This window comes from uncultured Roseovarius sp. (assembly GCF_913057115.1).
Lineage (GTDB): Bacteria > Pseudomonadota > Alphaproteobacteria > Rhodobacterales > Rhodobacteraceae > Roseovarius.
In genome coordinates this window covers 55,703-111,534 of record NZ_CAJXNN010000003.1, presented here as the reverse complement: position 1 = coordinate 111,534, position 55,832 = coordinate 55,703, and the positions used below count along the sequence as shown (strand labels likewise).

Sequence of the window (55,832 nt, the reverse complement as noted above, 5' to 3'; positions counted from 1 at the left end):
GGCATTGTCATCCTCGATACGCTCACGTTGCGCCTCCTGGCCCTCGCCCTGCCCCTTCTCGCGGTGGGCGCAGCCCTTGATGCGCAGGCCAATGGCTGGGGCGCAATGCAATCCATCGACGCGCCGATGTGGGCAAAGGTCATCGCCACCGTCCTGATCTTCGATTTCGCGATCTGGGCGCAGCACCTGATCACCCACAAGGTGCCGATCCTCTGGCGCATTCACCGCGTCCACCACGCCGACCGCGATATGGACGTCACCACCGCCATTCGCTTTCATCCGGTGGAAATTGCCCTGTCGATGCTGCTCAAGATCGGGCTTGTTTACCTTCTGGGCCCGCCCGCCATCGGCATCGTGCTGTTTGAGATCATCCTCAACGGCACGGCCATGTTCAACCACGCCAACATCCGCTTGCCCCTCTGGCTGGATGCCATCGTGCGGCAGGTCCTTGTCACCCCCGACATGCATCGGGTTCACCACTCGATCCACAGGCACGAACATGACAGCAACTATGGCTTTTCCCTGTCGATCTGGGACAGGATGTTTCGAACCTACATCCCACAGCCCGAGGCAGGCCATGACGACATGACCGTGGGGCTTGAATGGCAGGATGATAACCCCTCCAAACTCGGCTGGTCCCTCGGCCTGCCCTTTCGCCGTAAATGACGCTGGATGAAATAGAACGGGCGCTCAAGCCGCATCACCTCACGGTCTTTGGCGGGGTCAAAACAGGCCTTCCAGAAGGGCTAAAGACCCTGCTCTTGCTGGGGCCCAAAACCCCCGGTTTCTGGCCGCACTTCACCACCTCGCCCGAATCCAGGGACCGCAGCGCCGACCCGCTGGATCGCTGGTCATCGCGCGTTATCACCCAAGTGGCTCAAACCTTGGGTGCGCGGGCCTTTTTCCCCTTTGGCGGCCCGCCGTGGCAACCTTTCCTGCAATGGGCTGTCGATAGCGGCCGCGCGCATATCTCACAGGTTGGCCTTCTTGTGCATGACGACGCCGGTTTGATGGTGTCTTACCGCGGCGCACTCGGTTTCACCCAAGATATCAAGCTGCCCAAGCCGCCGCCCAACCCGTGCCAAACCTGTGCAGACCGGCCCTGCCTGTCCGCCTGCCCGGTCGACGCACTGACACCGAAAGGCTATGATGTCGCCGCCTGCAAGACCGATCTCGACCGCGCAGGCAATGATTGCCTGACGCGTGGCTGCGCCGTGCGCCGCGCCTGCCCCGTCAGCCAAGCGCACGGGCGCAGCGAAGACCAATCCGCCTTTCACATGAGGGCCTTCAAATGACCCGACGCCTGATTCTGATGCGCCACGCGAAATCAAGCTGGGGCGACCCCGCTCTACCCGATCACGCCCGCCCCCTGAACGGGCGGGGCCGCCGCTCAGCCAAGGCACTGGGGGATTGGCTTCGCGACCACGGCTATCTGCCCGACGAAGTGCTCTGCTCCTCCTCGGCACGCACCCGCGAAACACTCGACCGCCTGAAGCTCGACGCGCCAACGCGCTTTCTTGACAGCCTCTATCACGCCAGCCCGGCAACCATGTTCAAGGAACTCAACCGTGCCAAAGGCGCTTGCGTTCTCATGCTGGGGCATAATCCCGGCATCGCGGGCTTTGCCGAAAATCTCGTAAGCCATGCCCCCGACCATCCGCGCTTTGCCGATTACCCGACCTGCGCGACACTGGTGGTCGACTTCGACGTGGACAACTGGTCCGACATGACACAGGCCAGCGGCGCGCCGCTGGCCTTCGTGATCCCTCGGGAACTCACCGAATAGCGGTTATTCCCAATAAACCTTGGTCAAATCGGTCGCTTGCGTTGGCGCATCCTCCCAAAGCCCGCGCAACCGCGCATTGGCGACCGTCGGCGTCGCCAGTTGGAACAGGTAGCCATTCACATAATCCTCAGCGATCATCGTCTGCATCTGTTCCAAGAGCTCCGAGCGTTTCACCCGATCGGCCTCCGCCCCTAGTGTTGCGTTCAACTCCTGAAAGGCAGGGCTGTCATACTGGAAATAATAATCGGGCCGCGCATAGATGCCGATGTCGAACGGCTCGGTGTGGCTGACGATGGTCAGGCCGTAATCCTTGCCCTTGAACACCTGTTCCAACCACTGCGCCCATTCCAGATTGGTGATCTCGGTTTCGATCCCGACGGCCCGCAATTGCGCGGCGATAATCTCGCCACCCCGGCGCGCATAAGACGGCGGCGGCAGTTTCAACGTGGTGGTAAAGCCATCGGCAAAGCCCGCCTCGGCCAGCAATTGGCGCGCAAGCTCGGGGTCATAAGCCGACAAATGCTTCAGATCCACGTAATCCGGATTATGCGGCGCAAAATGCGTACCAATCGGCGTGCCAAGCCCAAACATCGCCCCGTCGATGATCGCCTTGCGATCAATCGCATGGGCGATGGCGCGGCGTACCTTGGGATTGTCCAGCGGTGGTAGTTTGTTGTTCGTGCTCAGGATGGTTTCACCCTCGGTCGAGCCGACAAGCACCTGAAACCGTGGATCAGCCTCGAATTGCGGCAGGTTTTCAGGTGCAGGAAACCCGGGAAACGCATCCACATCCTCGGCCATCACCGACGCAAAGGCCGCGGTTGGATCACTGATGAACTTGAAGGTCGCCTGATCCAGCTTCGCCTTGGCCCCCCAGTAGGCGTCATTTTTGGTCAGGGTAATGCGATCCCCCTGCACCCAGTTTTCAAAGACAAAGGCCCCCGTGCCAATCGGAGTCTGCTTGATACCGTCAATGCTTTCGGGGGCCACGATCACCGCATCACCCCAGGCCATGTTGAACAGGAAATTCCCATCCGGGGCTTTCAAAGTGACACGCACGGTCAAGTCATCCACGACCTCAACGCTGTCGATGCCTTCGAACAAGGCCTTTTGCGCATTCTGGCTATCCTCGGCACGTGCCCGGTCAAGGCTGAATTTCACGTCTTCTGCGGTGAAACTCGTGCCATCATGGAAAGTCACACCGGGTTGCAAATAGAAGGTATATTGCAACCCGTCCTCGGAAATCTCCCACCGTTTGGCAAGGCCCGCATTCACCGATCCATCCGGGCCAAACCGGGTGAGTCCCTCGAAAACATTCGCGTAAAGCACTTGGTCAATCGCACCGGCGGCCGCGCTGGTCGGGTCAAGGTGCGGCGGCTCCAAATTAAGCCCGACAACAATATCGCCTTGAGCATGGGCGGAAGCCGCCCCAAGTGTCGCTACACATGTCAGTGCGGCAAGTGCCAAGCGTTTCATCCCTCATCTCCTTCTCTGCCCGCCGTTCAGGCGCTTTGCGAACAAGTCTCGGATGATTTCGCAGCGTAATCAAGTCACGCGCGACAATAGATTTATTGGCTTTTGGCCTTGGGAATTGCTATTCAGCGCCGCAACGCAGCAATCCCCGGTGACTAAAATGAGTGCAACCGCCCGCAAAACCGCCCCCCTTCCCGATGATATCCGGGCCATGAAAGGCAGCACGCCCATCGTCAGCCTGACGGCCTATACCACCCCCATGGCGCGCATGATGGACGGCGTGTGCGACTTTGCCTTGGTCGGCGATTCCGTCGGCATGGTCCTGCATGGCATGCCCTCGACCTTAGGCGTCACCATGGAAATGATGATCATGCACGGCCAAGCCGTGGCGCGGGGCCTTACCAAAACCATGCTGGTGATCGACATGCCCTTCGGCTCCTACGAAGAAAGCCCCGAACAGGCCTTCCGCAACGCCGCCCGCCTGATGCGCGAAACCGGGGCTGTCGCGGTGAAACTCGAAGGTGGGGCGCATATGGCCGACACCATCGGCTTTCTGGTCAAGCGCGGCGTGCCGGTCATGGCCCATATCGGCCTGACCCCGCAATCCATCAACACGCTTGGCGGCTACAAGGTGCAGGGCCGCGATGATCAGGCCGAAGCCCTCAAGGCCGATGCCCGTGCCGTGGCCGAGGCTGGAGCGTTCAGCGTCGTGCTTGAAAAAGTCCCCGCCAAGCTCGCCGATGACATCACCGCCGAGATTGCCATTCCCACCATCGGCATCGGGGCCTCTGCCGGATGCGACGGGCAAATCCTTGTGGTCGATGACATGCTGGGCCTCTTCACCGCCTTCAAACCCAAATTCGTCAAACGCTACGGCAGCTTGGGCGAGGATGGCGAGGCCGCGATCCGCGCCTATGCCGATGAGGTCCGCGCACGCAGCTTCCCCGCCCCCGAACATACCTTCGCTGACAAGGCACCCGGCAAATGACCCCGCCCATCATTCGCACCCTGTCCGAGCTCCGCGCACAGACCACCGGGTGGATGCGCGCGGGCGAAAGAATTGGTGTCGTCCCCACCATGGGCGCGCTGCACGATGGGCATCTGTCCCTTGTGCAGGCTGCCAAGGACACCTGCGACCGGGTGATCGTCACGATCTTCGTGAACCCCAAACAGTTCAACAACCCCGCCGACCTTGAGAACTACCCCCGCACCGAAGAGGAAGACGCGCGCAAACTGGCGCGCTTCAATGTCGATGCGGTCTATGTGCCCGGCGGCGATGAAATGTACCCCGACCGCTTCGCCACCACCGTTTCGGTTGAGGGCCTGACCGATGTGATGGAAGGCGCACACCGCCCCGGCCATTTCGATGGCGTAGCGACCGTCGTGACCAAGCTGTTCCTGCAAACCATGGCCAGCGATGCCTTCTTTGGCGAAAAAGACTTTCAGCAATTGCTTGTGGTCCGCCGCATGGCCCGCGATCTGGATATTCCCATCACCGTCCACGGCTGCCCCACCATCCGCGAAATTGACGGTCTGGCGATGTCCTCACGCAACCTTCTGCTCTCCGACCGCGCCCGCGTCACCGCCCCGCGGCTCTTCGAGGAAATGGAGGCCCTCGCCGAAGGCGTGGCCTGTGGTCAGGAGTTTGCCCCGCTTCAGGAAACCGCCATCAAACGGTTGGAAACCGCGGGCTTCACCAAGGTCGAATACCTTGAAATGCGCGCACAGGATGACCTTTCGCACCTTGACGCGCCCAACCGCCCCGCGCGCCTCTTTGCCGCCGCGCATCTGGCAGGCGTCCGCCTGATCGACAACATCGCGATTGGTGACTAACCCTTACCGCCCGTGGCTCCGGTCATAGCCGTTCACGGGCGGGCTTTGCCAATCGCCCAGCGCACCTTCCTGTGGCGCGAACACCTCCACCAACAACGGATAACAGGCCGCCGTATCGCTGGAATGTTCCGCCGAACAATCGCCACCGGGGCAGGCGCTCAGCGCGCCCAAAACGTCAATCTCGGCAAAAAACTCAAGGTAATCCCCGGGCCGCACCGGGCTGGCCTTCATGAAATATTGTCCGGTATCGCGGGTAAACCCGGTGCACATAAAGACATTCAGCACATCATGCACATGCGGCTCCGCCTCGGCCAAGCTCACACCCAGTTCATCCGCCAAGGCCCGCGTCAGGTTGGAATGGCAACAATGATGGTACTGCGACCCTGACAAAAGGTTGCCCGTATAAGGATCACAGCGCGTCCCGATCACGTCATGCACCGACCCGCCATATTGGTCCATCCCGTACCAACCAAGCGTATCCTCGGTGATTGTCGCCATGGGCCGCAAATAAGGGAAGGATGACCACATCCGCTCCCCCGTGGTCAGATGCGTGCCATGCAAGGCCCGGGACTTACCCGAATAAAACCTCTCGTTCAGGTCATTGGCATTCCACAGGTTCAAATCGCCCACTTGCGGACCATCCACGCTGGAAATCCGGAAAAACTGCCCCGCCTTGGCGCGAAAACACCCGGCATCACGGGCTGGCACCAAAACCTCATCCACCTTCTCAGCCCCCTCCCGCGCTTTTGCATAAAGCGCAAGCTCCGGCACCGGCAAAGTTTCATTCGGATAGCAAATCACCGGCTGAACCGCGCGGCGCGCCTCGGCATCTTCGGGCTGGGACATGGGTCACCTCATGAACGGGGTTGATTGGCCAGACAATCCAAAGGCGGTTTTCCATTGGATGTAAAGGCCTCAGCCCCACAGGCCATGCAGCGATACTTGCGCTGCCCATCCCGATCGCCGCGCCGATCCTCGCGCCAGCGGCAGGCCCGCGTGCGACGGTTGGAAAAAATCAGGATCAGGATAAAGGCCAAAATCAGGCCCACGACAATTATCAAAACTCGCCTCCGCCGTATGCCCCATCCCTAGCATAGCCATCCCGCAAAACCACCCATGTCGCGAACAGGACAGATTGTCGTGCCATCCGCATGGTTGTCTCAAACCATGAGTATCGCAACACCCCTTCCCCGCCCCACGCTTGGCCCGATCGACATTGTCATGGGCCTCACCGTCGCTTTGCTTTGGGGGATGGGTCTGGTTTTTGCCAAGGCCGCAATTGCGCATTTCCCGCCAATCCTGCTGATGGCCTTGCGCTTTACCGTCACCGCCTTGGCGCTGGTGTGGTTCGTCAAACCACCCATGGCCCACCTGCGCAGCCTGTTCTTGATCGCGTTCATCTCCGCCGCGCTGCAATACAGCCTCACCTACACGGGCCTCAAAGGGTTGGATGCAGGCGTCGCCGCCCTCATTGTCCAGCTCGAAGTCCCGTTTCTCACCCTTCTGGGGGCGCTCGCCCTCAAGGAAAGCCCCGGTTGGCGCAAATGGGCGGGCATCGCACTTGCCTTCTTCGGCGTCTACCAGATTTCCGGCGAACCCAGCATCGCGGCGGCCTCCACTTCGGTCCTTCTGGTCATCGCAGGCGCGGCCACGTGGGCCGTGGGGCAAGCGATGATCCGAAACCTCAAGGATATCGACGGCCTCACCGTCACCGCTTGGGTCGCCATCATGGCGGCACCGCAACTCTTCGTCATGTCGGCAATCGTGGAAACCGACCACCTCGCCGCCATCCAAAGCGCCGATTGGGTGGTCTGGGGGGCGGTACTTTACCTAGGGTTGGTCATGACAGCCTTTGGCTATGGCCTCTGGTATACCCTCGTCCGGCGCAACCCGGTCAGCCAAGTGGCCCCGTTCCTGCTGCTCCTGCCGGTCTTCACCGTGATCGGCGGCGCGATCTTCCTTGGCGAAAGCCTCAGCCTGCAAGTCATGATCGGAGGGGCCATCGTACTGGCCGGTGTGGGCCTGATCCTTTTCGAACGCAGGGAAAAGGCCCACAGGGGCGCGGATCAAGCGTCGTAATAGGCAAACATCTGATCAAGCGCGCCAAGTTCCGGCGCAGTCGGCAAATTGGCCGGCTCCGGCGTGTAATAGACTTCATACCAATCGGCCATTTGGTCGGCGAATTTGGCTTGGGGTTGCGGTTTATCTGCGGGAAGGGCCATTTTTCTGCTCCATCATTGCTTTCGGCCCTCACATAAGATGCCGCAGCACAGCATAGAACGGACAGTTCTGCACAGTCGCCATGCATGACGTGCAAGTTCCCTAAGGTAAATGAAAAGCCCCGACGAACAGGCCGGGGCTTTCAACACTCAGGGTCTCAATACCAATTAGACGGCGCGCTCCAGCATCATCTTCTTGATCTCGGCAATCGCCTTGGCGGGGTTCAATCCCTTGGGGCATGTCTTGGTGCAGTTCATGATCGTGTGGCAACGATACAGTTTGAACGGATCTTCCAGATCGTCCAAACGCTCGCCCGTCGCCTCATCCCGACTGTCGATAATCCAGCGATAGGCATGCAGCAATGCCGCCGGCCCGAGGTACTTGTCGCCATTCCACCAATAGCTGGGGCAAGCCGTCGAACAGCTGGCGCACATCACGCATTCATAGAGACCATCCAGTTTCTCGCGGTCCTCAATGGACTGCTTCCATTCCTTCGCCGGACGGTTGGTCTTGGTCTCAAGCCACGGCATGATGCTGGCATGCTGGGCATAGAAATGCGTGAGGTCCGGGATCAGGTCTTTGACCACCGGCATATGCGGCAGCGGGTAAATCTTCACGTCGCCCTTGATCTCGTCCATGCCATAGATACAGGCCAGCGTGTTGATCCCGTCGATATTCATCGCGCAAGAGCCACAAATCCCCTCACGGCACGAGCGGCGGAAGGTCAGCGTCGGGTCGACCTTGTTCTTGATGTAAATCAGCGCATCCAGAACCATCGGCCCACAATCGTCCATATCGACGAAATAGGTATCCACACTGGGGTTCTGCCCGTCATCGGGGTTCCAACGGTAAATCTGGAACTTCCGCACGTTGCTCGCACCTTCCGGCTTGGGCCATGTCTTGCCCGTCGTCATACGCGAGTTCTTGGGGAGTGTGAGTTGAACCATCTTTCTACTCCTTTCAGCCGCCCAATAGGGTCAGGCTATTGTCGGCTATGCAGTTCACGGCCTCGGGGCGGGCGGCAATCTCAACCACCTGTTCAACCGTGGATTGGGTCACGCCGGTGACACTCGCACCGGCAATCTCGATGATTTCCCCGGCCGAAGCGGCATCAATGATGCAGTCGGTCACAGGGCGGGCATCCAGCCCGGGAAAACGCTCTTCGACCACGCCATTGACCACCGTCTTGGCCCGGTCACGCGCCACGGCATCGGCGGCGTCATTGGCCGCGGCACAACCGCTCAGGATCATGGCGGCGCATAACAGGCTGGTCACTTTGATCGTCCTGGTCATGTCCTTTACCCTTTGCTCAAACTCGTTACCAAACCACCGGCCAAGCGCGCCGCATCCTCGGGGAAATGCGCCTCGACCTGCGTCATCAAACCCTCCTCACGTGCGGCGATACTCAGGAAGGCGCGGAAATCGGCATCCTCCGCCATCTGTCGCCAGCGGTCACTGGTCTGCAAGTCCTCCGGCGCGGCGGCATCCTTTTGAAAGGACGAGCCACCGCCGTAACTTTGAACACCACCTATCGCGTTGTCGGTCACGGGCAAGCCAAGCTGCCCCAGCACACCCTCACGATAGGCCCCGTCCACGAACCACCGATCATAACAAATCGGCACCATGCCATTGCCGGGGGCCTTGCCCACCAAATCCAGCATCCGGGCATAGCGATCTGCCGTGTTCAGCATGATCGCCACCCGCCGCATCGGGCCATAGCCCGAATTGCTTTGCAGTTTCTTGATAAGCGACGCCGCCCAATTCAGGAAACTGCGGTAGATCAGAACGTCACAGGCAAACAGACCCGTGTCAAAGCCGCCTGAAATCGGCCGTTGCGGCCCAAAATCCGCCGGAGACAGGTCTTCATAGGAGACCAACAAAAGCGCCCCATCGCCAAGCCGCGCGGTCTCGCCGGGCAGGTTGCCCCGCGCCCGGCGCACCGCCTGTTTCTCGCCGTCCACCTCGATCGAGGCGAAGCTCTCCAAAGGCGATTTACCCGGCTTGCAGTTGTTCAGGAATACCGAATGAACACCCGGCGCATTACGCATGATCCAATCGGCAATCGCATGATTGCCCGACCGGCGCATCCCAAAGGCCCGCAACGCAACACCCGGCACAATGCCAAGCTGCGCCCATTCGGGCGCCTCCGGCATGCCGTGCAACGGGGCCGTCATCCCTGGCCCCGTCCCGGATGCGTCACGCTCAATGCCCGCATGGTCCAACACCTGATCAGAACGTCCGTTCCTTGGGCGCGATCTTCTTGAGGCTGATGCCGCCCGCTTTCTCCTCGGTCAGCGGGTCCTCGATGATCGGGCGATAGCTGAGGTCGGTCTTGTTGCCCTCGACCCGCGCAATCGTGTGCACCCGCCAGTTTTCATCGTCACGCTTGGTGAAATCCTCATGCGCATGTGCACCGCGCGATTCCTTGCGCGCCTCGGCCCCGGCAATCGTCGCCAAGGCGTTCGGCATCAGGTTGGTCAGTTCCAGCGTCTCCATCAGGTCGCTGTTCCACACAAGGCTACGGTCGGTCACCTTGAGGTCATCCAGCTTGGCGGCAATCGCGCCCATCTTCTCAAGACCTTCGGCCATTGTCTTGGAGGTCCGGAACACCGCCGCGTCCTCCTGCATGGTCTTTTGCATTTCGTCGCGCAGATCGGCGGTCGCGATACCGCCATCCGCATGGCGCAACCCGTCAAACCGATCCAACGCCTTGTCCACCTGACCCGTGTTCGTTGCGGGAACCGCACTGTCACGGTCCACGACCTTCCCGGCGCGAATGGCCGCAGCCCGGCCAAAGACCACCAAGTCGATGAGAGAGTTCGAGCCCAAGCGGTTCGCCCCATGCACCGAGGCACAGCCCGCTTCGCCCACGGCCATCAGACCCGGCACCACGGCGGTCGGATCATCCTTGCTGGGGTTCAACACTTCTCCCCAATAATTGGTCGGAATACCGCCCATGTTATAGTGCACGGTCGGCAGAACCGGGATCGGCTCTTTCGTGACGTCCACACCGGCGAAAATCTTGGCCGACTCGGAAATCCCCGGCAGGCGCAGGTTCAATGCCTCGGCGGGCAGGTGCGACAGGTTCAGGTGAATGTGGTCGCCATTGGCGCCCACGCCCCGGCCTTCGCGGATTTCCATGGTCATCGACCGGCTGACATAGTCACGCGGCGCAAGGTCTTTGTAGTTGGGCGCATAGCGCTCCATGAACCGTTCCCCTTCGGAGTTGGTGAGGTACCCACCTTCCCCACGCGCCCCTTCGGTGATCAAACAGCCCGAGCCGTAAATCCCCGTCGGGTGGAACTGCACAAATTCCATATCCTGAAGCGGCAGGCCCGCACGGGCCACCATACCGCCACCATCGCCGGTGCAGGTATGCGCCGAAGTGGCGCTGAAATAGGCCCGGCCATAACCGCCGGTCGCCAGCACGACCATCTTGGCGTTGAACACATGGATCGTGCCATCGTCCAGCTTCCAGCAGACAACACCGGTACAGGCGCCATCGTCGCTCATGATCAGGTCAATGGCGAAATATTCGATGTAGAATTCGGCCTTCTGCTTCAGGCTTTGACCATAAAGCGTATGCAAAATCGCGTGGCCGGTCCGGTCGGCGGCGGCACAGGTCCGCTGCACGGGCGGGCCTTCGCCAAACTCGGTGGTGTGGCCCCCGAAAGGCCGCTGGTAAATCTTGCCTTCCTCGGTCCGGCTGAAGGGCACGCCGTAATGCTCCAGCTCGTAAACCGCCTTGGGCGCCTCGCGGGCCAGATACTCCATCGCATCCGTATCCCCCAACCAGTCCGAGCCTTTGACGGTGTCATACATATGCCACTGCCAGCTATCCGGCCCCATGTTGCCAAGGCTGGCCGCGATGCCGCCCTGTGCCGCCACGGTGTGGCTTCGTGTCGGGAAAACCTTGGTCACACAGGCGGTGCGCAGGCCTTGCTCGGCCATGCCCAATGTCGCCCGCAGGCCCGCGCCGCCGGCGCCAACCACGACCACGTCGTATTCATGTGTTTCGTATTCGTAAGCAGCCATTGCTTGAAAACTCCGCGTCTTAAAGGGCGATCTTGGCGATTGCGAACAGGCCCGTGGCCATCGCGCCATAGCTCAGACAGGTCATCAGGATAATCCAGATCTTCTGCGACACCCCATGAACATAGTCCTCGATCAGAACTTGCACACCATCGTTGAAATGCTTGAACCCCACGATGATGGTCAGCGCCGCGACAATCGCCGGGAAGGGCCGCGCGTAATAGGCCATGACCTCTTCATAGGACGATCCCAGCACACAGCCGAAGGTAAAGACAAACAGCGGGATCAGGATCAACAAGGCAACCGAAGACACCTTCATCGCCCAGAAATGATGCACACCGGATTTGGCCGATCCGAGGCCAACAGCACGCTTACGATCAGTCAGATAACGCATCTCTTGGCCCTCCTCAGACGATCAGCGCGGTGATGATGGTCAGAACAACCGAACCGATGATCACGCCCCAGCCCAGCTTCTCGGCGGTCTCGATCTCCAGCATCTTGGCGTTGTCCCAGATCAGGTGCCGCACACCGGCCAGCGTGTGATACCAAAGCCCCCAAAGCGACAGGAACATGATCAGATCGCCGAACCAGCTTGTGATAAAGCCATTGGCGATGGCGAAATATTCCGCACTTGTCGCAGCGGCCAAGAACCACCAAACGATCAACAGCGCCGCGACCAGCAGGGCATTGCCCGTGATCCGCGTCAGGATCGAGGTGATCGAGGTCAGTTGTGGGCGGTAAACTTGAAGATGTGGCGATAGCGGTCTGTCACCGCGGTTCACGTCAGCCATGGATCGGTCCCTTCGTTCTCTTGCGCCGGGGTCAATCACCCGGCACCGGGTCTGCCCCGTGTTTGGCTCTTTTTAGCGCGCCTGTCACCTCTGCACAGCCTAAAATCCCAATTGATGCGACCATTTCGCACGAAATTGGCAGATACGTGATCACAAAAATAATGGTGTGATCACAAAGAAATCCTCACAGAATCAGTCAGTCATTCCCAGCCTAAATATTCCCGGATGCTAATACGAAAACAGGCCCGCGCGCTCACCGGGCCTGTGATCACAATTCCCACGATCCACAATTCACATCGGCATCAAGGCCCAGTAATCCAGATCCAGAAGCACATGCGGCAAGTACTTTCCATCCTCCCCCTTCAGGGTAAATGGCTCCCCGCCCTTGGTCGCCACCAGACGCAGGCGCAGCGCGCCAATCCCCGGCGCGCCGGTTTCGGCCTTGTCCAACACCTCGCTCCAGGCCTTGATCGTATCGCCGCTATAACAGGGGTTCGCATGCGCCCCGCCATTCAAGCCCACGATCATCTGCGCATTGGCCAACCCGTTGAACGACAGCGTCCGCGCCATGGAAATCACATGCCCGCCATAGATCAACCGGTTGCCATCCTCGCGCAGCGTGGCGTCGAAATGCACCTTGGCGGTGTTCTGCCACAGGCGCGTGGCCATCATATGCTCGGCCTCTTCCACCGTCACACCATCCACATGGTCGATGGTCTCGCCCACCTCATAGTCGCCCCAGCGATGCGGCTCCCCGGCCAGCGTGAAATCGTAATCGGTGAAATCCAGCCCCTCGGGCACCACCAAGTCGCTCACCTCAAGCACCGGCTTCAAATCCGGAATGGTAGTCTCGGGCGCGTCGCTGCCCGCATCGCGCTTGCGCACCATCACCCAGCGCACGTAATCCATCACGGTCTCGCCGCGCTGGTTCTCGCCCTTGGTGCGCACCCAAACAACACCGGACTTGCCATTGGAGTTCTGCTTGAGGCCAATCACCTCCGAACTCGAGCGCAGCGTATCGCCGGGATACACCGGCTTCAGCCACCGGCCCTCGGCATAACCCAAGTTCGCCAAAGCATTGAGCGAAATATCAGGCACCGTCTTGCCAAACACCACGTGAAACGCCGCCAAATCGTCAATCGGGCTGGCTGGCAACCCACAGGATTGCGCGAAAGCGTCCGAGGAATACAAGGCATGCCGCGCCGGATAAAGCGCGTGATACAGCGCCCGCTCCCCGCCCGACACGGTGCGCGGCACCGCATGTGCAATGGTTTCACCAACGGTATAATCTTCGAAAAACCGGCCCGGGTTTGTCTTGGCCATGGTCACTGATCTCCAAGTTTCATATCGGGGGAGTAGGTGCCATCCACCTCTTTCACCACCGCCTGCCCACAGCGCATGACGCCATTGGCATGATCAAAGGCATAGGTCGGGTCACCATGAAGCGCCCACCCCTTGTTCAGGGCCTCGGTCACCTTGTGACAAAAGCCCGATGTGTCATCGGCCGATAGGAAACGATAGAGCTTCATCTTGTCACCCCGGGAACGGCCAGACGCCCAGCCAATTGTGAATGAAGGTAATCGCGAAGAACATCACCAAGGTAATGACCACCAACAGGATGTCCTTCTTGGCCGGGCCGGGCTCCGGGCGCACCCACTCTTCCGAGCGGTTGATCACGATCACCTCGATCACCGCCCAAGCCAGCAACCCACCAAACAACACCAGCGAGGCCAGATCGCCATTCACCAGCAAATGCGCCACGGCCCAGATTTTCACCGCCACCAGCTGCGGATGCCGCATCTTGCCGCGCAGCCGACCCTTCGTGGCGCTCATCCCGTAAACGAAAACGGCCACCAGCATCAGCAGGTTATTCAAATGCACCGTCCACGCCGGCGGATACCAGAGATTCACAAAATCCGCCTGCCGATAGCCCACGACCATCAAAACCAGACCGCCCAGAATGATCAGCGCGGCAACACCCTTCCCGGCATTGCCCATATTGGCGCGCATATCCGGCAGCGCGCGCTTGAAAAAATGCCCCGCGAACCAAAGCGCAAGACCCAAGATAAGATATGCCATCGCCAATTACTCCGCTGCCAGTTCCTGAATCGCCGCCGATTTGGCCAACGTCCGCTGCGCCGCGACAACATGCAGGTTTTCCACGATCTGTCCGTCCACCACGGCCACACCTTGGCCCGAGGCATGGGATTCTTCAAACGCCGCAATCTGGCGTTCGGCCAATTCGATCTCGGATTGTGTCGGCGCAAAGGCCGTGTTGGTCACGTCGATCTGCGCCGGATGAATCAGGGTCTTGCCATCAAAGCCCAGATCACGGCCCTGCTCGCACTCGGCCTTCAATCCGTCGCCATCGCGGAACCGGTTATACACCCCGTCAATCGCCACAACGCCCCGCGCCGCGCGCGCCGCCATCACGATCATCTGCAAAGAGGTCATCAACGGCAAACGGTCCGCGCGGCTCCGGCAGCCCAAATCCTTGGTCAGGTCATTTGTCCCGGCCACCAGCCCCGTCACCTGCGCATGCGCGGCAATCTCACGGGCGTTGAACACGCTCACTGGGGTCTCCATCATCACCCAGATCGGCATCTGCGGCCCCAGCAAGTCAGCCAGCGCATCCACATCCGTGGGCGTGTTCACCTTGGGCAGCAGGAAAATATCGGCCCCCGCATCTTTCAGAACCCGCACATCCTCATTACCCCATTCAGTCGTCAGGGCATTGATCCGCACGATCTTGGCCCGCTTGCCAAAGCCCCCGGCCTTCAACGCCTTGGCCAAAGTCTCACGCGCCTCGGCCTTGGCATCAGGCGCCACGGCATCTTCCAAGTCGAAAATAATCGCATCGGTCGGAAGGGTCTGCGCCTTCTCCAAAGCCCGCTCTTTCGAGCCGGGAATATAAAGCACCGAACGATAGGGATGCGTGGTCAAATCCATGGGTCAACTCCTCGCCTGCGGCTCTGTCGGCAACAATCTTGCGCAGGAATGGCATTTTTCAACGGAAATGTTCAAGCACTTTCTCGCCGCAGCGCAGCAACCCCGCGTTATCCTGCCGCGCACGCTCCGTTAACCACAATGAAGTATCCTGCTCACAGGCTTTTCGGCATCTGACCACCAGAAAGGGGAAAAACGATGAAAGCTGCCATTTCACTTGCCTGCGCCGCGCTGCTTGGCACTGCCGCCAATGCACAACCGCAAAACTGCGCGCCGCGTGAGGTTGTCGTTGACCGTTTGGCCGACCGCTTCGGCGAAACCCGGCAATCCATGGGCCTTGGGGCCAACAATGCCATGGTTGAGGTTTTTGCCTCCCCCACCTCCGGCACCTGGACCATCATCGTGACGTCGGCCCACGGCATATCTTGCCTCGTGGCCAGTGGTCAGGCCTATGAGACCCTTGCCGAGGCCCTGCCCGCCGATGGCAGCGACGCCTGACTCACATCACCCCGTCCCAGATCAATTTCACTCCGGTCACCGTCAGCAGCACATAGGTGATCGCGAAAAACAGCGCCTCGGGCACCACGCGATGCGCCTTCACCCCCAACCATGCCCCCAAAATCGCGAAGGGGGCCAACAACAGGTCCATCACCACGGTCTGCACCGTGAATATCCCCAGAAAGGCATAGGGGATAAATTTCACCACGTTCACCAACCAAAACAACAACACCGTCGTCGCCTGAAACGCGGTTTTGTCCAATTTCCGGGACAACAGGTAAACCGCCGCCGGTGGCCCGCCCGCGTGGCTGACAAAACTCGTAAATCCGGCCACCAACCCCGCCAAACCACCGCCCCAGACAGGCATCGGCGTGGCGCGCGGCCGGATCATCCCGGCCCGGCTCAAAACCTGCCAACCGACGAAGCCCAATGAAATCGCCCCAATCAAAAGCCGAAACACATCCGGCTCGGCCACCCTGTACAGCAGCGCGCCCAAAATCACCCCCGGCACCGCCCCAAGCAACAAGAGCCGCGCATCGGGCCAACTCCACCGCTTCCAATAAGGCCGTAAGCTCGCCACATCGATCAGCATCAACAGCGGCAACATCAGGCCCAGCGCCACCCCCGGCTCGACAACAAGCGCCAGAATCGACGCGCTGGCAAAGGCCGCGCCCGAGCCGAAACCGCCCTTCGACACCCCGGCAAAGACCACCGCAGGCACCGCCACGGCAAAGAGCGTCCAATCAATCGCGCCGATCCCAATCACCGCCTAACCCCCTGTTTCCACGCCACGTTAGCGCGCAAACTCAGGGCGCAACAGCCCCCTGCGCGCCCCATGCCGCAGCGCAGCACCCTTGCGCGCGCCGCCATTCGGGGCTACCCAAGCGCCAAATTTACCAACGGACCGGAGAGATATCCAATGGCCAGACCCAAGATTGCCCTTATCGGTGCAGGACAAATCGGTGGCACCCTTGCCCACCTCGCAGCGATCAAGGAACTGGGCGACGTCGTCCTTTTCGACATCGCCGAAGGCACCCCCGAAGGCAAAGCCCTCGACATCGCTGAATCCGGCCCCTCCGAAGGCTTCGACGCCAAGCTCAAAGGCACGCAGGACTACGCCGATATCGCAGGCGCCGATGTCTGCATCGTCACCGCCGGTGTGCCCCGCAAACCGGGCATGAGCCGCGATGACCTCTTGGGCATCAACCTCAAGGTCATGAAATCCGTCGGCGAAGGTATCCGCGACAACGCGCCGAACGCATTTGTGATCTGCATCACCAACCCGCTCGATGCGATGGTCTGGGCGCTGCAACAATTCTCGGGCCTGCCCGCCAACAAGGTCTGCGGCATGGCCGGGGTGCTGGACAGCGCCCGCTTCCGTCACTTCCTTGCCGAAGAATTCAACGTGTCGATGAAAGACGTCACCGCCTTTGTTCTGGGCGGCCACGGCGACACCATGGTGCCCTGCGTGCGCTATTCCACCGTCGCCGGTGTTCCCCTGCCCGATCTCGTGGACATGGGCTGGACCAGCAAGGAAAAACTCGACGCCATCGTGCAACGCACCCGTGATGGCGGCGCCGAAATCGTCGGCCTGTTGAAAACCGGCTCGGCCTTTTACGCCCCCGCCACCTCGGCCATTGAAATGGCCGAAGCCTACCTCAAAGACCAAAAGCGCGTCCTGCCCTGCGCCGCCTACTGCGACGGTGATCTCGGCGTCAAGGACATGTACGTGGGCGTGCCCACCGTGATCGGCGCTGGCGGGATTGAGCGGATCGTCAACATCAAGCTCAACAAGGAAGAGCAGGAAATGTTCGACACCTCGGTGAACGCCGTGAAGGGCCTTGTGGACGCCTGCAAAGGTATCGACAGCTCGCTGGCCTGATATTTGCCATCGGGAAAAACTAAGCGGGGCCGGGGGAAATTCCCGGCCCCGATTCTTTTAAATATGCCTATTTCGTTATCTTTTCACATTTGTGATCACAGGTTTTCAGCGTGTGATCACAAATGTACGAATTTTGCCCCAAAACCTCGATTTCCGCAAAAAACGCTTTAAGGCGGCGTCAATCCTATGGGTATAACGGTCCCGAATGTAGCAAAACGGGACAGTTTCATGAACATCCATGAGTATCAGGCGAAGTCGCTTCTTCGCTCCTACGGTGCCCCGGTGTCGGACGGCCGCGTCGTCCTCCGCGCCGAAGAGGCCAAGACAGCCGCAGGTGAACTCGACGGCCCCCTTTGGGTGGTCAAGGCACAAATCCACGCCGGTGGACGCGGCAAAGGCACCTTCAAAGAACCCGGCGCCGGTGAGGCAGGCGGCGTACGCCTTGCCAAATCGGTCGAAGAAGCCGCCGACGAGGCCAAGCGCATGCTGGGCCGCACCCTTGTAACCAAGCAAACTGGCCCGGCGGGCAAACAAGTCAACCGCATCTATATCGAAGATGGCTCCGGCATCGAATCCGAGATGTACCTCGCCCTGCTGGTCGACCGTCAAACCAGCCGCGTATCCTTCGTCTGCTCGACCGAAGGCGGCATGGACATCGAAGAAGTGGCCGAAAAGACGCCCGAGAAAATCCTCAGCTTCTCGGTCGACCCGGCCACCGGCTATCAGGCCTTCCATGGCCGCCGCATCGCCTTCAACCTCGGCCTTACCGGCCCGCAGGTCAAACAATGCGTCAAGCTGATGGGCACGCTCTACAAAATGTTCCTCGAAAAGGACATGGAGATGCTCGAGATCAACCCCCTGATCATCACCGACAAGGGCGATCTCAAATGCCTCGACGCCAAGATGGGCTTCGACAGCAACGCGGTCTACCGCCACGCCGACATTGCCGAGCTGCGCGACACCACCGAAGAAGACCCCAAAGAGCTTGAGGCCTCCAAGTATGACCTCAACTATATCGCTCTGGACGGTGAAATCGGCTGCATGGTGAACGGCGCGGGCCTTGCCATGGCCACCATGGACATCATCAAACTCTACGGGGCCGAGCCTGCCAACTTCCTCGACGTGGGCGGCGGTGCGACCAAGGAAAAAGTCACCGAAGCCTTCAAGATCATCACCTCCGATGAAAACGTCAAAGGCATTCTGGTCAACATCTTCGGCGGCATCATGCGCTGTGATGTGATCGCTGAGGGCGTGGTCGCCGCGGTCAAGGAAGTCGGCCTCAAAGTGCCGCTGGTTGTCCGCCTCGAAGGCACCAACGTCGAACAGGGCAAGGAGATCATCAACACCTCCGGCCTCGACGTGATCGCCGCCGACGACCTCAAGGATGGCGCCCAGAAAATCGTGAAAGCGGTCAAAGGCTGATTGTCAGGTGCGCACCCCCTGCGCACCTCCCCGGAATTTCCAAAGGAGTACGCCAAGATGGCAGTCCTCATCGACGAAAACACCAAAGTGATCTGTCAGGGCCTCACCGGCTCGCAGGGCACATTCCACACCGAACAGGCCGTGGCCTATGGCACCAAGATGGTCGGCGGGGTCACCCCCGGCAAAGGCGGTCAGACACACCTTGACCTGCCCGTGTTCAACTCGGTCCACGAAGCCAAGCATGAAACCGAAGCCAACGCGTCCGTTATCTACGTACCGCCGCCCTTCGCCGCCGACTCGATCCTCGAAGCGATCGACGCCGAAATGGAAGTGATCGTCTGCATCACCGAAGGTATCCCGGTGCTTGACATGATGCGCGTGCAACGCGCCCTCGAAGGCTCCAAATCCACGCTGATCGGCCCGAACTGCCCCGGCGTCATCACCCCGGACGCCTGCAAAATCGGCATCATGCCCGGCCACATCCACAAGCGCGGCACCGTGGGCGTTGTCTCGCGCTCCGGCACGCTGACCTACGAAGCGGTGAAACAAACCACCGACGTGGGCCTTGGCCAATCCACCTGCGTCGGCATCGGCGGCGACCCCATCAAAGGCACCGAGCATATCGACGTGCTGGAATGGTTCCTTGCCGATGACGAGACCGAGTCGATCATCATGATCGGTGAAATCGGTGGCTCGGCCGAAGAAGAAGCCGCGCAATTCCTCGCCGACGAACGCAAGAAAGGCCGCTGGAAGCCCACCGCAGGCTTCATCGCAGGCCGCACCGCCCCTCCGGGCCGCCGCATGGGCCACGCTGGCGCCATCGTCGCCGGTGGCAAAGGCGGTGCCGAGGACAAGATCGAAGCGATGAAAGCCGCCGGCATCGTCGTCGCCGACAGCCCCGCCACCCTGGGCGAGGCCGTGCTTGAGGCGATCGGTAAATAAATCACGATGCGGGTGGGGATCTTTCCCCACCTGCCCCCACGCCGGAGCAATGACCATGAGACCGATACGCCATACCCTGCAATTCGCGGCCCTCTTACTTTGCGGTTTCGTCTCAATGGCACTGGCCCAATCACCCGGGCCACTCAACGGTCAGATCTTTGGCTCTGGCAACAAGGCACTTGTCGTCGTCCTCCACGGAGATGTCAGCAAAGGTGGCCCAGCAAGCTACCACTACGACATCGCCAAGCGCATCGCGCAACAAAACCGGGGCGTCACCACCTTTGCTCTCGTGCGGCCCGGCTATACCGGGCAAGGCGGGCAGAAATCACGCGGCTCCAACAACGGGCGGCGCGATCATTACACCAGCCGAAATAACAAGCTGGTGGCGCAGACAATTCAAAATCTCGCCAAGGCGACCGGCAACACCAAAGTCATTGGTATTGGCCACTCCGGCGGCGCGGCCCAATTGGGCGCAATCGCTGGCATGTATCCCGGCCTGATGGACAGTGTGATCCTTGTCTCCTGCCCCTGCAACCTCACAGAATGGCGCAGCAAACGCGGCAAAAGCCCATGGCGCAGCAGTAAATCACCCCACGCATTCCTTAAACGCGTGGCCCCCGGCACGCGCATTCTTGCAGTCGTCGGAACCCGTGACACCAACACCTTTCCCAAGCTGTCGCAAGATTATGTTGCCGCAGCAAAACGGCGCGGATTGCCCGCGGCCTACGTCCCAGTCAACGGTGCAAGCCACGGCTTCAATCGCCTTCAGCGCACAGTTGAGCAACTGGCAAAAAAAGAAATCGCAAACTGATCATGCCCGCGGCAAAGAACGGATGGCCCCATGACCGACCAATCTCCTAACGACGTTTTCCACGCCTCTTCCTTCATGCAGGGGCACAACGCGGAATACCTCGAACAGCTCTACGCCCGCTACGCCAACGATCCCAACGCTGTGGACGAGGCTTGGCAAAGCTTCTTCTCGCAACTGGGCGATGGCGAGGTTGACGTCAAAAAAGAGGCCGCAGGCCCCTCATGGGCGCGCGGCGACTGGCCGCCCATGCCCGAGGATGACCTGACCAGCGCGCTGACCGGGGAATACCCCGCCGCAGCCGAGGCCAAGGAGGCGGGCCAGAAGATCAAGGACAAGGCCGCCGAAAAAGGCGTCGAGGTTTCCGATGACGCCATCAAGCGCGCCGTTCTGGATTCCGTCCGCGCGCTCATGCTGATCCGCGCCTACCGGATTCGCGGCCACCTTGAGGCCGAGCTTGACCCGCTGGGCCTGCGCGACCACGGCTACCGCCCCGAGCTTGACCCGAAATCCTACGGGTTCACCGAGACCGACATGGATCGTCCGATCTTCATCGACAACGTGCTCGGGCTGGAAATCGCCTCGATCCGCGAGATCATCGCCATCGTGCGCCGAACCTATTGCGGCACCTTCGCACTGCAGTACATGCATATCTCCAACCCCGAAGAAGCCGGCTGGCTCAAGGAACGGATCGAAGGTTTCGACAAGGAAATCAAGTTCACCCGCGAAGGCCGCAAGGCCATCCTCAACAAGCTGGTCGAGGCCGAAGGCTTCGAGAAATACCTGCACGTCAAATACATGGGTACCAAGCGCTTTGGCCTTGATGGCGGCGAAAGCCTCATTCCCGCGATGGAGCAGATCATCAAGCGCGGCGGCAATCTGGGCGTCGAGGAAATCGTCATCGGCATGCCCCACCGGGGCCGCCTCTCGGTTCTGGCCAACGTGATGGGCAAACCCTACCGCGCCATTTTCAACGAATTCCAGGGCGGCAGCTTCAAGCCAGAAGATGTCGACGGCTCGGGCGATGTGAAATACCACCTCGGCGCCAGCCACGACCGCGAATTTGACGGCAACAAGGTCCACCTCAGCCTCACGGCGAACCCCTCGCACCTTGAGGCGGTGAATCCCGTGGTTCTGGGCAAGGTCCGCGCCAAGCAGGATCAATTGAACGACGAAGAACGCATCAAGGTTCTACCCATCCTGCTGCACGGCGACGCAGCCTTCGCAGGCCAAGGCGTTGTTGCGGAATGTTTCGGTCTCTCGGGCCTCAAAGGCCACAAGACCGGCGGCACCATGCATATCGTCGTCAACAACCAGATCGGCTTTACCACCGCGCCGCACTTCTCACGCTCCTCGCCTTATCCCACGGATATTGCGCTGATGGTCGAAGCCCCGATTTTCCACGTCAACGGCGACGACCCCGAGGCCGTGGTTCACGCCGCCAAGGTCGCCACCGAGTTCCGCCAGAAATTCCACAAGGACGTGGTGATCGACATCTTCTGCTACCGCCGGTTTGGCCACAACGAGGGCGATGAGCCCATGTTCACCAACCCGCTGATGTACAAGAAGATCAAACAGCACAAGACCACGCTCTCGCTCTACACCGAACGGCTGGTCAAGGATGGCCTGATCCCCGAAGGCGAAATCGAGGATATGAAAACCGCCTTCCAGTCGCATCTTGCCGATGAGTTCGAGGCCGGCAAGGAATACCGCCCCAACAAGGCCGACTGGCTGGATGGCAAGTGGTCCCACCTCGACCGCAAGGACGAAGACTACCAGCGCGGCGAAACCGCCATCAAACCCGAAACCTTCGAGGAAATCGGCAAGGCGCTCTCCTCCGCACCCGATGGCTTCCCGCTGCACCGCACGGTGGGCCGGGTGCTTGAGGCACGCGGCAAGATGTTCGAAACCGGCGAAGGCTTCGACTGGGCCACCGGTGAGGCACTGGCCTTCGGCTCGCTGCTCACCGAAGGCTACCCGGTGCGACTTGCAGGGCAAGACAGTACCCGCGGCACCTTCTCACAACGCCACTCGGGCCTGATCAACCAGGAAACCGAGGAACGCTATTTCCCGCTCAACAACATCCGCGCGGGTCAGGCCCAGTACGAAGTGATCGACTCCATGCTCAGCGAATACGCCGTGCTTGGGTTCGAATACGGCTTCTCGCTGGCCGAACCCAACGCCCTCACGCTTTGGGAGGCCCAGTTCGGCGATTTCGCCAACGGCGCGCAGATCATGTTCGATCAGTTCATCTCCTCGGGCGAAAGCAAATGGCTGCGCATGTCGGGCCTCGTCTGCCTGCTGCCCCACGGGTACGAAGGTCAAGGCCCCGAACACTCTTCGGCCCGCCTCGAACGCTTCCTCACCATGTGCGGCCAGGACAACTGGATCGTCGCCAACTGCACAACCCCGGCCAACTACTTCCACATCCTGCGCCGGCAGTTGCACCGCACCTTCCGCAAACCGCTCATCATGATGACGCCGAAGTCCCTCCTGCGTCACAAGATGGCGGTCAGCAAGGCCGAGGAATTCACCACCGGCTCCTCCTTCCACCGCGTCCTCTGGGACGATGCCCAATACGGCAATTCCGAACTGGAGCTGAAATCCGACAACGAGATCAAGCGCGTCGTCATGTGCTCGGGCAAGGTCTACTACGACCTGCTGGAGGAACGCGACAAGCGCGGCCTCGACGATGTCTACCTCATGCGGATCGAGCAATATTACCCGTTCCCCGCCATGTCGATGGTCAAGGAACTGGAGCGTTTCAAGAACGCCACGATGGTCTGGTGTCAGGAAGAACCCAAGAACCAGGGTGCCTGGTCCTTCATCGAGCCCAACATCGAATGGGTGCTGCAACGCATCAAGGCCAAGAACACCCGCCCGATCTACACCGGCCGTGCGGCCGCCGCCTCGCCCGCCACGGGCCTCGCTTCACAACACAAAGCACAACAAGACGCGCTGGTTGATGCCGCGCTGACCACCGAAGGGAAATAACCCATGACGACAGAAGTTCGCGTCCCCACCCTTGGCGAATCCGTGACCGAAGCCACGGTTGCCACTTGGTTCAAACAACCCGGCGATGCCGTCGCCGCCGATGAAATGCTCTGCGAGCTGGAAACCGACAAGGTGACCGTCGAGGTGCCCGCCCCCGCCGCCGGCACCATGGGCGAGATCGTCGCCTCGGAAGGCGACACCGTCGGCGTCGATGCCCTCTTGGCCACGATCGAGGCTGGCGAAGGTGCGGCCTCCGGCGACACCAAGGAAAAAAGCGCCTCCAAGCAGGAAAAGACCCAACCCGCCGCCTCCGACAGCAACGGTGACAAGGGCAATATCGACGTCATGGTGCCCACCCTCGGCGAAAGCGTCTCCGAGGCGACCGTATCCACCTGGTTCAAAAAGGTCGGTGACAGCGTAAGCCAGGATGAAATGCTCTGCGAACTGGAAACCGACAAGGTCTCGGTCGAGGTGCCCTCGCCCGCTGCGGGCACGATCTGCGATATCCTTGCACAGGAAGGCGATACCGTGCAGGCCGGCGGCAAGATCGCGGTTCTCTCCGGCTCAGCCGATGGCACCATCACCCCCGCCGAACGCCCCGAACCCGCCGGCGACGGCGACAAGGCCACGGGCGGCGACCAATACACCGCCAGCACCCCGGGCGGCGATATCGAACATGCGCCCTCCGCCAAGAAGGCGATGGCCGAAAAAGGCGTCTCCGCTGATCAGGTCGAGGGCACGGGCCGCGATGGCCGCATCATGAAAGAAGACGTGGCCAAGGCCGCGGCGGCCGCCTCTTCGGCCCCGGCCGCCTCCTCGACCCCGGCCCAAGCGCCGCGCGCGCCGGTCTCTGCCGACGATGCCAGCCGCGAAGAACGGGTCAAGATGACCCGCCTGCGCCAAACCATCGCCAAGCGCCTCAAGGACAGCCAGAACACCGCCGCCATGCTCACCACCTATAACGAGGTGGACATGACCGAGGTGATGGCCCTGCGCAACGAGTACAAAGACGAATTTCTCAAGAAACACGGCGTGAAACTGGGCTTCATGTCCTTCTTCACCAAGGCCTGCTGCCATGCCCTGAAAGAGGTGCCCGAGGTCAACGCCGAAATCGACGGCACCGACATCGTCTACAAGAACTTCGTGCACATGGGCATCGCCACCGGCACGCCCACGGGCCTTGTCGTCCCGGTCATCCGCGACGCCGACGCCATGGGCTTCGCCGCCATCGAGAAAGCCATCGGCGAAAAAGGCGCGCGGGCGCGTGACGGCAAGCTCTCCATGGCCGAAATGCAGGGCGGCACCTTCACGATCTCCAACGGCGGCGTCTACGGCTCGCTGATGTCCTCGCCGATCCTCAACCCCCCGCAATCGGGCATCCTCGGCATGCACAAAATCCAGCAACGCCCGATGGTGGTAAACGGCGAAATCAAGGCCCGCCCGATGATGTACCTCGCGCTTTCTTACGACCACCGCATCGTCGACGGCAAAGGCGCGGTGACGTTCTTGGTGCGTGTGAAAGAAGCCCTGGAAGATCCGCGCCGGTTGCTGATGGATTTGTAAGCATAAAACATACTATCCGGGGCGTGATTCAGTTAATCTGAAATCGCGCCCCTTTTGGAGGCGACAATGACACCGCAAGAACTCGAAATGGCTTTAACAAGCGCACTCGAGCAATCTTCTGATCCACCTTGGACATCGATTGTTGCGGTATTCATATGGGCTGGTGCATTAGTCGTAGCGTATTTCCAGCTTCGTAACATTGCCGCGCAAATTAACGATGCGAAAGACGCAATTAACAAGGATCACGATAGAACCAGACGTGAACGAACCGTTGAAATTCTGAAATATTATCAAGAAGGCACGAAGCCGGAGCACAATAAAGTTATAGAGCTATTAGACCTCATGGCTGTGGACCAGCTGAAAAACCTCCGCGAGGGCAAGCCAATCACTCTAAGCGGCGAATTGAAGGAAATTGCGTGCAGTGTACTGTCCGGAAAATTCCCAGAGATCTACTTTCAGTACTGCGGGGATAAAGGCGAGAAAAAGAATGAAAGCCACGTCTTGTCACACGCGGAGACACTGCACCTACGCTTTATTATGCTCGATATTTTGAACCACTATGAAACCTGCTTGGTACCGTGGCATCTTGGAATAGTGGACCAAGAAACCATTGAGGCGCAGTTTTTTCCTTTGGTCGACAAACGCGATGGGAAGTTTAAGCTTCAAGCAGCACGGGAAGCATTTGGAACCGAGAAATTTCCTGCCACCGAGGCCTTTCGCGAAAAGCTGTTCTCGTCAAACAATGTAACGCAGCCCAAGAGCCCGATCACTAGGCCCACAAAATGACCCCCGAACTCACCGCCCTTACCCTCGCCGCCCTGCTACAGGTCGTCCAATACATCCTCTACGCGGTGCCCGCGAACCTCGAACTGGGCACTGGCTACACCATGTCCGCGCGCGATCGCGAGCCGTCCAAACCCCTGTCCGACCGCACCGCCCGGCTTGGCCGCGCCATGGACAACCATTTCGAAGGGCTGATCCTCTTCACCATCGCCTGCGTCGTGGTCACCCTTGCGGGCAAATCCTTCTGGTTCACCACCGCCTGCGCCTTCACCTACCTCGGCGCGCGCATCCTCTACATCCCCGCCTATGCCTTCGGCTGGCGCCCTTGGCGCTCCTACATCTGGGCCATCGGCTTCCTCGCCACCCTGCTCATGCTCCTCGCCGCCCTCCTGTAATCTTCATCTTTCCCAAAATACTCAAAAACGCCGCCGCAGGCGGCAAGACAGCGCCCCAAAATCACACCGCCTCTATACCGACATAAGACCGACGTGTTACAGACGTCCCAAAATCGAAGGAAACAGACCCATGGCAAACTATGACGTCATCGTCATCGGCTCCGGCCCCGGCGGCTATGTCGCCGCCATCCGCTGCGCGCAACTCGGCCTGAAAACCGCCTGTGTGGAAGGCCGCGAGACATTGGGCGGCACCTGCCTCAACGTCGGCTGCATCCCCTCCAAGGCGCTCCTGCACGCCTCGCATCAGTTGCACGAGGCCGAACACAACTTCGCCAAGATGGGCCTCAAGGGCAAATCGCCATCCGTGGACTGGAAACAGATGCTCTCCTACAAGGATGACACCATCGGCCAGAACACCAAGGGCATCGAATTCCTGTTCAAAAAGAACAAGATCGACTGGCTCAAGGGCTGGGGCTCCATCCCTGAAAAGGGCAAAGTGAAAGTGGGCGATGAGGTCCATGAGGCCAAGAACATCATCATCGCCACCGGCTCCGAGGTCAGCACCCTGCCCGGCGTCGAGATCGACGAGAAAACCGTCGTCTCCTCCACCGGCGCGCTCGAACTGCCGAAAATCCCCAAGAAAATGGTGGTGATCGGCGCAGGCGTCATCGGGCTGGAACTGGGCTCGGTCTACTCGCGCCTGGGCTCCGAGGTCACCGTCGTCGAATTCCTCGATCACATCACCCCCGGCATGGACGGCGAAGTGCAAAAGCAGTTCCAGAAACTGCTTAAAAAACAGGGCCTTAACTTCATCATGGGCGCCGCCGTGCAATCGGTCGAAACCCTGAAAACCAAGGCCAAAGTCAACTACAAACTGCGCAAGGACGACAGCGAGGAAACGCTGGATGCCGATGTCGTACTCGTCGCCACGGGCCGCAAACCCTTCACCGATGGCTTGGGCCTCGACGCCCTCGGCGTAAAAGTGTCCGACCGCGGCCAGATCGAAACCGACGACCAATGGCGCACCAATGTCGAAGGCATCTATGCCATCGGCGACGCCATCGACGGCCCCATGCTCGCCCACAAGGCCGAGGATGAAGGGATGGCCGCCGCCGAGGTGATCGCCGGCAAGCATGGCCACGTGAACTACGGCGTCATCCCCGGCGTGATCTACACCCACCCCGAGGTCGCCACCGTCGGCCAGACCGAGGAACAGCTCAAGGACGCCGGCCGCGCCTACAAGGTCGGCAAGTTCTCCTTCATGGGCAATGGCCGCGCCAAGGCAAATTTCGCCGGTGACGGCTTCGTCAAACTGCTGGCCGACAAGGAAACCGACCGTATCCTTGGCGCCCACATCATCGGCCCGATGGCGGGCGACCTGATCCATGAGGTCTGCGTTGCCATGGAATTCGGCGCCGCGGCCGAGGATCTTGCCCTCACCTGCCACGCCCACCCCACCTATTCCGAAGCAGTGCGCGAAGCAGCCCTGGCCTGCGGCGACGGCCCGATCCACAGCTAAGGAACGCTCATTCAGGCCTGACGGCCTTCTTCGCGAAGAGGGCCGTCAGGCCCGATGAGCACCAGATACAAGAAAAGGGCAGCCCACTGGCTGCCCTTTTCTGTTTCCACTGGAGATTGCCCTCACCACAGCGTCCGAACGGCCCGCTCCTGCCATTCCGCATCATAGCTGGCCCCGCCTTCCTCGCCGCGCGTCTGCTCGGCCAGAATCTCGCCCACAGTCGGCAACCCCTTGCTGTCGTCCCGGCTCCAAATCCCCGCCCGCATGCTGGCACGCGCGCATTGGGTGTAGACCTCACCAATCTTGATGACGATCACCGTGGCGGGCTGCTTGCCCTGCCGGTTGAACATGGCGCGCAACTGCGCATCCGCCGTCATCCGCGCCTGCCCGTTGATCCGCACCACCACGTCCGAACCCGGCACCATGAAAAGCAATGAAATCCGCCCGTCGCTGACGATATTGCGCAGGGTATCCAAACGGTTGTTCCCCCGCCAATCCGGCATTGCCAAAGTCTGCGCATCCAGTTCCGTGACAACCGGGCCATCCTCGCCCCTCGGGCTGCCATCGGTGCCGCCGGTGCCCACGGTCGACACAATGCAATAACGCGATTTGGCGATCCACTTGCGATACAAGGGCGTCAGCCGCGTCGCCACCTTGCGCAGGCTGGGCGCGGCGGGCATGGGGTATAGCGCCTCAAGGCTGGCAATATCCTCGATATAGTCAACCTTCGGGGTCAAATCCCGCCTCCCGCATCAGAGCGTCCGAGGCACTCTCGACCTCTTCCTCCAGCCGGGCCATGAACTCAGCCCGCGACAGCCCGCTTTCGATCCGCGGCAAAAACTCCACCACCGCCGTCCCCGGCTTGCGCATGATCCCCTTGCGTGGCCAGTAAAGGCCCACATTCGCCGCCACCGGCACGCAATCCTGCCCCAGCTCTTCGTACAGCACACCGGTGCCCACCTTGTAAGGCGCCTTCACCCCCGGCGCGATCCGCGTGCCCTGAGGGTAGATGATCAATTGCCCGGGCTGCTGCCGCCCCTTGGCGACATCCTCGACCATCTTCTTGATGGCTTGGCTCCGCTTGCCCCGATCCACCGGGACACAGCCGATCTTGAGCGCGTATTGTCCGATCACCGGCGCATACATCAACTCGCGTTTCATGATAAACTTGCCCGCCGGAAGGCTGGCGAAAATCAGGATGATATCAAGGAAGGATTGGTGCTTGGCCGCGACCAAGACCTCATCACTGGGCGGCGTACCGCGCACCTCGGTTCGCAGGCCCACCATCCAAACGGCCGACCAGCGCACAACCTTGCACCACGTTTTGCAAGCTGCCAACGCGCCCCGGCGACTGACGAGCGCCCAAGGCAGGAACAGAATACCCAGAACCGGCATCATCGCATAGATGAACACCACGAAGACAAGCGACCGGACCCATTGCACCGCGTCCCTCATTGCATCTCCCTCAAGGTGCGCAGGGCCGCGCCCCGCGTCGCGGCAAAGGCGACCCCGGCGGCCAAGACGGGTATGAAAAATGGCCATATCCAGTGCCAGCCCTGAAATCCAAGTCCGGTCAGAAAGCCGCCGCCGGCCTCCGCCGAGGGCAATAGCAAGACTCCGATCACCCCGGCGACCGCTCCAATCGCCGCGCCGGTCAAGGCCCGCAGGGTAAAGCGCCGCACAAAAGCATTGGCGATATAATCATCCCGCGCCCCCACAAGGCGCAAAACGCTGATGACCTGCGCATTGGCCGCCAAAGCGGCGTTGGCGGCCAGCGTGATCATCGCCGCCGTCGCAGCACCGATCAACCCCATCGACACCCAGCCCAACAGGCGCAGCCTGTTGGCGGCCCGCTCCAAGGGCCTGCGCCACCGGGTGTGATCATCCAGAACCGCCCCCGGCACTTCTGCCGAAAGCCGCAAGCGCAATCCTTGCGCATCATATCCATCACCCTCTTCCACCACTTCAATGAGTTGCGGAATAGGCAGCGTATCAACCGGCAAATCCGGCCCGAACCATGGCTCCAGCAGGGCGCGCTGTTCCTCGGCATCCAAGGCCCGGGCCGAGGCCACCCCCTTGGTCGTCTGCAAAACCCGCAGCGCGGCCTCGGTTTGGGCCGCCATTTGCCCGTCAGGGGACGAAATGCGAATGGTTGATGTTCGCGCAAGCTCATCGCCCCAACGGTCCGCCAACCGGCCCGCAGCCAGCGACAGGGCCAAGGCGAAAACCGCCAGAAAGGCCATCGCGGCTGCACTGAAGAGGGTCAGCGTTGCGGTAAAGCCGGTGGGTGGCACAACCCGGTCGGCCTGTGCATCGCCCATCACGAAATCACTGATCTTGGCGATATCCAACGTCACAGGTCCGCCCCCGCCAATTGCAGCCGCCGATTGGAAATCCGCAAGACCCGCGCCTGCACATGCGCCTTGGCAGCCCGGATCAGGGCCAGATCGTGGGTGGCGATCATGATCGTCTTGCCCATCCGGTTCAACTCGATGAGCAACCGCAACAACCGCTGCGACATCTCCCAATCCACGTTGCCCGTCGGTTCATCGGCAAGTATCACATCGGGCGACATGATAATCGCCCGGGCCAATGCCGCGCGCTGCCGCTCGCCGCCCGACAACTCGGGCGGCAAGGCGTCGCTCCTCGATTTCAGGCCGACCCAACCAATCAATTCCTTCAGGTTGGCATCCTCGCGCAACAAATCCTGCCCCGACACCATCAGTGGCAGGGCGATATTGTCCGACACCGAAAGATGGTCCAGAAACTGGCAATCCTGATGCACGACGCCCACGCGCCGCCGCACCATGGCGATGTCATCACGCTCCATGCCCCGCACATCCGCATCGAACAGGCGCACGTCCCCCGCCGTGGGCATCAAGGCCCCGTAACACAATTTCAAAAGCGTCGTCTTGCCCGCCCCTGACGGTCCCGTCAGAAAATGAAACGACCCCGGGGCCAACTTCAGAGATATCTCACTCAACAGCTCCCCACCGCCGTAACTGTAGGCGACATTGTCCAGTTCGATCAAACCTGCGCTCCCACCTTGACCGCTCCTTTCATGCCCGACAGGACACATATGTGCAACGATAACGGCCATGAAATCCTTTGCTCTTTTCCGACAAGGATTTACGACATATGGTATGGTTAACAAAACACTCCCGGTCAGCGGGGGCAGGGAACAGGTGGCTAGATGAGGCTTATTTGCCCGAATTGTGGGGCACAATACGAAGTGCCAGACGAGGTCATCCCGGAAACGGGCCGCGATGTGCAGTGCTCGAACTGTGGGGACACGTGGTTTCAAAACCATCCGGATCACCCCGCGCCCGAGCAAGAGCCTGAGCCGACACCCGAGCCCGAGCCCGAACAGTCCGGCCATCAGGACGTCACCTGGGATAGCCCGCAGGACGAGGCCGGCGACACACCATCCGAGCCAGTGACAGCGCCCGAACCGGAACCAGAGCAGGCCGACGCCTCTCAGGGTGACGACGAAGATGCCGATGATCACGACGGCGAAAACGACACCCCCGAACCGCCTCGCCGACAGCTCGACCCAGCCATCGCCGACGTCCTGCGCGAAGAAGCCGAGCACGAACGCGAAGCCCGCGCCGCCGAAACCGGCGGCCTAGAAACGCAACCTGATCTTGGCCTGACCCAGGATCAGGACGACGAAGATCGTCGCACCCGGGAATCTCGCGCGCGCATGGCCCGCCTGCGCGGCGAACCCGAGGATCAATCGCCAGCCTCTGTCCCGGAAGCCGAAGACATCGACCCCTCTTCGCGGCGCAATCTTTTGCCGGATATCGACGAAATCAACTCATCGCTGGATGCAAGCACCGTCGGTTCACATCACGAATCGATGGCCAGCGATGACATTGACGACCTACAACCGGCCCCTCCCCGCAAAAGCGGCTTCAAGCGCGGCTTCTCCTATGCCGTGTTGCTCGCGCTGATCTTGTTGGCGGTCTACAATTTCGCCCCGCAAATCGCCGAAATGGTCCCTTCCCTCGCTGGCCCACTTGAAACATACGTCGAACAGGTCAACGGCCTGCGTGTCATGCTGGATGAACAATTCGGCTGGCTGGGCGACTGGGTCCGGGACATGTCCAGCCCCGCAACCACCGGTGAGTGACGCCACCCACCTGGCCTGAACGCCCCGGGTCAGGCGGGGAATAAACCGTCACGACTGCGCCTAGAGCTTTAAAACCGGTCCAACAACCGCTTGAGATACTCCAGCTCCACCTCGGGCCGCTCGCCCTCGCCCGAGCGGCGGCGGATCTCATCCAGCAACTCGCGCGCCCGGCGGTAAACATCCTCGCCCTGCAACAGGTTATCCTGTGTGCCCACCTGCCGCCCCTGCCCCGGCGCACGGCCCAACGGGTCGTTCTGCTGCTGTCCGGGCTGGCCACGGGCCTGGCCCTGACCGCCTTGCTGTTGCTGGCCTTCTTGGGCCAGTTGTTCGCCAAGGTTGCGCATCCCGTCGCGCAGGGCCTCCATGGCCTCGGCCTGCCGGTCAATCGCTTCGCCAAGGTCATCCCCGCGCAGGGCCTCCTCGGCCCCTTCCATGGCCCGCTCGGCCCGCTCAAGCGACTCGCGCGCCGCCTCTCCGGCCTCGCCGCCGCCACCGGGCAGGGTGCCGCGCTGTTGCTCCAATTGGCGGCGCAGGGCCTCCTGCCGGTCCGCCAGCGAGCCTTGCCCACCTTGGCCCTGTTGCGCCTGATCCTGTCCTTGGCCGCGCTGTCCGGGTTGCTGCCCCTGGCCCTGCCCTTGGCCGGGCTGGTCATGGCTTTCGCCCCGTCCCTGGCCACCATCGCGGCCCTCGTTGCCTTGGCTCTGGCCCGATTGCGAATTGGGGTTGAACTGCTCCTGCAAATCGCGGAACGCCTGATCCGACAGGCCTTGCTGGTCGCGCAGGGTTTCGGCCAGCCCTTCCATGGCCTGCTGACCGGGCGATTGCCCCTGCTGGCCTTGGCCTTCGGTGACGCGCATGTTCTCCATCATCTGCTGGAACTGCTCCAGCGCCTCTTGCGCCTCGGCCATGCGGCCTTGTTCCATCAACTCCTGGATACGGTCCATCATGTCCTGCAGGTCCTGCTGGGTCATCTGCAGGCTGTCTTCCGACGCATCGGGTTGCTCGCCGTTTTGCTGACGCTCGCGGTTTTCGCGCTGCGCCTGCTGCATCTTCTGGCGCATGTAATCATTCGTCGCCTGCCGCAACTCATCCATCAGGCGCTGAATTTCCTCTTCGCTGGCCCCGTTGCGCATCGCCTCGCTCAGCCGCTCTTGCGCCGCGCGCATCCGCTCCAGCGCATCGCCGATATCGCCTTCCTCAAGGATCAGGGCCAAATCCCACATGGCCTCGGCAATCTCGTCACGCGCCTCGGCATTGAAACCGCCATAGGCCACCAAGGTTTCCAACCGGCGCAAAATCACCCGCAGCCGCAAATAGGCAGTCTCAGTGCGAAACACCCCGTCCTCGGGCCGGTGTGAGATCGCCCGCAACACCTGCGCCACGCGCTTGCCATTCTCACGGCTCCACAAAAGGTCACGCCGCTGCTCGATCACCGCCGCCGCCATCGGGTCAAAGAAGCGCCGCGCCGGAAGGGAAAGTGCATGCACCGCGCTCGCGCCCACTTGCCCCGCCGCATCCTCCACCTGCAACTGCAAGGTCACGGGCATATGCGCCCACGGATGCTTCGACAGGTTCTCAATCAATGTCTCGGAAAACTCCGCCCGATCCCCGGTTATCGGCATCGGTAGGTCCAACTCAATCGGCGCGCGCGGCTCAGGATCCGCCGCCAGACCATAGCGTCGCTCGACGCGCTCCATATCCAACGCAAAGCGCGCCGTGCCACCGACAACGCCATAATCGTCCTGCGCGCGGAAAGGGTGGCTCATCTGCCCATCGAAGGTGACATCCGCCGGTTCCGGCGCCACCTCGACCTGCGGCGGCAGATCGCGCAGCGCGCTGACGTCCCACGCCTGCCCGCCTGGGCCATCAATCCGCAACTCGCCGTCGCTGGCGATATCGAAACTCTGCTCGGAATCGCTCGCCGCGCCCAAGTCCTCTGTACGGCCCGAAACCGTTTCGGCCACGCTCAGCGCACCGACCTCACCATAAAGCCGCAAGGTCACGCGGCTTCCGACCGGTACGGTGATCTCGCCTTCCTGATCGTTCAGATAAAGGCTCGGCAATCCGGTATAACTTGGTGGTTCGATCCAGCCTTCCCACGCCGGGCCACCGGCCAAGGCCGCGCCACCGGGGGCCATATCGCCCACGCTGCCAACCCGCCAGACCGATCCGAAGATCAGCGCCACCAGCAATCCCAACAGCGCGATATACCGCAATCCAAACACATCCCGTGACGACAGCCGCAAATCCGGCTCAACCGCCTTGGCCGCGGCCGCACGCTCGGCCATCCGCGCCCGGTGCGCCCGCCAAAGGGCCTCCGATCCCGCGTCACCTTCGCCAATCGCCTGGCTGTCGGCCAAGGCCGCCAAGGGGTGCCCCGGCATCGCCGAATCCATCCGCGCCACGGCCTCGGCCCGGCTGGGCCACCGAAACTGCCGCAGGCCCAGCACGGCACACACCAGACCGGCCAATCCAACGGCCAGACCGCCGAACCAGACCACTTCAAGCGACAAGACGTCATGCAGGCCCATCATCAGCCCCGCCGCAACCGCCGCGATCAAGCTCCACAAGGGCCAGAAAGCACGGGACACACGCTCAGCAATCAACCCCGCCCAGGTCAGGGTCAGGGGCCAGCGCAGCCGCGTCATCACGGAACTCAGGGGCGTGTCAGGTCGGGCCATGCTCCAATCCAATCCATGGCCCGACGCGCCTATCGCGTCACAGCCATTCGGGAATGGTATCGCGATTTATCATCTCGTCAAAGGTCGGACGCGCCCGAATGACGGCGAATTGATGCCCATGCACCAAAACTTCCGGGATAAGCGGGCGTGTATTGTACTCGCTCGCCATCACCGCGCCATAGGCCCCGGCACTGCGAAACGCCACCAGATCGCCAGCCGCAACCTTGGGCATCATCCGTTCCTTGGCAAAGGTATCTCCCGATTCGCAAACCGGCCCGACAATGTCATAGGGGGCCTGTTCAGCCCCCGCCTCGGGCTCGATCACCGGGATAATGTCGTGATAGGCGTCATACATCGCCGGGCGGATCAGATCATTCATCGCCGCATCGAGGATCAGGAAATCACGCCCCTCACCCGCTTTCACGTAAATCACTTCCGAAACCAGAATCCCGGCATTGCCCGCCACCAAGCGCCCCGGCTCGATCTCGATCTCGCAGCCCAGATGGCCAACGGTTTCCTTGATCAACTGGCCATATTCGGTGGGCAAAGGCGGGGCCTCGTTGCTGCGCGCATAGGGAATTCCCAAACCACCGCCCAGATCGAGGCGCGAAATCTCATGCCCATCGGCGCGCAAGGCTTCGGTCAGTTCCGCCACCTTCTCATAGGCCAGACGGAACGGCTCCAACTCGGTCAACTGGCTGCCGATATGCACGTCGATGCCCACCACCTTCAAACCCGGCAGGGCGGCCGCCTCGGCATAAACCTCCCGCGCACGGGTGATCGGAATACCAAACTTGTTCTCGCTCTTGCCGGTGGCAATCTTGGCGTGGGTCTTGGCATCGACATCCGGGTTCACCCGAACGGTGATCGGGGCCACAACGCCCATCTCGCTTGCCACCGCACTGATCGCGGCCATCTCCGGCTCGCTTTCGACGTTGAACTGCCGCACACCCCCGGCCAAAACCTGCGCGATTTCGTCCCGCGTCTTGCCAACCCCGGAAAAGACGATCCGCTCACCGGGCACACCGGCGGCCTTGGCGCGGGCGTATTCCCCGCCCGAAACCACGTCCATCCCGGCCCCCAACTCGGCCAGCGTCTTGAGGATCGCCACGTTGCTTGCCGCCTTCACCGCATAGCAAACAAGATGATCCACACCCTCCAAAGCCTCGTCGAACAGCCGGAAATGCCGGGTCAGCGTCGCCGTGGAATAACAATAGAACGGTGTGCCCACCTGCGCGGCAATCTCGGCCACGGGGACATCCTCGGCATGCAACTGCCCATCGCGATAAAGAAAATGGTCCATGGCCCTCGCCCTTCATTTCAGGGCGTCATAGCAAACCCGCCGAGCTTTGCAATCACTGCCGCCCCATGCGCAGATAAAGGTACAAGGGCAAGCCACAACTCACGCCAATGCAAAAGGTCGCCGGGATCGCCCAAAGGCCGATCCACGCCCGCCGCTGCACGCTTTCCCAGATCACCCAAACCGTCAGGGCCACGGCGGCAATGGTCAAATCCCAAACCAAGCCGCTGCTCGCCGCATTGGCGTGCCACGCATCGACCATCGCCATCAGGTCAAAACCGTTTTCGTTGAACCACTGCAGGAAATAGGCCATCGGATGGATGGCCCCCCAAACCGCCAACGCCAGAAAAACGTACCTCAAAGCGCGGTGCCCACCGTAACGCTGGTCCGCCCTGTGACCCACGTCGCCCCGGTCGAGGCGCTGACACCCCCGCTACCCACGCCAACGGTCGTGTTCATGCTGGGGCGAATAGGCTCCCCATCCACGCCACAGGCGGCCTGCGCCGCCAAGCTCAAAACCGCCAAGATCCGTATCATGCCAAAACCTCTTTCCAGCGTGCGATCTGTGCGCGCACCTGCGCCGGTGCCGTCCCGCCATAGCTCATCCGTGAGGCAACCGAGTTATGCACGCCTAACACATCATAGACCGCTTGCGTAATTTCGCCATGCACCTCTTGCATCTCGGCCAAACTCAGCTCGGGCAAATCGCACCCCTTGGCCTCGGCCTTGGCCACCAAGGCCCCCGTCACGTGGTGCGCCTCGCGGAAAGGCATCCCCAAAACCCGCACCAGCCAATCCGCCAAATCCGTCGCGGTCGAAAAACCCGCACCGGCGGCGCCTTCCAGAGCCTCACGCTGCGGGGCCATATCGCGCACCATGCCCTCCATCGCCGCCAAGGCCAGCATCAGGTTATCAGCCGCATCAAAGACCTGTTCCTTGTCTTCCTGCATGTCCTTGGAATAGGCCAAGGGCAGCCCCTTCATCACCGTCATCAAACCCACATTCGCCCCGAAAATCCGGCCCACCTTGGCGCGGATCAACTCCGCCGCATCGGGGTTTTTCTTCTGCGGCATGATGCTCGACCCGGTGGAAAATCGGTCCGACAACACCACAAACCGGAACTGCGCCGAGGACCAGATCACCAGTTCCTCGGCAAAGCGGCTCAGGTGCATCGCGCAAATGCTCGCCGCGCTCAGGAACTCCAGCGCGAAATCCCGGTCACTCACCGCATCAAGGCTATTCGCCGCAGGCCGGTCAAACCCCAAGGCCTGCGCCGTCATCTCCCGGTCAATCGGGAAAGACGTCCCCGCCAAGGCGGCGGCCCCAAGCGGGCATTCATTCATCCGCGCCCGCGCATCGCGCACCCGGCTCAAATCCCGCCCGAACATCTCCACATAGGCCATCATGTGATGCCCCCACGTCACGGGCTGCGCCGTCTGCAAATGCGTGAAGCCCGGCATCACCCAATCGGCCCCGGTCTCCGCTTGGGCGAGAAGCGCTTGAATAAGCGCGACAAGCCCCGCCTCGGCGGCATCCAGCTGGTCCCGCACCCACAACTTGAAATCGGTCGCCACCTGATCGTTCCGGCTGCGCCCGGTGTGCAACCGCCCCGCGGGCTCGCCAATCACCTCCTTCAGACGCGCCTCCACATTCATGTGGATGTCTTCCAGCGCCGTCGAAAACTCAAATCGCCCCTCTTCGATCTCTGACAAGACCGTGAGCAAGCCTTCCCTCATCGCCTCGGCGTCACTATCACTAACAATACCCGTCGCGGCCAACATGGCCGCATGGGCGCGTGATCCGGCGATATCCTGCGCCGCCAGCCGCTTGTCGAATCCGATCGAGGCATTAATTGCCTCCATGATCGCATCCGGCCCGGCGGCAAAGCGGCCGCCCCACATCGCGTTCGAAGTCTTGGTCATGTCTCACCCTTCGGAGGGAAAATGAAGTTCATTCGTTTCGCATTCCTTTATATGGCGCTCGGTCTGGGTGCAAACACCGCTATGGCGGCTGATCTCGATACGCTCAACGCCCTGCGCGATGGCGACATGAAGAAACTCAACTTCCATTCTGAGGTTAGGGAGGTTTCGCAAACCCCCTTCACCACCGCCGATGGCGGAACGATGACGCTCGCCGACTACCAAGGCAAACACGTGGTCCTGAATTTCTGGGCCACATGGTGCGCGCCCTGCCGCGTGGAAATGCCCATGCTCTCCGAACTGCAGACCGATCTGGGCGGCGATGCCTTCGAGGTGGTCACCATCGCCACGGGCCGCAACGCGCCGCCCGCGATGAAAAAGTTCTTCGACGAAATCGGCGTCGATAACCTCCCCCTCCACCGTGACCCCAAGGGGCAGCTTGCGCGCGAAATGGGCGTCTTCGGTCTGCCGATCACGGTGATCCTTGATCCCGAGGGGCGCGAGATTGCCCGCCTACGCGGTGACGCGCATTGGAACTCCGACAGCGCCAAGGCGATCCTCACCACCCTGATCGAAGGTGAGGCCGAGGGCTAATCTACGCGAAATCGCCCGACCAAAAGGTTAACGTGTTAACCTTTGCAGTCTCCGTGTTCCGGCGTTTCGTACGACTCGTACGACAATCTTCCGAACCCCCCGGATTTTCGTACGAAAATCGGGGGTTCGTCGTACGACTCGTACGAAGGTTAAGCGAAGGTAAACCGGCGTCGCCTCACGCGGCCAATCCACGCCCTTTCAACAGCGCCTCAACCCCCGGCATCCGGCCCCGGAACGCGGTATACAAGTCCTCTGGGTCGGCCGATCCACCCTTGGAAAGAATGTGCGTTTCCAAAGCCTTAGCGCGTTCCTCGTCAAAGGCCCCGCCCTCTTCCTCGAAGCTGGCAAAGGCATCCGCATCCATCACTTCCGACCACATATAGCTATAGTAGCCGCTGGAATACCCGTCGCCCGCAAAGACATGCGCGAACTGCGGCGTGGCATGGCGCATGGTGATCGCCTCAGGCATACCCATATTTTCCAATATTTCCAACTGCTTAGCCATCACATCGCCGGGCGCTCCGCCCTCATGGAACGCCAAATCCACCATCGCCGAGGCGACATATTCCACCGTCTGGAACCCTTGGTCAAAATTCGCCGCCTTCAGCATTTTTTCCAACAATTCCGGGGGCATAGCCTCCCCCGTCTGGTAATGCCGCGCGTATTTTTCCAAGACTTCCGGCACCTCAAGCCAATGTTCATACAGCTGCGAAGGCAGCTCCACAAAGTCCCGCGCCACGGAAGTCCCTGAAATACTTTCATAATTTACGTTCGACAGCAGGTGATGCAGGGCGTGCCCGAACTCATGAAACAGGGTCCGCGCATCGTCATAAGACAAAAGCGCCGGATCACCCTTGGCGAAATTGCAGGTGTTTAAAACCACCGGCCCCTGTGTTTTCGGAATCTTAGCTTGTCCGCGCATGGCACTACACCAAGCGCCTGACCGTTTCGAGGCGCGGGCGAAGTAATCTCCAATGAAAACAGCAATGTGGCTCCCATTGCGACTCACCTCCCAAGCCCGGCAATCAGGGTGGTAGAGCGGCACATCCAGCTCTTTAAACTCCAACCCAAAAAGCCGATTGGCCGTGCCAAAGGCCGCCTCGATCATCGCCTCCAGCGACAAATAGGGTTTCACCGCCGCCTCGTCCAAATCATGCTCCGCCTGCCGCCGCTTCTCCGCGTAATAGCGCCAGTCCCAAGGGCGTAATTCTCCATTGATTCCATCGGCTTGCATCATTTCGGTCAGCACTTCGGCATCCCGCTCGGCTTGCGCCTTGGCCGGCTCCCAAACCTGCATCAGCAAATCGCGCACCCGATCCGGCGTTTTCGCCATCTCGGTTTCCAGCTTGTAAGCCGCGAAACTCTCATACCCCAGAAGTTGTGCCCGCTCCTCGCGCAACCGCAATATTTCGGCGCAAATCTCCCGATTATCGGTCTCACCGCCCATGGCCCCGCGCGCTTCCCACGCCCGAAAGGCCTTTTCCCGCAGGTTCCGCCGGGGCGAAAATTGCAGGAAGGGAACAATTAACGATCGCGACAATGTGATGATCGGGGCGTCCAACCCCTTCTCCCGCCCGGCTTCCCGCGCCGAGGCGGCAACAAATTCTGGAATGTTTTCGAGGGCTTGCTCGTCTAGCTCCATATACCAACCGGATTCATCGGCCAGCAGGTTTTGCGTGAACTGCGTGCCCAATTCGGCCAGTCGCCCCATGATCTCGCGCATCCGCTTATCCGATTCGCCACTGAGCGCCGCCCCCGCCCGCAAGAACCGCCGCCGCGTCAGCATCAGCAACCTTTGTCGTTCATCGCTCAGATCAAGACTCTCGCGATCTTTCCAAAGCGCCTCGATGCGCTCAAAAAGCTCTTTGTTTCCAGTCACTTCCGAGGAATAGGCTGCCAGCTTCGGGCTAAACGCCCGCTGCAGTTTCTGCCGCTTTGGGTTGCTGTCCGATCCGGACACGGTGAAAAACACCGACAGCACCTTATCCAACTGCTCCCCACTCGCCTCCAAGGCCTCTATCGTATTGGCAAAGCTGGGTTTTTCCGGATTCTCGGCAATCGCGGTCACTTCCGCCCGCGCCGCCTCAAGCGCCTCCTCGAAGGCAGGTTCGAAGTGCTCGTCCGAAATCTCATCGAAAGGTGCCATGTTGAACGGCCCATCCCATTTCTCAAGCAGCGGGTTCGCCATGGCTCAGGCTCCTTTTTCCTTTGTTTTCTGACAGATAGGGCAATCTTCCCGTGGGTGAATGGCGATCTTTCGGGTCTCCCCCCAAAGCGCGTCATAGATCAGCATCTCCCCCAAAAGCGCCTGCCCCGCCCCGGAAATCAGCTTCACCGCCTCAACGGCCATCATCGCCCCCACCACACCGGGCAGCGGCCCGACAACACCAGCCTCAGCACAAGAAGGCGCTAGGCCAGGGGCTGGAGCTTCTGGAAAAATGCATTGATAACAAGGGGTTCCGTGGTTCGGGGCAAAGACGCTCACCTGCCCCTCCCACTGCGACAACGCACCCGAAATCAGCGGCTTGCCCAGCGCCACACAGGTCGCATTGGCCAGATACCGGCTGTCGAAGTTGTCCGTGCCATCAAGGATCACGTCATAGTCCGCGAACAGACCTTCCACGATCTCGGGCGTTAACCTTCTTTGATAGGGTCTTACCTCGACATGCGGGTTCTGCGCCTTCATCGCCTGCATCGCCGACTGCACCTTGGGCAGCCCAATGTCAGAATCTCTATGTATTACTTGACGTTGCAGGTTCGAGTTATCGACCTCATCATCGTCGATCACGCCAATCGTCCCAACGCCCGCCGCTGCCAAATACATTAACGCGGGCGACCCAAGACCCCCGGCCCCAATGACCAGAACCTTTGATTCCTTCAACGCTTTCTGTCCCGGCCCTCCGATCTCGCGCAAAACGATGTGCCGGGCGTAGCGCTCTAGCTCGGTTTCAGAAAATAGCCCTTTCTTTTCAGGTTCTTGCCGTACTTCAGCCCGCCCCCTGAGTTTGTTCAACCCCCAACGATAGGCCAGAACGATGGCCACGAATCCACCAATCAAAAGCCAAAGCGCCGGGCTTTCCCCGGTGGCCATCCTTAGCGGGTGCCCGTCAGGTAGGATCAGATGCAACAGGACAACGCCAACCCAAAGCATCCCGATCATGCCCCACCGCAATCGCCTGGGCGTCTTGAGCATCGCGCCAACACCCCACAGCGCCGCGGCCATGACCAAGACCAAAAGCATCAGTTGGCCCCTGTTGAGCCAAAGCCACCTGCGCCTCTTTCGGTGGCCTCCAGATCGCTCACCAAGTCAAATTGCGCCTGCACCACCGGGGCCACCACCATCTGCGCAATTCGCATTCCATGGCTCACATGGAAGGCCTCTTGCCCCGCATTCATAACGATCACCCCCAAAGGGCCGCGATAGTCACTGTCTATGGTGCCCGGGCTGTTGGGCACGGTGATCCCGTGCTTGAGCGCAAGACCCGACCGAGGCCTGATCTGCACTTCGAATCCATGCGGAATAGCCAGACGAAGGCCAGTCGGAATCAAGGCCCTTTCCCCGGGATCAAGAGCAATACCGTCGCGCGCCTCGACCGGGAAATTCGCCCGCAGATCGGCGCCGGCCGCCCCGGATGTTTCATAGGAGGGCAACCCAAGACATGGATCTGCACCCTCATCCCAAAGCATTGAAATCAGGGCCATTTTCGCCCCACAATCCGTATCAAACTCTCTGCCCCCTAGGTCAAGGACTTTGCAATGCGGTCCGCCAAACGCCGGGCAACATCATCTTTTGACATGCGCGGCCAATCCTCGGTCCCGCTCCCGGTAATCAAGGTAATGTCATTTTCCTTGCCGCCCATGATTCCTGTCGCATGGCTCACATCATTGGCCACGATCCAGTCACATCCCTTACGCTTGCGCTTGGACGTGGCATTGTCGACCACGTCATCGGTTTCCGCGGCAAAGCCAACCACAAGAGACGGCCGCCCCTCGTCCATCTGGCTGACCGTCGCAAGAATGTCCGGGTTTTCCTCGAATTCGAGTTTGGGTAAGCCGCCCTTGGTCTTTTTCATCTTGCTGTTGCTGGCACCGGCAACCCGCCAATCCGCCACAGCCGCCGCAAAGATCGCTGCGTCGACTGGCAGAGCTGTCTGCACGGCCTCAAGCATCTGCTGCGCGGTTTCAATACGCATGGTTTCGACACCTTCAGGTGGCGCAACATCCGCCGGGCCGGTAACAAACACCACCTCCGCGCCAAGGTCCCTCAGCGCGCTTGCAATTGCCGTCCCTTGGGAGCCGGAAGATCGGTTTGCGATATACCGTACCGGGTCAATAGGTTCATGTGTGGGGCCGGAGGTGACCAATATGCGCTTGCCCGTCAAAGGGCCATCCACCAAGGCCTCCTGAACCGCCGCAACAATCTCAAGGGGTTCCGCCATCCGCCCGGGCCCGTGTTCGCCACAGGCCATGTCGCCCTCGTTCGGGCCCACCAAGCGGATGCCATCACCCTTGAGCGTCGCCATATTGCGCTGTGTCGCGGGATGATCCCACATGCGCACATTCATTGCCGGTGCCGCCATAACCGGCGTGTCCGTCGCCAACAAAAGGGTTGAAGCCAGATCATCGGCATGTCCCTGCGCCATTTTCGCCATCAGATCTGCCGTCGCTGGTGCCACAACAATCAAGTCAGCGCTGCGGCTAAGTTCGATATGTCCCATCTCGGCTTCATCGGTAAGGTCGAACAGGTCGCGGAACACTCTCTTTCCGGCCAAAGCCGACACCGACAAAGGGGTAACGAATTCTTCGCCGGCTCGGGTCAGAACAGGCGTAACACTGGCGCCGCTCTCTCGTAGACGCCGGATCAGGTCCAATGATTTGAACGCAGCGATACCGCCGCCAATGATCAGAAGAATGTGTTTCTTTGCCAGCATGGCACGTTCCCTTGAGGCCCGTCGCGACAGTAGGCCTTGCCCGGTCAGGGGGCAAGGGCATGACTATTGAAACGCGGCGCAGGGATCGGGGCGATCTACCGGATCCGCCGTCACCACCTCGTCAAACGTCCCATGGATTGCCTGCCCGGCTTCGGCTTGCCCAATTACGAGCAGGTCAAGATCAGGGGCGACACGCTGAAGATAGGAAGGAACGCCCCAATCGCGGCGGGCGTGTCCGTTCCCGGTGATGACGGCGACAGGGCCGCCCGTGCTCCGCATAGCGGACACGACCGCGCGAGCCAATTCCGCGTCCCGAAGACGCTGGATATCGACCATGGCAGGCAAGAGCTCTTCTGGCAGCGCATCACAATGTGCGGCCATTTGCATGGCCTCGCGGTGGGTTTGTTGCCGTTTTGGCAATGGTTCGCTCAGCCCGTAGAGCGCCGCATCCCCCGAGAAACTTTGCGCCAGACCTGCATCGCGCACACTTCGTGCCGCCGCCCTGGGCACTTGCGCGCCATAAACCTTCGCATCGGGGGCGGCGCTGAATATTGGATAGTACATCGAGAAATCTGGCCAGCCCGACTCTTCCCACTTCAAAGCCGCGGCCAACTTAGCCATGCTGACCCTATTCTCAGGGGTCACCTTTGACGCTTGAGCAGAGGTCAGCATTTCAAATACGATTGCTGCTGGCTGTAACTCAGCCACACGCTCGGCTTGAAACGCATGGTGCGCCGGATTGTCATGCACCTCGCCGAGGATCAGCACGTCCTGAGCGGCTGCTGGCAGCGAAAAAAAGGTGAAGAAAAAGCAAGCGGCAACTCGGATCATGCCAAAAGGCTTTGCACCTCCGACCCATGACGTTCAAGGTGTTTGCGCATTTTTTGAAATGCTGCCGCCTCGAGCTGGCGGACCCGCTCCTTGCTCAGGCTCAACTCCTCGCCCAAGCTCTCCAAAGTACGCGGTGCATCACGCAGCTTACGCTCACGCACAATGAACCTTTCGCGCTCATTCAGTTTGTCCATTGCATCCGTCAGCCACGATCGAAGCGCTTCCCGATCATGGTCCTCTTCGACCAACTGATCGCCACGCGGGCCTTCGTCTTCAATTGTTTCGATCCATTCCCGCCCTTCATCTTCGACAGACTGCGTCGCATTCAACGAGAAATCAGAGCCTGACAGGCGACCTTCCATCATCTCAACATCACGCAGTGGCACACCCACTTCATGAGCGATCATCTCGCGCAGCTGGTACCCGTCCAATTCCTCGCCCTGGGCCATCGCTTCGCGCTCAATGCGCGCCTGAACCCGCCGCATGTTAAAGAATAAGGACTTCTGGCTGCTCGTAGAGCCTGTCCGCACCATGGACCAGTTGCGCATCACATAATCTTGGATCGAAGCCTTGATCCACCAAACCGCATAAGTCGAGAAGCGCACACCGCGATCCGGGTCAAATTTGTCCGCCGCCTTCATAAGACCAAGGCCCGCTTCTTGGATAAGATCATTCATTGGCGCGCCATACCGCTTGAACTTGGACGCCATCGAAATCGCCAAGCGCATGTAGGCGTTGATCAAGCGATGCAAAGCCTCTTCATCGCGCTCGTCACGCCAGGCATATGCTAGCTTCAATTCGGTTTCCGCATCCAGCAATTCTGCCTTCATCGCGGTGCGGGACATTGAGTTTGAATGTGGTGCGTCTAGTGCCATTTTGTGACCCCCCCAGTCCGACGGTCTTGAATTGCGTCCTTTTGCATTCAGTCACCAAGTGATACGCAGGTAGGGCTCAATCGGATCAAAACGGGTTCAAGAAAAAGATGCTTCCAAGACTCACTTTGGTGCTTGGCGGAGCAGCGTCCGGCAAATCGGCCTTTGCTGAATCGCTGGTCAAAGAAACAGGTCGGAAGCTGACGTATGTTGCGACCGCCCAAGTTTTTGATGATGAGATGCGCGACAAGATATCCCGCCACCAAAGGATGCGCGGCCCCGAATGGCACACAATCGAAGAGCCGCTTGATTTGGGGCCTGCTTTGGCAGCAGTCAAAGATGATGAAGTTGTCCTGTTGGACTGTGCCACTATGTGGCTTAGCAACCATATTCTGGCAGACAACGAACCAGACAAGGCTGGAGAATCCCTGATGGCGGGTCTTTCGCAGTGTTCGGCCCCGGTGGTCGCCGTTTCCAACGAAGTCGGCTTGTCCGTGGTCCCCGAAAACGCACTTGCGCGCCGTTTTCGTCAGGCGCAGGGCGAATTGAATCAAAAACTCGCGAAACAGGCCGATCTTGTCGTCAACGTGGTCGCCGGCTTGCCGCAGGTGTTGAAGGGCAACCTTCCGTGACCCGGGTGTTTTGGGTGCGCCATGGCCCGACGCATGTGAAATCTATGGTGGGTTGGTCTGATATACCCGCGGATCTGAGTGACACCGCACAAATCGGCAGGCTGTCAAAACACCTTCCTGAACGCGCTGTCGTGATTTCATCCGACCTAGCCCGGGCGACGGCAACAGCCGATGCGGTTGCAGGTGCCCGATTAAGGCTGCCCCATGATCCAGACCTGCGCGAAATCCATTTCGGAGCATGGGAGCTTCAAGCGTTTGATACCATTCCGGACCAGGAGCATTTGCGCGCCTTTTGGGATAATCCTGGTGATATTCGCCCCCCCGGCGGAGAGAGCTGGAATGACGTGACCGGCCGTGTCAGCAATGCCATTCAAAGGGTTATGGAGCTTCATCCCAACCACGATATCATCGCTGTCGCCCATTTCGGCGCGATCCTCACTCAAGTGCAACAGGCTCTGCGCGTCACCGCGTATGAGGCCTTCGCACAGAAAATCGACAATCTTTCCGTCACCGAACTGCACCGCCGGTCTGATGGCTGGATTGCGCAGAGCATCAATCACTTACCCTGATGCTGCTTTGCTTATGAGCTGAGTAATTGGCCGCATCGCCAAGCCCGTTAACAATTCCTCAACCACCCAAGCGCTACCCATGATTAACCAAGTTTAATCAGAGGTCTCCAGACATGGTCGCGCGCGCTTACACTGTTGCCTTCGAAGGGGTCGAGGCCCGGCAAGTCGAGGTCCAATGCGCAGTGACCCCCGGCATGCCAGCCTTTTCCCTAGTTGGGCTGCCCGACAAGGCCGTCAGCGAAGCCCGTGATCGTGTACGCACGGCGCTCAGCTCCATGGCGATTGCCTTACCCTCCAAACGCATCACCATAAACCTCAGCCCGGCGGACTTGCCCAAGGAAGGCAGTCATTTCGATCTGCCGATCGCCTTGTCCCTTCTTGCCGCGCTTGAAATCATCCCAACCGACGCCGTGGAAGGCACCTGTAGCCTTGGTGAGCTATCACTGGATGGTTCCCTCGTCCCTGTAATAGGAGCCCTGCCGGCCGCAATGGCCGCCGCCGAAGAGGACCGAACGCTCTTGTGCCCCAAAGCCTCCGGCGCAGAGGCTGCCTGGGTCGGCGCCGCACAGGTCATCGGTGCGGCCAGTTTGGCAGACGTGGTCCGTCACTACACCGGTCAATCCCCACTCGCCCCCGCCGAGCCCGGCGAGGTAAGCACCAACAGCGCCGGGCGAGATTTACTTGACGTGAAAGGACAAGAGCGCGCAAAGCGTGCGCTAGAGATCGCAGCGGCGGGCCGGCACCACCTGATGATGGTCGGCACACCCGGGTCCGGCAAATCAATGCTGGCCGCCCGTTTGCCGGGAATTCTGCCCCCCTTAACGGCGCCTGAAGCCTTGGAAACCTCGATGATCCATTCGCTTGCGGGATTGCTGGATGAAGGTGGCATCAACCGTACGCGGCCATTTCGCGAACCCCATCATACCGCCTCGATGGCCGCCATCGTGGGCGGCGGGCGCCGCGCCTCACCCGGCGAGATCAGCCTTGCCCACAACGGTGTCCTTTTCATGGACGAGTTTCCGGAATTTCCGCGCACGGTTCTGGAAACGCTGCGACAACCCATTGAAACTGGCGAGGTCATCGTCGCCCGGGCGAATGCGCATGTGAAGTATCCCTGCCGGTTCATGTTGGTTGCTGCGGCAAATCCCTGTAAATGCGGATATCTCTCTGATCCGGCCCGCGCCTGTGCACGCGTTCCGCAATGCGGCGCCGACTACATGGGTCGAATTTCGGGGCCATTGATGGATCGGTTCGACCTGCGCATCGAAGTGCCGCCAGTTGCTTTCACAGATCTTGATCTTCCACCATCAGGTGAGAGTAGCGCCGAGGTCGCCGCACGCGTGGCAGGCGCGCGAACGGTGCAAAACACCCGTTTCAAAGACCAGCCAAACATGCATCTCAACGCCGATGCCGAAGGTGAAGCCTTGGAGGAGATCGCCAGCCCGGACCCGGAGGGCCGTGAACTCATAAACAAAATGGCAGAGCGCTTTGGATTGACGGCACGCGGGTATCATCGGGTGCTGAGAGTTGCGCGCACGATTGCCGATCTGGACGGTTCAAAAAACGTTCGGCGTCCGCATGTCGCCGAAGCGGTCAGCTATCGCCTCAGCGTCCCGAATGAGACTTGATCCACGCGGCCACCTGCTTCAGCGTCGTCACCGCTTCAGGCAAAAGGTTATGAAATAGCGGCCAGACATGCGGAAGGTCGTCTTCGATCACTTCGGTCACGTCGACACCTGAACTGCGCAGATGCGCGGCCATGCGCCGGGTATCATCCAGCAAGATTTCAGTCGTTCCGGCCCCGATCCAGACAGGCACATCACCATCGAAGGCAGCAAAAAGCGGCGATGCGCGCGGGTCGCGTGGGCTTGCGCCCTGGAGATACATCTTGGCCATTTCATCGATGCGTTCCACTGGTAGCACGACATCCGAATTACCGTTCTGCCCCACACTCTCACCCGTGAACCCAATATCCGTGAGCGGTGAAAACGCGAAACAGCCGATAGGTTTTTTCAAACCGTGTTTGCCAATTTCTGCCAAAAGCGAAAGAGCCAAGCCCCCGCCGGCACTATCGCCGCCGATCACGACGCCCGAGTGACGCTGCGACAACTCGATGTAGACGCTCAATGCATCTTCAAGAGCCGCTGGAAACGCATGTTCCGGTGCCAACCTGTAGTCCACAAGGCACGCCCGAAATCCAGCATGATGTGACAAGTGTGCCAGCATTGCCTGATGCGTCCGGGCAGAACCAAAGACATAGCCGCCGCCATGAAAATACAGAATGATGGGTCCATCATCTCGCGCATCCGGACCATGCACCCAGATCACCGGAACGCCATCAATTGTCTCTTTGCGATACTGGCTCCCACGCGGGGGCCGGAACCAGAATCGCGCCTTCATCTCGAAGCTCCGGCGCAATTTCCCTGACTCTTTCGCTCTCGCCAAATGCGGCCGCTCAAAGAACCGCAAGAACTGGTTCAGCACCGGCCGCATAAAGCTCATGAGGTTCGCCTTTCGATGGCTCCCCATATCTTCTCGGCCACGTTGATCCCGTCAAAGCGTTCAAGCTCCTGAATACCCGTCGGCGAGGTCACGTTGATCTCGGTCAGGTAATCGCCAATGACATCAATGCCGACGAAAATTTGCCCTTTGTCACGCAAAAGCGGGCCGATCCTTTCACAGATTTCGCGATCACGGTCCGTCAATGCAACCTTTTCCGGTCGCCCGCCAACATGCATGTTGGACCGGGTTTCCCCCTTGCCCGGAATACGATTGATCGCGCCCACAGGCTCTCCATCCACCAAAATAACGCGTTTGTCGCCATGCTTGATATCGGGCAGGAACTTTTGCACGATCAGCGGTTCGCGGCTGAAGCCGGTGAAAAGCTCGTGCAATGCGCTCAGGTTTCGGTCCGCTTCGGGCAGGTGAAACACCCCTGCACCACCGTTGCCATAAAGCGGTTTCAGGATAACGTCGCCATGCGTGTCCTTGAAGGCACGAATGGTATCAAGATCGCGCGCGATGGCCGTCGGCGGCATCAAATCAGGGAAATCCAGAATAAGGAGCTTTTCCGGGAAGTTCCGAACCCAGAACGGATCGTTTACAACCAATGTTGCTGGCGTCAGCCGCTGCAACAGATGGGTTGTGGTGATATAAAACATGTCGAAGGGTGGATCTTGCCGCAGCCAGACAACATCGAACTCTGACAAATCCACGGTTGCTTCATCGCCAAGTTCAAAGTGATTGCCCTCGACACGCTGAACACGCAAAGGCCATCCTCGCGCCACAACGCGCCCCTCGATATATGACAGCCGGTCTGGAGTATAATAAAACAGGTCGTGCCCGCGCGCCTGCGCTTCTTCGGCGATACGGAACGTGCTGTCAGCGTTGATGTCGATCGGCCCGATTGGGTCCATCTGAAAGGCAATCTTCATAGGCGGCCCCCAAGGTTTCTGGTTTTAACCTACATGGGCCATGCCGAGTACAAGCGCAAATCAGAAATGACTAAATGCGCTTTGCTGTATGTTCACCTGCCCGCTTTCGTCAACCGTGGCAAGGTCGAAACGAACGCTGGCCAATTGTCCATCTTGCACCTTGGCAAGGTACTCCGAGGCTGACGCGTGAATGCGCTGCATCTGCAGCGGCCGCAGACGCGCCTTGGCTTCGTCAAAGGTTGTCGCCTTTTTCACCTCGCAAAAGACGATCTCTGCGCCGTGCTGCAAGATCATGTCAATCTCGCCGCCTTTGCCGCGCCAACGCGTTTCCAAGACGTGCGCACCCATTTGTTGATAAGCGCGCTCAACGGCACTTTCCGCAGCAAGGCCTGCCAAGTAGGCGGTTTGCCCTCTTAGGCGACGCATGTCCCTGGGTGGTTTTTGCCTTGATCGCTCGGCCGTCAATCGCCTTGGTCCCCTGCGTCTTTATGGGCAAGCTGTAGAGCACGCTGATAAACTTGCCGTCGCTTCAAACCCAACTTGCCCGCCACCTCATCAGCGGCGTCTCTAACTGATTTGTCACGCAAAACATCGCGCAGGCTCGAATCTAGGTCCGCTTCATTAACGCTCGGTAAATCTCCACGATCCACCAAGACCACGATCTCTCCTTTCAGGGACCGCTCGGCGCAAACCTGAGCCAGCTCCTCCAGCGTCCCGCGCAACACCTCTTCGAACTTCTTGGTCAACTCGCGGCACACCACGGCCCGCCGCGCGGGCCCCAACACCTCGGCAGCATCTCGCAGCATCGCGGCAACGCGCTTGGGCGATTCGTAAAACGCCAGTGTCCCGGGCACCCTTGCGACGTCTCGCAGGGCGGTTTTTCGCTTGCCCGATGAATTCGGCAAAAACCCGGCAAAGAAAAACCGATCGGTCGGCAAGCCCGAAACCGTCAATGCCGTGATAACAGCTGACGGCCCGGGCGCCGAGACCAATGGCACGGCGGCGGCGATGGCGTCCCGCACCAAATCATAGCCCGGGTCCGCCACCATTGGCGTGCCTGCCTCCGAGGCGTAAACAACGGACTTTCCTGCCACGATGTCCTTCAAAAGCCGCTCTCGTACCGATGAATTGCTGTGATCGTGATAAGCGACGAGGGGTCGCCCCTCCAAAGGAATACCATGAATATCCAGAAGCTTTCGCAAGCTTCGTGTGTCTTCCGCCGCAATGACATCCGCCGCCGAAAACAGGTCAAGTGCGCGCAAGGTAATGTCACGCGCCGTGCCTATGGGCGTAGCCACAAGGTAAAGCCCCGGGCTCAGTTTCGCCTCTGTCTGATTCACCACTGGACCCGCCTCGCATGACGTTTATTATCGGGGCCGAAGCCAAGCAGAGCGCAAGCCCTGCCGCAACACCCGAGTTTAGGAGCGTCCATGTTCGCCGTTTTGTCCCCCGCCCGCAAGGCGCTCAGCCGCCTGATCATCGTGTTTTCGCTGTTTTGGCTGGCGGCTTGTCAGCCCGTATCCCTTTCGGGGCCCGCAGGGGGCGGCTCCTCCATAAATCCCGCCAAACCAGTGCCCGTCGCTCTTCTCGTACCCCACGGTGCAGCAAGTCCACAGGAGCAACAGCTCGCGCGAGACCTTGAAGCAGCCGCACGCCTTGCGGCCGCCGACCTTCAGGGTGTTCAGATTGATTTGCGGGTTTACGGGACAGCTGGCAACGCCACGCAGGCCCGGACAGCGGCGCTCAACGCCGTGGCGGATGGTGCGCGCATCATCGTTGGACCCCTTCACGCCGAGTCGGCCAATGCAGCAGCGGTGGCCGTTGCGGACCAAGGTGTCAATGTCCTTGCATTTTCGAACAACCCCACCATCGCAGGTGGCAACCTGTTCATCCTTGGGCAAACCTTTGACAACACCGCAAAACGCTTGGCCAACTTTGCCGCGCGCCAAGGCAAACAAAGGATTCTCGCGGTTTATTCTGAAAACCTCGCAGGTCAGCTTGGGCGCAATGCAATCGAACAGGCTGTCAACGCGAGCGGTGCGCAATTCGCGGGCTCGGTGGGATATGAGTTTTCGCAACAAGGTGTGGCCTCTGCGGTCCCTCAGATCAAAGCCGCAGCCGCCCAATCAAATGCCGATGCGATCTTTATGACGTCGAACACGGCGGGCGCGTTACCACTCTTTTCGCAAATGCTGCCCGAAGCGGGGCTAAGCCCGGACAGCACACAGTTTATCGGCTTGGCACGCTGGGATATTCCTGCACAAACCACCGCCTTGCCGGGCGTCCAGGGAGGCTGGTTTGCCGTCCCCGATCCACAACGCAACGCCGCCTTTAAATCCCGTTTTCAAGCCGCGAACGGAAACGCGCCTCATGTCATCAGTGGTCTGGCCTACGATGGTATCGCCGCCATTGGCGCCCTTTCTCAATCAGGGTCACGTAATGCCTTGAGCCAGGCGCGCTTAACGCAATCTGCGGGCTTTCAGGGCGTGAGTGGCGTCTTCAGGTTCCGTCCGAATGGTACCAACGAACGCGGTTTGGCAGTGGCCACTATCCGCGACCAACAGGTTGTAGTCATCGATCCCGCACCACGGGGTTTTGGCGGAACAGGCTTTTAACGCTGGCCTTCGAAGAAACACGTAATGAAAGATGCCCCTCATCTGCCTGACAATCTGATCCGACCTGCGATCGACATCTTCGACATGTCGGCGGTCGATCACGCTTTGCAACAGGCGGCAAACGACACGGACGGAGATATCTCCGCCCTGCGCCGCGCAATCACCGACATTCTTGCCAAGGCGATGTCAGATGGTCGCGCAGCTATCGCCGAGGGTTTTGCCAAGCACCCGTTTGATTCCCGCCCTACTGTGCGCGCCTACAGCTGGCTGACCGACTGTATTATCCTCAGCGCTCTGAACGTGACGACACGGCATATTCACCCGTTGTCCAACCCAACGGACTCCGAGCGCTTATGCGTCTTTGCAGTTGGCGGTTACGGACGCGGCGAGATGGCGCCGCAGTCCGATGTCGATCTGCTCTTCTTGACGCCTTACAAGATCACGCCGTGGGCTGAGAGCGTCATCGAAACCACGCTCTACATCCTTTGGGACCTCAAGCTGAAGGTTGGCCACGCCAGCCGCACCATCCGCGATTGCCTTCGCCTTGGCGGTCAGGACTTCACTATTCGCACGGCCCTGTTGGAGAACCGCTTTCTGACAGGCGACCGGCAATTGGCCGATCACTTCAAGAAACGCCTGTGGCACGAGCTTTTCGAGGGAACGGAGCGCGAATTCATCGAAGCAAAGCTGGAAGAGCGCGACAACCGACACGAAAAGCAGGGCGGCCAAAGGTATATGGTCGAACCGAATGTAAAGGAAGGCAAAGGCGGCCTACGTGACCTGCAATCCTTGTTCTGGATCGCCAAATACCTGCATCAAGTCGACAATGTGGCCGAGCTTGTGGCCCTAGGCGTTTTCACAGAAGACGAATTCGATACCTTCGCCCGCGCCGAGAGCTTCCTTTGGGCGGTACGCTGTCACATTCACTTATTGACGAAACGCGCCACTGATCAGTTGACCTTCGACTTGCAGGTCGATGTAGCCGAACGGATGGGCTATCGCGATACGGCTGGCCGCCGGGCCGTCGAGCACTTCATGCAGGATTACTTTCGTTATGCCACACAAGTGGGCGACCTGACGCGCATCTTCCTGACCAAGCTCGAAGCGGCTCACGCAAAATCCGAGCCCCTTTTGCAACGCATCTTCCGCCGCAAGCGTAAGCTCAAGGACGGCTACGAAGAGGTGCACGGCCGCTTGGCCATCGCAGATGAAACGGCTTTCCTCTCCGAGCCGATCAATCTTCTGAGAGTCTTCGAAGAAGGCCTTCGCACCGGGTTGTTGATCCACCCCGACGCCATGCGCTTGGTGACGGCCAACCTTGACCTGATCGACGACACCCTACGCAACGATCGCAAAGCGCAAAAATTATTCCTCGATTTGCTTTTGAAGCACGGCAATCCGGAACGCGCTCTGCGGCGTATGAATGAACTGGGTGTTCTGTCCGCCTTCATTCCCGAATTTGAGCCCATCGTCGCGCTCATGCAGTTCAACATGTACCACAGCTACACGGTGGACGAGCACACCATCCAATGCATTTCCAATCTTGCTCAAATTGAACGTGGCGAGTTGGAAGAGGACTTGCCGCTATCCTCTTCGATTCTTGAGGAGGGGGTCAATCGCAAGGTGCTCTACGTAGCGCTGCTTTTGCACGACATCGGCAAGGGCCGCGACGAGGATCATTCGATCGTCGGAGCCCGCATCGCCCGCAAGGTCGCCCCACGTCTTGGCCTGAAGGCTAAGGACGTGGACACGGTAGAGTGGCTCGTACGGTATCACCTCTTGATGTCCGATATGGCGCAGAAACGCGATATCGCCGACCCTCGAACCGTGCGCGACTTCGCAAAGGCGGTTCAAACGAGAGAGCGCCTTGATTTGCTCTGCGTGCTGACGGTTTGTGATATTCGCGGCGTTGGACCGGACACATGGAACAACTGGAAGGCCTCGCTTTTGCGGGCACTGTACCGTCAAACACGCCGTGCCATGGAAGGCGGCCTTGAGGAACTCAACCGCGAACAGCGCGGCTCGGATGCCAAGCGCAACCTGGCCGAGGCACTGGCCGATTGGCCCGCAAAGGACGTCAACCGCGAAAAGGCCCGGCATTATCCGCCCTACTGGCAAGGTTTGCATGTCACGGCGCATGTCGTGTTCGCCAAGTTGCTGCGTGAACTGGACGAAGATGACATCGCCATCGACCTTGCAATTGACGAAGACCGCGATGCGACGCGTGCCTGCTTTGCCTTGGCCGATCACCCCGGAATCTTCTCTCGCCTCGCAGGGGCCTTGGCGCTTGTCGGGGCGAATGTTGTGGATGCGCGGACATACACATCAAAGGACGGCTTCGCGACCGCGGCCTTTTGGATTCAGGATTCAGATGGGCACCCCTACGAGGCCGACCGCCTGCCGCGCCTCCGGCAAATGATTCACAAAACCCTCAAGGGTGAAGTGGTGGCAACTGAGGCGATCCAATCCCGCGACAAAATCAAGAAGCGCGAGAGAGCTTTCAAAGTCCCCACGCATATCACCTTCGATAATGATGGTTCGGAAATCTATACCATCATCGAAGTCGACACCCGGGACCGCCCCGGTCTGCTTTATGACCTCACCCGGACGCTTGCGACCAATAACATCTATATCAACTCCGCCGTCATCGCGACCTATGGCGAACAGGTGGTCGACACCTTCTACGTCAAGGATATGTTCGGCCTGAAATTCTACTCCGAAAGCAAGCAGAAGGCGCTTGAGAAAAAGCTACGTCAAGCAATCACCCAAGGGGTAGAGCGCGCCACATCTTAGGCACCGAGTCAGCCGCCGCGCACCAGGTCATCCTCGGCGTCGACAACCGAAATGCCCAGTTCATCCAAACCGTTCTCAAGATGATCCGACAAATGCGGCGTACCCAGAAGGTAATCCGCTGTTGGTGTTGTCGCCTCAGCCACAGCGGTGCGCTTGGCTTCTTCCAGATCGTCGGCGGTAAAGCTTTCCCTGCCAATCCACATGACAGCGACAAGGCTGGCTTGTTCCTCTTCGGTCAGGCGTTCGATAAAGGCGCGCAATTCACCCTCGGCGCGGTCGAGTTCCCGCGCCATTAGGATCACCTGCGCGATCTTGTATGTACTGATATCAAGCATTTGGGCCTCCTGTTCGCATTACTGAAGTGTAACATGCCGACCAGTCAATTGCGCGTCTTTGATCTTACGCAAAAAGGCGGTAGTAAGCCCAATTCGGCAAAAATCTCGACAATCGAAAGACAAGGCTGAAAAGCAACGGAAAACTCCGATCAAACGCACTCTGGTCGCACATCAATTCGAAGGTTTCCTGCGCTGCTTCCTCGGGGCTCATCAGGAATGGCATGTGAAATGGGTTCTTGTCGGTCAGGCGCGTCTTGATGAAGCCTGGGTTTGCCAGTTGCACGCGCACCCCGCTACGCCACAAGTC

The 55,832-nt window shown here is 60.1% G+C and carries 59 protein-coding genes (2 of these 59 running past the window's edge); 23 read left to right on the top strand and 36 right to left on the bottom strand.

Annotation, left to right across the window (positions count from 1 at the left end):
* The 3 genes in view from QZ498_RS02575 to QZ498_RS02565 are tightly spaced (each overlapping or abutting the next) and all read left to right on the top strand, a layout consistent with a single transcriptional unit that may run on beyond the window.
* On the top strand, positions 1 to 666 hold the 3' portion of the coding sequence (locus QZ498_RS02575; RefSeq protein ID WP_294619925.1) for a sterol desaturase family protein. 129 nt of this gene lie to the left of the window's left edge; only the last 666 of its 795 coding nucleotides appear in the window; its start codon lies off the left edge, out of view; its stop codon occupies positions 664 to 666.
* Entirely contained in the window at positions 663 to 1,295 is a 633-nt protein-coding gene (locus QZ498_RS02570; RefSeq protein WP_294619923.1) for a ferredoxin, read from the top strand. Before QZ498_RS02575 ends, QZ498_RS02570 begins: the two co-directional genes overlap by 4 nt.
* A complete protein-coding gene (locus QZ498_RS02565; protein ID WP_294619921.1) occupies positions 1,292 to 1,786 on the top strand; it encodes a histidine phosphatase family protein in 495 nt (164 codons plus the stop codon). Before QZ498_RS02570 ends, QZ498_RS02565 begins: the two co-directional genes overlap by 4 nt.
* A 3-nt stretch (positions 1,787 to 1,789) precedes the next feature.
* On the opposite strand, the gene QZ498_RS02560 is transcribed toward QZ498_RS02565, so the two are convergent.
* The gene (locus tag QZ498_RS02560) at positions 1,790 to 3,262 is read right to left on the bottom strand and encodes an ABC transporter substrate-binding protein (RefSeq protein ID WP_294619919.1); all 1,473 of its coding nucleotides are present in this window, start codon (positions 3,260 to 3,262) and stop codon (positions 1,790 to 1,792) included.
* 157 nt (positions 3,263 to 3,419) lie between these two features.
* Here QZ498_RS02560 and panB point away from each other — a divergent pair, with 157 nt between their 5' ends.
* Positions 3,420 to 4,247 carry a 3-methyl-2-oxobutanoate hydroxymethyltransferase gene (gene panB / locus QZ498_RS02555; protein ID WP_294619917.1) on the top strand — a complete coding sequence of 276 codons (828 nt, stop codon included), beginning with the start codon at positions 3,420 to 3,422 and terminating at the stop codon, positions 4,245 to 4,247.
* Positions 4,244 to 5,092, top strand: coding sequence for a pantoate--beta-alanine ligase (gene panC, locus QZ498_RS02550; protein WP_294619915.1), 849 nt, complete (start codon positions 4,244 to 4,246; stop codon positions 5,090 to 5,092). Before panB ends, panC begins: the two co-directional genes overlap by 4 nt.
* A 3-nt stretch (positions 5,093 to 5,095) precedes the next feature.
* On the opposite strand, the gene QZ498_RS02545 is transcribed toward panC, so the two are convergent.
* Both QZ498_RS02545 and QZ498_RS02540 read right to left on the bottom strand, forming a co-directional pair.
* Positions 5,096 to 5,938, bottom strand: coding sequence for a DUF1989 domain-containing protein (locus QZ498_RS02545; protein ID WP_294619913.1), 843 nt, complete (start codon positions 5,936 to 5,938; stop codon positions 5,096 to 5,098).
* A gap of 8 nt (positions 5,939 to 5,946) precedes the next feature.
* Positions 5,947 to 6,153 (bottom strand): hypothetical protein, encoded by a 207-nt coding sequence (locus tag QZ498_RS02540; RefSeq protein ID WP_294619911.1) that lies wholly within the window; start codon positions 6,151 to 6,153, stop codon positions 5,947 to 5,949.
* Between the two features lie 106 nt (positions 6,154 to 6,259).
* On the opposite strand from QZ498_RS02540, the gene QZ498_RS02535 reads away from it, so the two are divergent.
* Positions 6,260 to 7,171, top strand: coding sequence for an EamA family transporter (locus QZ498_RS02535; protein ID WP_294619909.1), 912 nt, complete (start codon positions 6,260 to 6,262; stop codon positions 7,169 to 7,171).
* Here QZ498_RS02535 and QZ498_RS02530 read toward each other — a convergent pair.
* The 11 genes from QZ498_RS02530 to QZ498_RS02480 form a co-directional block, all read right to left on the bottom strand.
* On the bottom strand, positions 7,159 to 7,314 hold the full coding sequence (locus QZ498_RS02530) for a hypothetical protein (protein ID WP_294619907.1): 156 nt from the start codon (positions 7,312 to 7,314) through the stop codon (positions 7,159 to 7,161). The genes QZ498_RS02535 and QZ498_RS02530 overlap by 13 nt on opposite strands.
* A gap of 165 nt (positions 7,315 to 7,479) precedes the next feature.
* The gene (locus QZ498_RS02525) at positions 7,480 to 8,259 is read right to left on the bottom strand and encodes a succinate dehydrogenase iron-sulfur subunit (protein WP_294619905.1); all 780 of its coding nucleotides are present in this window, start codon (positions 8,257 to 8,259) and stop codon (positions 7,480 to 7,482) included.
* Positions 8,260 to 8,272: 13 nt separating this feature from the next.
* Entirely contained in the window at positions 8,273 to 8,605 is a 333-nt protein-coding gene (locus tag QZ498_RS02520) for a succinate dehydrogenase (protein ID WP_294619903.1), read from the bottom strand.
* A 5-nt stretch (positions 8,606 to 8,610) separates the two neighbouring features.
* Complete coding sequence (locus tag QZ498_RS02515) at positions 8,611 to 9,486, bottom strand: hypothetical protein (protein WP_294619901.1); 876 nt, start codon at positions 9,484 to 9,486, stop codon at positions 8,611 to 8,613.
* A 55-nt stretch (positions 9,487 to 9,541) separates the two neighbouring features.
* Positions 9,542 to 11,347: a succinate dehydrogenase flavoprotein subunit gene (gene sdhA, locus QZ498_RS02510; protein WP_294619899.1), complete on the bottom strand. Its 1,806-nt coding sequence runs from the start codon at positions 11,345 to 11,347 to the stop codon at positions 9,542 to 9,544.
* Between the two features lie 19 nt (positions 11,348 to 11,366).
* Positions 11,367 to 11,738, bottom strand: coding sequence for a succinate dehydrogenase, hydrophobic membrane anchor protein (gene sdhD, locus QZ498_RS02505; RefSeq protein ID WP_294619897.1), 372 nt, complete (start codon positions 11,736 to 11,738; stop codon positions 11,367 to 11,369).
* A gap of 13 nt (positions 11,739 to 11,751) precedes the next feature.
* Positions 11,752 to 12,135 carry a succinate dehydrogenase, cytochrome b556 subunit gene (gene sdhC / locus QZ498_RS02500; protein ID WP_294619895.1) on the bottom strand — a complete coding sequence of 128 codons (384 nt, stop codon included), beginning with the start codon at positions 12,133 to 12,135 and terminating at the stop codon, positions 11,752 to 11,754.
* A 291-nt stretch (positions 12,136 to 12,426) separates the two neighbouring features.
* Positions 12,427 to 13,458, bottom strand: coding sequence for a MaoC family dehydratase (locus QZ498_RS02495; protein WP_294619893.1), 1,032 nt, complete (start codon positions 13,456 to 13,458; stop codon positions 12,427 to 12,429).
* Between the two features lie 2 nt (positions 13,459 to 13,460).
* Entirely contained in the window at positions 13,461 to 13,664 is a 204-nt protein-coding gene (locus QZ498_RS02490; protein ID WP_294619891.1) for a DUF1737 domain-containing protein, read from the bottom strand.
* Between the two features lie 4 nt (positions 13,665 to 13,668).
* On the bottom strand, positions 13,669 to 14,214 hold the full coding sequence (locus QZ498_RS02485) for an NnrU family protein (RefSeq protein ID WP_294619889.1): 546 nt from the start codon (positions 14,212 to 14,214) through the stop codon (positions 13,669 to 13,671).
* 6 nt (positions 14,215 to 14,220) lie between these two features.
* Positions 14,221 to 15,084, bottom strand: coding sequence for a CoA ester lyase (locus tag QZ498_RS02480; protein WP_294619888.1), 864 nt, complete (start codon positions 15,082 to 15,084; stop codon positions 14,221 to 14,223).
* 195 nt (positions 15,085 to 15,279) lie between these two features.
* Between QZ498_RS02480 and QZ498_RS02475 the strand changes: the two genes are divergently transcribed.
* Complete coding sequence (locus QZ498_RS02475; protein WP_294619886.1) at positions 15,280 to 15,579, top strand: hypothetical protein; 300 nt, start codon at positions 15,280 to 15,282, stop codon at positions 15,577 to 15,579.
* Between the two features lies 1 nt (position 15,580).
* On the opposite strand, the gene QZ498_RS02470 is transcribed toward QZ498_RS02475, so the two are convergent.
* Complete coding sequence (locus tag QZ498_RS02470; protein ID WP_294620006.1) at positions 15,581 to 16,336, bottom strand: sulfite exporter TauE/SafE family protein; 756 nt, start codon at positions 16,334 to 16,336, stop codon at positions 15,581 to 15,583.
* A gap of 162 nt (positions 16,337 to 16,498) precedes the next feature.
* On the opposite strand from QZ498_RS02470, the gene mdh reads away from it, so the two are divergent.
* The 9 genes from mdh to lpdA all read left to right on the top strand — a co-directional run bounded on the left by mdh (position 16,499) and on the right by lpdA (position 27,887).
* A complete protein-coding gene (gene mdh, locus QZ498_RS02465; protein WP_294619884.1) occupies positions 16,499 to 17,461 on the top strand; it encodes a malate dehydrogenase in 963 nt (320 codons plus the stop codon).
* Positions 17,462 to 17,689: 228 nt separating this feature from the next.
* The gene (gene sucC / locus QZ498_RS02460) at positions 17,690 to 18,883 is read left to right on the top strand and encodes an ADP-forming succinate--CoA ligase subunit beta (protein ID WP_294619882.1); all 1,194 of its coding nucleotides are present in this window, start codon (positions 17,690 to 17,692) and stop codon (positions 18,881 to 18,883) included.
* A gap of 57 nt (positions 18,884 to 18,940) precedes the next feature.
* Positions 18,941 to 19,825: a succinate--CoA ligase subunit alpha gene (gene sucD / locus QZ498_RS02455; RefSeq protein ID WP_294619880.1), complete on the top strand. Its 885-nt coding sequence runs from the start codon at positions 18,941 to 18,943 to the stop codon at positions 19,823 to 19,825.
* A 115-nt stretch (positions 19,826 to 19,940) separates the two neighbouring features.
* Positions 19,941 to 20,636, top strand: coding sequence for an alpha/beta hydrolase (locus QZ498_RS02450; protein ID WP_294619879.1), 696 nt, complete (start codon positions 19,941 to 19,943; stop codon positions 20,634 to 20,636).
* Positions 20,637 to 20,666: 30 nt separating this feature from the next.
* Positions 20,667 to 23,627 (top strand): 2-oxoglutarate dehydrogenase E1 component, encoded by a 2,961-nt coding sequence (locus QZ498_RS02445; RefSeq protein ID WP_294619877.1) that lies wholly within the window; start codon positions 20,667 to 20,669, stop codon positions 23,625 to 23,627.
* A gap of 3 nt (positions 23,628 to 23,630) precedes the next feature.
* Positions 23,631 to 25,190, top strand: a complete 1,560-nt coding sequence (gene odhB, locus QZ498_RS02440; RefSeq protein WP_294619875.1) for a 2-oxoglutarate dehydrogenase complex dihydrolipoyllysine-residue succinyltransferase — start codon at positions 23,631 to 23,633, stop codon at positions 25,188 to 25,190.
* 66 nt (positions 25,191 to 25,256) lie between these two features.
* The gene (locus tag QZ498_RS02435) at positions 25,257 to 25,976 is read left to right on the top strand and encodes a hypothetical protein (RefSeq protein ID WP_294619873.1); all 720 of its coding nucleotides are present in this window, start codon (positions 25,257 to 25,259) and stop codon (positions 25,974 to 25,976) included.
* Complete coding sequence (locus QZ498_RS02430; protein WP_294619872.1) at positions 25,973 to 26,368, top strand: MAPEG family protein; 396 nt, start codon at positions 25,973 to 25,975, stop codon at positions 26,366 to 26,368. Before QZ498_RS02435 ends, QZ498_RS02430 begins: the two co-directional genes overlap by 4 nt.
* A 130-nt stretch (positions 26,369 to 26,498) precedes the next feature.
* On the top strand, positions 26,499 to 27,887 hold the full coding sequence (gene lpdA, locus QZ498_RS02425) for a dihydrolipoyl dehydrogenase (RefSeq protein WP_294619871.1): 1,389 nt from the start codon (positions 26,499 to 26,501) through the stop codon (positions 27,885 to 27,887).
* A gap of 122 nt (positions 27,888 to 28,009) precedes the next feature.
* Here the strand turns inward: lpdA and QZ498_RS02420 are convergent, their stop codons facing one another.
* The 4 genes from QZ498_RS02420 to QZ498_RS02405 are packed head-to-tail and all read right to left on the bottom strand — an operon-like array spanning position 28,010 to position 30,918.
* A complete protein-coding gene (locus QZ498_RS02420; RefSeq protein ID WP_294619870.1) occupies positions 28,010 to 28,624 on the bottom strand; it encodes a pyridoxamine 5'-phosphate oxidase family protein in 615 nt (204 codons plus the stop codon).
* Positions 28,608 to 29,342, bottom strand: a complete 735-nt coding sequence (locus QZ498_RS02415) for a 1-acyl-sn-glycerol-3-phosphate acyltransferase (protein WP_294619869.1) — start codon at positions 29,340 to 29,342, stop codon at positions 28,608 to 28,610. Before QZ498_RS02415 ends, QZ498_RS02420 begins: the two co-directional genes overlap by 17 nt.
* Positions 29,339 to 30,208, bottom strand: a complete 870-nt coding sequence (locus QZ498_RS02410) for an FtsX-like permease family protein (protein ID WP_294620004.1) — start codon at positions 30,206 to 30,208, stop codon at positions 29,339 to 29,341. The genes QZ498_RS02415 and QZ498_RS02410 overlap by 4 nt, the downstream gene beginning before the upstream one ends.
* 32 nt (positions 30,209 to 30,240) lie before the next feature.
* Complete coding sequence (locus QZ498_RS02405) at positions 30,241 to 30,918, bottom strand: cell division ATP-binding protein FtsE (protein ID WP_294619867.1); 678 nt, start codon at positions 30,916 to 30,918, stop codon at positions 30,241 to 30,243.
* 162 nt (positions 30,919 to 31,080) lie between these two features.
* On the opposite strand from QZ498_RS02405, the gene QZ498_RS02400 reads away from it, so the two are divergent.
* Positions 31,081 to 32,019 (top strand): zinc-ribbon domain-containing protein, encoded by a 939-nt coding sequence (locus tag QZ498_RS02400; protein ID WP_294619865.1) that lies wholly within the window; start codon positions 31,081 to 31,083, stop codon positions 32,017 to 32,019.
* 68 nt (positions 32,020 to 32,087) lie between these two features.
* Here QZ498_RS02400 and QZ498_RS02395 read toward each other — a convergent pair whose 3' ends face one another.
* The 5 genes from QZ498_RS02395 to argH are packed head-to-tail and all read right to left on the bottom strand — an operon-like array spanning position 32,088 to position 37,922.
* Positions 32,088 to 34,700 carry a TIGR02302 family protein gene (locus QZ498_RS02395; RefSeq protein ID WP_294619864.1) on the bottom strand — a complete coding sequence of 871 codons (2,613 nt, stop codon included), beginning with the start codon at positions 34,698 to 34,700 and terminating at the stop codon, positions 32,088 to 32,090.
* A gap of 37 nt (positions 34,701 to 34,737) precedes the next feature.
* Entirely contained in the window at positions 34,738 to 36,003 is a 1,266-nt protein-coding gene (lysA, locus tag QZ498_RS02390; protein ID WP_294619862.1) for a diaminopimelate decarboxylase, read from the bottom strand.
* A gap of 52 nt (positions 36,004 to 36,055) precedes the next feature.
* Positions 36,056 to 36,361, bottom strand: a complete 306-nt coding sequence (locus QZ498_RS02385) for a DUF2834 domain-containing protein (protein ID WP_294619860.1) — start codon at positions 36,359 to 36,361, stop codon at positions 36,056 to 36,058.
* Positions 36,358 to 36,537: an argininosuccinate lyase gene (locus QZ498_RS02380; protein ID WP_294619858.1), complete on the bottom strand. Its 180-nt coding sequence runs from the start codon at positions 36,535 to 36,537 to the stop codon at positions 36,358 to 36,360. Before QZ498_RS02380 ends, QZ498_RS02385 begins: the two co-directional genes overlap by 4 nt.
* Positions 36,534 to 37,922 (bottom strand): argininosuccinate lyase, encoded by a 1,389-nt coding sequence (gene argH, locus QZ498_RS02375; protein WP_294619856.1) that lies wholly within the window; start codon positions 37,920 to 37,922, stop codon positions 36,534 to 36,536. The genes QZ498_RS02380 and argH overlap by 4 nt, the downstream gene beginning before the upstream one ends.
* Positions 37,923 to 37,943: 21 nt before the next feature.
* Between argH and QZ498_RS02370 the strand changes: the two genes are divergently transcribed.
* On the top strand, positions 37,944 to 38,513 hold the full coding sequence (locus QZ498_RS02370; RefSeq protein WP_294619854.1) for a TlpA disulfide reductase family protein: 570 nt from the start codon (positions 37,944 to 37,946) through the stop codon (positions 38,511 to 38,513).
* A gap of 175 nt (positions 38,514 to 38,688) precedes the next feature.
* Here the strand turns inward: QZ498_RS02370 and QZ498_RS02365 are convergent, their stop codons facing one another.
* The 6 genes from QZ498_RS02365 to QZ498_RS02340 form a co-directional block, all read right to left on the bottom strand.
* Positions 38,689 to 40,701: a M3 family metallopeptidase gene (locus tag QZ498_RS02365; RefSeq protein ID WP_294619852.1), complete on the bottom strand. Its 2,013-nt coding sequence runs from the start codon at positions 40,699 to 40,701 to the stop codon at positions 38,689 to 38,691.
* Between the two features lie 3 nt (positions 40,702 to 40,704).
* Positions 40,705 to 41,754, bottom strand: a complete 1,050-nt coding sequence (locus QZ498_RS02360; RefSeq protein WP_294619850.1) for a HesA/MoeB/ThiF family protein — start codon at positions 41,752 to 41,754, stop codon at positions 40,705 to 40,707.
* Positions 41,754 to 42,215 carry a dUTP diphosphatase gene (gene dut, locus QZ498_RS02355; RefSeq protein WP_294619848.1) on the bottom strand — a complete coding sequence of 154 codons (462 nt, stop codon included), beginning with the start codon at positions 42,213 to 42,215 and terminating at the stop codon, positions 41,754 to 41,756. The genes QZ498_RS02360 and dut overlap by 1 nt, the downstream gene beginning before the upstream one ends.
* Before the next feature lie 35 nt (positions 42,216 to 42,250).
* Positions 42,251 to 43,444, bottom strand: coding sequence for a bifunctional phosphopantothenoylcysteine decarboxylase/phosphopantothenate--cysteine ligase CoaBC (gene coaBC / locus QZ498_RS02350; RefSeq protein ID WP_294619846.1), 1,194 nt, complete (start codon positions 43,442 to 43,444; stop codon positions 42,251 to 42,253).
* A gap of 63 nt (positions 43,445 to 43,507) precedes the next feature.
* The gene (locus tag QZ498_RS02345) at positions 43,508 to 44,275 is read right to left on the bottom strand and encodes a ChaN family lipoprotein (RefSeq protein WP_294619844.1); all 768 of its coding nucleotides are present in this window, start codon (positions 44,273 to 44,275) and stop codon (positions 43,508 to 43,510) included.
* Positions 44,272 to 45,150, bottom strand: a complete 879-nt coding sequence (locus QZ498_RS02340; RefSeq protein ID WP_294619842.1) for an RNA polymerase factor sigma-32 — start codon at positions 45,148 to 45,150, stop codon at positions 44,272 to 44,274. Before QZ498_RS02340 ends, QZ498_RS02345 begins: the two co-directional genes overlap by 4 nt.
* A 107-nt stretch (positions 45,151 to 45,257) precedes the next feature.
* Here QZ498_RS02340 and cobU point away from each other — a divergent pair, with 107 nt between their 5' ends.
* The 3 genes from cobU (at position 45,258) to QZ498_RS02325 (ending at position 47,976) form a co-directional block, all read left to right on the top strand.
* Positions 45,258 to 45,779, top strand: coding sequence for a bifunctional adenosylcobinamide kinase/adenosylcobinamide-phosphate guanylyltransferase (gene cobU, locus QZ498_RS02335; RefSeq protein WP_294619840.1), 522 nt, complete (start codon positions 45,258 to 45,260; stop codon positions 45,777 to 45,779).
* On the top strand, positions 45,776 to 46,348 hold the full coding sequence (locus tag QZ498_RS02330) for a histidine phosphatase family protein (protein ID WP_294619838.1): 573 nt from the start codon (positions 45,776 to 45,778) through the stop codon (positions 46,346 to 46,348). Before cobU ends, QZ498_RS02330 begins: the two co-directional genes overlap by 4 nt.
* A gap of 113 nt (positions 46,349 to 46,461) precedes the next feature.
* A complete protein-coding gene (locus QZ498_RS02325; RefSeq protein ID WP_294619836.1) occupies positions 46,462 to 47,976 on the top strand; it encodes a YifB family Mg chelatase-like AAA ATPase in 1,515 nt (504 codons plus the stop codon).
* Here QZ498_RS02325 and QZ498_RS02320 read toward each other — a convergent pair.
* The 4 genes from QZ498_RS02320 to rsmI are packed head-to-tail and all read right to left on the bottom strand — an operon-like array spanning position 47,954 to position 51,125.
* On the bottom strand, positions 47,954 to 48,850 hold the full coding sequence (locus QZ498_RS02320) for an alpha/beta hydrolase (protein WP_294619834.1): 897 nt from the start codon (positions 48,848 to 48,850) through the stop codon (positions 47,954 to 47,956). The genes QZ498_RS02325 and QZ498_RS02320 overlap by 23 nt on opposite strands.
* Positions 48,847 to 49,782: a glutathione synthase gene (gene gshB / locus QZ498_RS02315; RefSeq protein WP_294619832.1), complete on the bottom strand. Its 936-nt coding sequence runs from the start codon at positions 49,780 to 49,782 to the stop codon at positions 48,847 to 48,849. Before gshB ends, QZ498_RS02320 begins: the two co-directional genes overlap by 4 nt.
* Positions 49,783 to 49,842: 60 nt before the next feature.
* Positions 49,843 to 50,208: a YraN family protein gene (locus QZ498_RS02310; protein WP_294619830.1), complete on the bottom strand. Its 366-nt coding sequence runs from the start codon at positions 50,206 to 50,208 to the stop codon at positions 49,843 to 49,845.
* Positions 50,209 to 50,243: 35 nt separating this feature from the next.
* Positions 50,244 to 51,125 (bottom strand): 16S rRNA (cytidine(1402)-2'-O)-methyltransferase, encoded by an 882-nt coding sequence (gene rsmI, locus QZ498_RS02305; protein ID WP_294619828.1) that lies wholly within the window; start codon positions 51,123 to 51,125, stop codon positions 50,244 to 50,246.
* Positions 51,126 to 51,212: 87 nt separating this feature from the next.
* On the opposite strand from rsmI, the gene QZ498_RS02300 reads away from it, so the two are divergent.
* Together QZ498_RS02300 and QZ498_RS02295 are read left to right on the top strand one after the other, a co-directional pair.
* Positions 51,213 to 52,397: a penicillin-binding protein activator gene (locus QZ498_RS02300; protein WP_294619826.1), complete on the top strand. Its 1,185-nt coding sequence runs from the start codon at positions 51,213 to 51,215 to the stop codon at positions 52,395 to 52,397.
* A 24-nt stretch (positions 52,398 to 52,421) separates the two neighbouring features.
* Complete coding sequence (locus tag QZ498_RS02295; RefSeq protein WP_294619824.1) at positions 52,422 to 55,190, top strand: [protein-PII] uridylyltransferase; 2,769 nt, start codon at positions 52,422 to 52,424, stop codon at positions 55,188 to 55,190.
* 8 nt (positions 55,191 to 55,198) lie between these two features.
* Here the strand turns inward: QZ498_RS02295 and QZ498_RS02290 are convergent, their stop codons facing one another.
* Positions 55,199 to 55,525: a DUF3775 domain-containing protein gene (locus QZ498_RS02290; RefSeq protein ID WP_294619822.1), complete on the bottom strand. Its 327-nt coding sequence runs from the start codon at positions 55,523 to 55,525 to the stop codon at positions 55,199 to 55,201.
* 64 nt (positions 55,526 to 55,589) lie between these two features.
* A protein-coding gene (locus QZ498_RS02285; protein WP_294619820.1) for an SDR family oxidoreductase crosses the window boundary here: on the bottom strand, positions 55,590 to 55,832 show its 3' portion. It continues 492 nt past the right edge of the window; the window shows 243 of its 735 coding nt (coding positions 493-735); its start codon lies beyond the right edge, outside the window; its stop codon occupies positions 55,590 to 55,592.

Coding starts and splice junctions, on each gene's coding strand:
- QZ498_RS02570 (WP_294619923.1), top strand. CDS start 663: ATGACGCTGGATGAAATAGAACGGGCGCTCAAGCCGCATCACCTCACG.
- QZ498_RS02565 (WP_294619921.1), top strand. CDS start 1,292: ATGACCCGACGCCTGATTCTGATGCGCCACGCGAAATCAAGCTGGGGC.
- QZ498_RS02560 (WP_294619919.1), bottom strand. CDS start 3,262: ATGAAACGCTTGGCACTTGCCGCACTGACATGTGTAGCGACACTTGGG.
- panB (WP_294619917.1), top strand. CDS start 3,420: ATGAGTGCAACCGCCCGCAAAACCGCCCCCCTTCCCGATGATATCCGG.
- panC (WP_294619915.1), top strand. CDS start 4,244: ATGACCCCGCCCATCATTCGCACCCTGTCCGAGCTCCGCGCACAGACC.
- QZ498_RS02545 (WP_294619913.1), bottom strand. CDS start 5,938: ATGTCCCAGCCCGAAGATGCCGAGGCGCGCCGCGCGGTTCAGCCGGTG.
- QZ498_RS02535 (WP_294619909.1), top strand. CDS start 6,260: ATGAGTATCGCAACACCCCTTCCCCGCCCCACGCTTGGCCCGATCGAC.
- QZ498_RS02530 (WP_294619907.1), bottom strand. CDS start 7,314: ATGGCCCTTCCCGCAGATAAACCGCAACCCCAAGCCAAATTCGCCGAC.
- QZ498_RS02525 (WP_294619905.1), bottom strand. CDS start 8,259: ATGGTTCAACTCACACTCCCCAAGAACTCGCGTATGACGACGGGCAAG.
- QZ498_RS02520 (WP_294619903.1), bottom strand. CDS start 8,605: ATGACCAGGACGATCAAAGTGACCAGCCTGTTATGCGCCGCCATGATC.
- QZ498_RS02515 (WP_294619901.1), bottom strand. CDS start 9,486: ATGACGGCCCCGTTGCACGGCATGCCGGAGGCGCCCGAATGGGCGCAG.
- sdhA (WP_294619899.1), bottom strand. CDS start 11,347: ATGGCTGCTTACGAATACGAAACACATGAATACGACGTGGTCGTGGTT.
- sdhD (WP_294619897.1), bottom strand. CDS start 11,738: ATGCGTTATCTGACTGATCGTAAGCGTGCTGTTGGCCTCGGATCGGCC.
- sdhC (WP_294619895.1), bottom strand. CDS start 12,135: ATGGCTGACGTGAACCGCGGTGACAGACCGCTATCGCCACATCTTCAA.
- QZ498_RS02495 (WP_294619893.1), bottom strand. CDS start 13,458: ATGGCCAAGACAAACCCGGGCCGGTTTTTCGAAGATTATACCGTTGGT.
- QZ498_RS02490 (WP_294619891.1), bottom strand. CDS start 13,664: ATGAAGCTCTATCGTTTCCTATCGGCCGATGACACATCGGGCTTTTGT.
- QZ498_RS02485 (WP_294619889.1), bottom strand. CDS start 14,214: ATGGCATATCTTATCTTGGGTCTTGCGCTTTGGTTCGCGGGGCATTTT.
- QZ498_RS02480 (WP_294619888.1), bottom strand. CDS start 15,084: ATGGATTTGACCACGCATCCCTATCGTTCGGTGCTTTATATTCCCGGC.
- QZ498_RS02475 (WP_294619886.1), top strand. CDS start 15,280: ATGAAAGCTGCCATTTCACTTGCCTGCGCCGCGCTGCTTGGCACTGCC.
- mdh (WP_294619884.1), top strand. CDS start 16,499: ATGGCCAGACCCAAGATTGCCCTTATCGGTGCAGGACAAATCGGTGGC.
- sucC (WP_294619882.1), top strand. CDS start 17,690: ATGAACATCCATGAGTATCAGGCGAAGTCGCTTCTTCGCTCCTACGGT.
- sucD (WP_294619880.1), top strand. CDS start 18,941: ATGGCAGTCCTCATCGACGAAAACACCAAAGTGATCTGTCAGGGCCTC.
- QZ498_RS02450 (WP_294619879.1), top strand. CDS start 19,941: ATGGCACTGGCCCAATCACCCGGGCCACTCAACGGTCAGATCTTTGGC.
- QZ498_RS02445 (WP_294619877.1), top strand. CDS start 20,667: ATGACCGACCAATCTCCTAACGACGTTTTCCACGCCTCTTCCTTCATG.
- odhB (WP_294619875.1), top strand. CDS start 23,631: ATGACGACAGAAGTTCGCGTCCCCACCCTTGGCGAATCCGTGACCGAA.
- QZ498_RS02435 (WP_294619873.1), top strand. CDS start 25,257: ATGACACCGCAAGAACTCGAAATGGCTTTAACAAGCGCACTCGAGCAA.
- QZ498_RS02430 (WP_294619872.1), top strand. CDS start 25,973: ATGACCCCCGAACTCACCGCCCTTACCCTCGCCGCCCTGCTACAGGTC.
- lpdA (WP_294619871.1), top strand. CDS start 26,499: ATGGCAAACTATGACGTCATCGTCATCGGCTCCGGCCCCGGCGGCTAT.
- QZ498_RS02415 (WP_294619869.1), bottom strand. CDS start 29,342: ATGAGGGACGCGGTGCAATGGGTCCGGTCGCTTGTCTTCGTGGTGTTC.
- QZ498_RS02410 (WP_294620004.1), bottom strand. CDS start 30,208: ATGGGCGATGCACAGGCCGACCGGGTTGTGCCACCCACCGGCTTTACC.
- QZ498_RS02400 (WP_294619865.1), top strand. CDS start 31,081: ATGAGGCTTATTTGCCCGAATTGTGGGGCACAATACGAAGTGCCAGAC.
- QZ498_RS02395 (WP_294619864.1), bottom strand. CDS start 34,700: ATGGCCCGACCTGACACGCCCCTGAGTTCCGTGATGACGCGGCTGCGC.
- lysA (WP_294619862.1), bottom strand. CDS start 36,003: ATGGACCATTTTCTTTATCGCGATGGGCAGTTGCATGCCGAGGATGTC.
- QZ498_RS02380 (WP_294619858.1), bottom strand. CDS start 36,537: ATGATACGGATCTTGGCGGTTTTGAGCTTGGCGGCGCAGGCCGCCTGT.
- argH (WP_294619856.1), bottom strand. CDS start 37,922: ATGACCAAGACTTCGAACGCGATGTGGGGCGGCCGCTTTGCCGCCGGG.
- QZ498_RS02370 (WP_294619854.1), top strand. CDS start 37,944: ATGAAGTTCATTCGTTTCGCATTCCTTTATATGGCGCTCGGTCTGGGT.
- QZ498_RS02365 (WP_294619852.1), bottom strand. CDS start 40,701: ATGGCGAACCCGCTGCTTGAGAAATGGGATGGGCCGTTCAACATGGCA.
- QZ498_RS02360 (WP_294619850.1), bottom strand. CDS start 41,754: ATGCTTTTGGTCTTGGTCATGGCCGCGGCGCTGTGGGGTGTTGGCGCG.
- dut (WP_294619848.1), bottom strand. CDS start 42,215: ATGGCCCTGATTTCAATGCTTTGGGATGAGGGTGCAGATCCATGTCTT.
- coaBC (WP_294619846.1), bottom strand. CDS start 43,444: ATGCTGGCAAAGAAACACATTCTTCTGATCATTGGCGGCGGTATCGCT.
- QZ498_RS02345 (WP_294619844.1), bottom strand. CDS start 44,275: ATGATCCGAGTTGCCGCTTGCTTTTTCTTCACCTTTTTTTCGCTGCCA.
- QZ498_RS02340 (WP_294619842.1), bottom strand. CDS start 45,150: ATGGCACTAGACGCACCACATTCAAACTCAATGTCCCGCACCGCGATG.
- cobU (WP_294619840.1), top strand. CDS start 45,258: ATGCTTCCAAGACTCACTTTGGTGCTTGGCGGAGCAGCGTCCGGCAAA.
- QZ498_RS02325 (WP_294619836.1), top strand. CDS start 46,462: ATGGTCGCGCGCGCTTACACTGTTGCCTTCGAAGGGGTCGAGGCCCGG.
- QZ498_RS02320 (WP_294619834.1), bottom strand. CDS start 48,850: ATGAGCTTTATGCGGCCGGTGCTGAACCAGTTCTTGCGGTTCTTTGAG.
- gshB (WP_294619832.1), bottom strand. CDS start 49,782: ATGAAGATTGCCTTTCAGATGGACCCAATCGGGCCGATCGACATCAAC.
- QZ498_RS02310 (WP_294619830.1), bottom strand. CDS start 50,208: ATGCGTCGCCTAAGAGGGCAAACCGCCTACTTGGCAGGCCTTGCTGCG.
- QZ498_RS02300 (WP_294619826.1), top strand. CDS start 51,213: ATGTTCGCCGTTTTGTCCCCCGCCCGCAAGGCGCTCAGCCGCCTGATC.
- QZ498_RS02295 (WP_294619824.1), top strand. CDS start 52,422: ATGAAAGATGCCCCTCATCTGCCTGACAATCTGATCCGACCTGCGATC.
- QZ498_RS02290 (WP_294619822.1), bottom strand. CDS start 55,525: ATGCTTGATATCAGTACATACAAGATCGCGCAGGTGATCCTAATGGCG.